The sequence below is a fragment of the Lysobacter changpingensis genome (genome assembly GCF_017308985.1).
GTDB lineage: Bacteria > Pseudomonadota > Gammaproteobacteria > Xanthomonadales > Xanthomonadaceae > Lysobacter_J > Lysobacter_J changpingensis.
In genome coordinates this window covers 57,672-113,044 of record NZ_JADWPE010000006.1, presented here as the reverse complement: position 1 = coordinate 113,044, position 55,373 = coordinate 57,672, and the positions used below count along the sequence as shown (strand labels likewise).

The window sequence follows — 55,373 nt, the reverse complement described above, 5'->3', positions numbered from 1 at the left end:
CGACGCGCTGCACGGCGAAGGCTATGCGGACGAGGACGTCGACGACGGCGTGGCCGTGCTCGCACCGCTGGTCGGGCATACGCTCACCGTCGCGTTGCCGGAAGGCACGCGCTTGTGCGAAGTGCCGTTCGATGCGCGGCTGTCCGAAATGGAGTTCCATTTCGCGCTTGAAGCCACGCCGGTTCCGCGCCTGCTCGCGTTGATGCACGAACACGGGCTGCTGCGCGAGCGCCATGCATTCGGCAACCGGCAGCGGCTCGAAGGACTGATGACGGGCAAGATCGACCTGGTCTACGTGCACGACGGGCGTTACTTCGTGCTCGATTACAAATCCAACCGGTTGCCCGCGTACGACCGCGATGCGCTCGCCGCGGCGATGGACGACAGCGAATACACGCTGCAGGCGCTGCTGTATGCGTTGGCGCTGCATCGCTGGCTGCGCTTCCGCCTGGGCGACGCGTACGACTACGACACCCACTTCGGCGGCATCCGCTATCTGTTCTGTCGCGGGCTGGATGCATCGCGCGAGGATTCGCCGGGCGTGCACGCGTGGACGCCGCCGCGCGCGCTGATCGATGGACTCGATGCGCTGTTCCGCCATGCGCCGAAGCGCGAGGAGGCGATCGCATGAGCCTGCTCGATGCACTGCTGCGGCAAGGCGCGTTGCGACCGGTCGATCACGCGCTCGCGCAGAGCCTGCGCCGGCTCGGCCGCGAGGACGGCGATGCGGACGATCGCGTGCTGGTCGCCGCGGCGCTCGCGTCGTCGGCGATCGCACAGGGTCACGCGGGACTCGATCTCTCGCGTCCGCACCTGGTGTGCGATGCGAACGTGGAATGGCCCTACGCGGGGCAGTGGCGCGACGCATTGCGTTCGTCGCGCTGGGTTGCCACGCCGTCGCGCGAGGAGGCGAGCAGGCAGGCGCCGCTGGTGCTGGAAGACGACCTGGTCTATCTGCGTCGTTATCGCGAATACGAACGCCGGCTCGCGCAGCATCTGCGGCGCATCGCGGCTGCGTCCCCGCCGATGGGCGACGTTTCGGCGGTGGTGCCGCTGTTCAAGGCGCTGTTCCCCGATGCGGAGGAGTCGGACCGGCAGGCGCGCGCCGCGGCGCTGGCGCTGTTGCGTTCCCTCCTGCTGGTCACCGGCGGCCCGGGTACCGGCAAGACCACGACGATCGCGCGCGTGCTGCTGCTTCTGATCGCCCAGGCCGCGCTTGCCGGGCGGCCCGTGCCGCGCATCGCGCTGGCCGCGCCGACCGGTCGCGCCGCCGAGCGCATGGCCGAAAGCCTGCGTGCCGCCATCGCGCGGATGCGCGGCATCGAGGGAGCGGAAGAATCGTGGTGCGATGCGCTTCCCTCGTCGGCGAGCACGCTGCACCGGTTGCTCGGCACGATCCCCGACAGTCCGCGTTTCCGCCACGACGCCGACCACCCGCTGCCGTTCGACGCGATCGTCGTGGACGAGGCGTCGATGGTCGACCTGCCGCTGATGTGCAAGCTGGTCGAGGCCGTGCCCGATGGCGCACGCCTGGTCCTGCTGGGCGATCGCGATCAGTTGCCGTCGGTGGAAGCCGGCGACGTGCTCGCGGCGATCACCGATGCGGCGGGCGAGGGCGATGCGTTGCCGGCCGATCTTGCGCGCGCGCTGGCGCCGTTGCTGGGTCCGTTTCCGCACGCGGACGACGCCGGTGCGCTGGCCGGCCATCGCGTGCAGTTGCGGCGTGGATACCGGCAGGCGCAGTCGCTGGATCTCGCACCGCTCGCCGATGCGTTGCGCGTTGGCGATGCCGATCGCGCGGTGACGCTGCTGCGCGAAGGGCTCGCGGGCGTGCACTTCCACGAAGACGCGGTCGATCCGCTCGCCGGCGCGTCGCGCGAAACGCTGCTGTCACCGTGGCGCGCGTTGATGGCGTTGCACGATCCCGCCGAAGCGCTGCGACAGGCGCAGACGCTGCGGCTGCTCACCGCGCTGCGCGAAGGCGCGCAGGGCGCGGCGGCGTTGAACCAGCGCATCGAGGACGCACTCGCCGGCGTGCAGCGCGATCCGTACTTCCACGGGCGCCTGCTGCTGGTCACGGAGAACAGCTATCGCCACGGCCTGTTCAATGGCGACATCGGCGTGGTGCAGCACGACGCGGCCGGCGTGCCGGTCGCATGGTTCGTGGGGAGCGATGGCGTGCGCGGCTTCCATCCGGCGTCGCTGCCGGCGCACGGCGGCGCGTTCGCGATGACGGTGCACAAGGCGCAGGGTTCGGAATTCGACACCGTGTGGCTGCTGCTGCCCAGGCAGGACGCGCGCACGCTGTCGCGCGAGTTGCTCTACACCGGCGTCACCCGTGCGCGTCGCGAACTGCACGTGTGCGCGGGCGAGGCGGTGCTGCGTGCGGCGCTTGCGCGGCATGCGGCGCGGGTGTCCGGGTTGGCGCGGCGATTGCGGGGGTGAGGGTTCGTGCCGACGCGAGTCGTGTGGCCGTGCTCAATCCGCGTCCGCCAGGGTTGCGCGCGCCGTGACGGCATCCGGGCCCACGCCGTCGCCATGCACGACCAGGTAGCCGCGCGTGATCTTCGTTTCCGGATTCAGCGGTGCGCGCATCGCCTTCCACATCGATCCGACTTCGACCCACGTCGGCGGGTATTTGTGCGCGGCGACGTCGAGCACCAGCACGCGGTCGCTCGCTTCGTCGAACGCGGCGATGGGCGAGATGTGGCCCATCGGCGCCTGCCCCAGTTCGCTGCGCTGGTAGTTCACCAGCAGGAAATCGCCCTCGCGTGCGAGGTTCTCGCGCACGCTGCGGCGGAACGCATCGACGTTCGACTCCGAGGCGTACACCACGTTCACGCGCGCGCCGTGCGCGCGAAGCAGCGTGGCGAAATCGTCCAGCGACATGCCGATGAAACTGACCTTCCATGGATCGGCGCGCACGCCGGGATGTTCGAACAGGCGCCACTGGTCGAGCGGCGTGGGCGTGGCGCGCGCGGCGTTGAGCGTGGTCAGCGCGCTCGCGACGCCGCAGAACGCGCGCCGGCTCTGCGGCACGAAGTTCGCCATCAAGTCGTCGAAGTCGGCGTCCTCGGCGCGCGCGAGAAGCTTCTGTCCGGCCGGCGAATCCAGCGCGATCAGGTGCGCCGGCATCGGCAGCATTTCGACGGAGGGCGCGCGCAGGTACTTGTTCCAGGCGGCGCCGGCGCCGATCGCCAGCGCGAGCGCGGCGACGGCAGCCAGGCCGGCGATGATTCGTTTCATTGGCGGTTGCTCGGAGCTGCGACGCACTCCCTCGCGTACGGGGGCGCCGTGTCCGTGGCTTCGCCAAGCAGAGCGCCGCGGCTATGAAGTCGCGGTGAAGGTGCTGAACGGGGTCGGAAACAGGTGAAGGACGGGAACCGCGCCCCGCCGCTTCACCCGCTTCCTGTCGCCACTCACTCGTTCGTGCTTTCCGGCCCGACGGTGACGGCTTCTTCAGCCTTCGCCTTGCGCTTGGCCTTCGCCTCCGGCTGCTTGGCGACCTTGGCCAGTTCCGCGCTGATCGCGTCGGCCGCGGCCTGTTCGGCGGCCTTGTAGCGCGCGCGCACGTTCGGGCAGAGCACCTGCATGTAGTCGGCGTCGAAGTTCAGGCGTTCGACCAGGAAGTCGACGAACGCGCGCACCTTCGGCGACTGCACGCGGCCGCGCGGGAACACGGCGTTGAACTCGTAGTCCGGACCGGTCCAGCCGGCGAGCACGCGCTGCACGTAGCCCTGTTCGGCGTACGCCTTCACGGTGACGTCGGCGGCCAGCATCAGCCCTTCGCCGCAGAGCAGCGCGCCACACAGCGGGCCGGGATCGTTCGCCACCAGCACCGGATCGACGCGGTAATCCACCGTGCGCGTGCCGTCGTTGAGCGCCCAGAAGTACTGGCCGTTGCGACGCGCCTTCGACGGCGCGACGGTGCGGTGGTGCACCAGGTCGTCCGGATGCAGCGGTTCGCCGTGGCGCGCGATGTAGCCCGGGCTCGCGTAGACCTGCGTGCGGAACGTCGCGAGCTTGCGCGCGATGAGGTTGGAATCGGGCAGGCTGCCCACGCGCAGCGCGACGTCGAGTTCCTTGTCGATGATGTCGACCTGTTCGTTGGTCAGCACCATTTCCACGCGCACTTCGGGATGACGCGCGTGGAATTCGCCCAGCAGCGGCGCGATCCACGTGATGCCCACCGAATACGGCGCGGTGAAGCGCAGCCAGCCGCGCGGGCCGCCCTGCAACTGGCCGACGGCGCTTTCGGCCTCGTCGAGTTCGCGCGAGATGCGCTGGCAATGTTCGAAGTAGATGTTGCCGGCTTCGGTGAGGCCGAGCTTGCGCGTCGTGCGATGCAGCAACTGCGCGCCCAGGCGCGTTTCCAGTTCCTGCACCTTGCGGCTGACCGTGGTCTTGGGCAGCTGCAGGGCGCGTGCGGCGGAGATGAAACTTCCGTGCTCGACCACCTTGACGAAGATCAGGGTGTCGTTGAGATCGCGGGCCATGTGGGGGTTCCTTGGACGCGGCGGGGAAGGGATGAGCGGGCCGGGCAAGCCGCCCGACCGCATTTGGACCGATGACGGGACAATTATTCCCTCCAAATCGGACTAATCAAGTGCCAATTGGCGGCCTAACCTTTGTGGCAACTTCTCCCGGTCCCGCCGCCATGCTGACGCCCCGCCAAGCCCGATACGCCTTCCTGCCGGCGATGCTGGTCGCCATGGCGGTGCTCGTCGGCGTCGCGCTGATCGCGCTCCAGCAGGGTCTGGCCGCTGGTCCCGACGAGTTCTGGATGCTCGCCTGGGTACTGGCCTTCGTGCTGGCCCTGCCGGCCGCGATGCTGGTGCTGCCGGTGGTGAGCGCGACGCTGCACGCGGTCACCCGCCACGAGACCGTCCCGCTGGCGGGAGGAAAAATCCCGGATTCGGGACAGTGGAGCCGGCAATGACCGCCTTCGCCGCCCGGCCTTCGGCCCGCGCCATGGCCCAGAACCGCCGCATCGCCCGTGCCGCCGTCGTGGTGCTGGGCGCCACCGGCGGCGTCGGCCGTGGTGTCGTGCAGGCCGCGCTGGCCACCGGCCGGCCGGTGATCGCGGTCGCCCGCGACAAGGCCGGCCTGCAATGCCTGCGCGGAAAATTCCCCGAGGCCGACCTGAGCATCGTCTCCGGTTCGGTCAGCAGCGACGGCGACGGCGAGCGCCTGGTGCGCGCGCTGCGCAAGCTCGGCCGGCCGATCGACGGCGTGATCGCCGCGGTCTGCGGCAGCGCGCCGCGCGGCCGGTTGCTCGACCACCCGGCGGCGTTCCTGCGTCAGACGCTCGACGACGACCTGCTTCCGCATCTTGCCGCCGCGCGCCATCTGCTGCCGTTGCTGTCCGAAGGCGGGCGCACCGGCACCTACGTGCTGATCGGCGGTCCCGGCGCGGACCGGCCGTGGGCCGGCTACGGCCATCGTTCCATCGCGACCGCGGCGCTGCGCATGCTCGCGCGCGTGCTGCACGAGGAAGCCCGCACTTTGGGCGTGCGCGTGCAACTGCTGGCGATCGACAGCCCGGTGTCCACCGAGCTCAACCGCGCCCACGCCTGCGAGCAGTGGCCGAGCGCGCTCGCCGTCGGCCAGCGCGCGCTGGCGCTGGTCGAGCCGCAGGGCGTGCAGCCCGGCGAGGCGGTGGTCCCCTACTCGAAGGTGCCGGTCGTCGAAGGGCTGTTCGACGTCGCGGACGCCCCGCTCGCCGATGTCGCCGCGGATGTCACGCCGGATGTCGATTCCCCGTCCGTTGCTTCGACGATCCAGCAGGAGCCCGGAAACGGATGTTCGCCCGGCTCCGCCCTGGGACTACTGCCATCACGGTGTCTACAGGACGCGCGCACGCTGCTCCGCAACCTGATTGCTCCCCCCAACGACATCGCTCCACATAACAACAACAACCTGGAAGACTCGCCATGACCCCACGCAAAGCACTCGCCCGGTCCGGAACCGGGATCCCCACCCTCGCACTGGCGGCAGCGCTGCTGGCGGCGGCCATCGCCACCGCCTGCAGCAGCCAGGCCGAACCGGGCGCCGGCATGCCGCCGCCGCCGGAAGTCAGCGTGGCGCAGGTGCTCAACAAGGACGTCAGCCGCTGGGATGAATTCACCGGCCGCGTCACCGCCATCGAAACCGTCGAACTGCGCCCGCGCGTCTCCGGGTACGTCCAGCAGGTCGCCTACAAGGAAGGCCAGGAAGTGAAGAAGGGCGACCTGCTCTTCGTCATCGATCCGCGCCCGTACAAGGCCCGCCTCGCGCAGGCCGAAGCCGACCTCGAACGCGCCCGCGCCGAAGCCCGCCTCGCGCAGATGCAGGACAAGCGCGCGCAGACGCTGGTCGAAGCCAAGGCGATCTCGCGCGAGGAGTTCGAAACGCGTCGCGCCGCCAGCACGCAGGGCGATGCCGCCGTGCGCGCCGCCGAGGCCGCGCTCGACAACGCCCGCCTGGACCTGCAGTTCACCACCGTGCGTTCGCCGATCGACGGCCGCGCCGGTCGCGCGATGGTCACCGAGGGCAACCTCGCCAGCGCCGATTCCACGCTGCTGACCACCGTCGTCTCGCAGGATCCGGTGTACGTGTACTTCGAATCCGACGAGCAGAGCTTCCTGCGCTACCAGGAACTGGCCCGCAAGGGCGAGCGCGCGGCGACGCAGAACCCGGTGCGCGTGGGGCTGGCCAGCGAGAGCGGCTACCCGCATGAAGGCACGGTCGACTTCGTCGACAACCAGGTCGATCCGAGCACCGGCACCATCCGCGCGCGCGCCGTGCTGCGCAACCCGGACCGCATCTTCACCCCGGGCCTGTACGCGCGCGTCCAGTTGCAGGGCAGCGGCAAGTTCAAGGCGATGCTCGTGGACGACAAGGCCGTGCTCACCGACCAGGACCGCAAGTACGTCTACGTGCTGGGCGAGAAGAACGCCGCCACGCGCAAGGACGTGAAGCTCGGTCCGGTGATCGACGGCCTGCGTGTCGTGCAGTCGGGCCTGGCGCCGACGGACAAGGTGATCGTCCACGGCGTGCAGAAGGTGTTCTTCCCCGGAATGCCGGTGCAGCCGAAGGTGATCGCGATGGGTGCGCCCGCGCCGCAGCCGCAGGTGGCGATGAAGTAGGCGTCCCGACCTGAAGCAACCCTTCCCTGCACGCAGGGAAGGGCGCCAAAGCAGAAACCGTAAGCAGGCGATGCGCGAAACCGCATCGCCCAGGACCGTTGCGGCCCTCGTGCCGCACAAGGAACCATTCCATGGACTTTTCAAAGTTCTTCATCGACCGGCCGATCTTCGCCGCGGTGCTGTCGATCGTGATCTTCGCCGCCGGCCTGATCTCGATCCCGCTGCTGCCGATCGGCGAATACCCCGAAGTCGTGCCGCCTTCGGTGGTGGTGCGCACCGTGTACCCGGGCGCGAACCCCAAGGTCATCGCCGAAACCGTCGCCACGCCGCTGGAGGAATCCATCCGCGGCGTCGAAGGCCTGATGTACGTGAAGTCGGTCGCCAGCTCCGACGGCGTGCTGCAGATCACCGTGACCTTCCGTCCCGAAGTGAACGCCGACGAGGCCACCGTGCGCGTGCAGAACCGCGTCAGCCAGGCGCTGGCGCGACTGCCCGAGGACGTGCGCCGGCAGGGCGTGACCACGCAGAAGCAGTCGCCGGTCTTCCTGATGGTCGTGCACCTCACCTCGCCGAGCGGCAAGTACGACACGCTGTACCTGCGCAACTACCTGCGACTGCACATCAAGGACCAGCTGGCGAGCATTCCCGGCGTCGGCGAAGCGCAGCCCTTCGGTGGCGGCGACTACGCCATGCGCATCTGGCTCGACCCGGACCGCGTCGCTTCGCGCGGCATGACCGCCAGCGACGTCCTGCGCGCCGTGCGCGAGCAGAACATCCAGGTCTCCGCCGGCCAGCTCGGCGCCGAGCCGATGCCCAACGGCTCGCAGTTCCTCACGCCGATCAACGCGCGCGGTCGCCTGGAAACGCCGGAAGAGTTCGGCAACATCGTGCTCAAGGGCGGTGAGGGCGGCGAAGTCGTGCGTCTGTCCGACGTGGCCCGCATCGAACTCGCCGCCGGCGACTACACGATGCGTGCGCGCCTGGACGGCCAGAACGCCGCGGCCATCGGCATCTTCCAGGCGCCGGGCGCGAACGCGCTGCAGATCCGCGACGAAGTCATCCGCCGCATGGACGAAGCGGCCAAGCGCTTCCCGCCGGGCATCGAGTACAAGTCGATCTACGACACCACGATCTTCGTGCGCGACTCGATCAAGTCGGTCGTCACCACGCTGCTGGAAGCCACGCTGCTGGTGGTGCTGGTGGTGATCCTGTTCCTGCAGACCTGGCGTGCGTCGATCATTCCGCTGATCGCGGTGCCGGTCTCGGTGGTGGGCACGTTCGCCGCGCTCTACCTGCTCGGGTTCTCGATCAACACCTTGACGCTGTTCGGCCTGGTGCTGGCGATCGGCATCGTGGTGGACGACGCGATCGTCGTCGTGGAGAACGTCGAACGCCACATCGAGGACGGCCATTCGCCGCTGGAAGCGGCGCACATGGCGATGCGCGAGGTGTCCGGCCCGATCATCGCGATCGCGCTGGTGCTGTGCGCTGTGTTCGTGCCGATGGCGTTCCTGTCGGGCGTCACGGGCCAGTTCTACAAGCAGTTCGCGGTGACCATCGCCATCTCGACGGTGATCTCGGCGATCAACTCGCTGACCCTGTCGCCGGCGCTGGCCGCACGCCTGCTCAAGCCGCACGGCGCGCCGAAGGACCTGCTGAGCCGTGGCATCGAACGCGGTTTCGGCTGGATCTTCCGTCCGTTCAACCGCTTCTTCGGCACCGCCGCGGAGCGCTACCAGAACAGCGTGGGCAAGGTGCTCGGCCGTCGCGGCGCGGTGTTCGTCGTCTACGCCGGCCTGCTGGTTGCGACCGGCCTGATGTTCCAGCTCGTGCCGCGCGGCTTCGTGCCGGTGCAGGACAAGAGCTATCTCATCGCCGGCATCAAGATGCCGGAAGGCTCCTCGATCGAGCGTACGGACGCGGCGCTGAAGAAGATCGGCGAGATCGCGATGAGCATCGAGGGCGTGCAGAACGACGTCGCGTTCCCGGGCCTGAACCCGCTGCAGTTCAGCAACACGCCGAACTACGGCGTGACCTTCATCAACCTCAAGCCCTTCGGCGAGCGCACGCGCAGCGCCGAGGAAATCAACGCCGAACTCAGCGCGAAGATCTCCGCGATCCAGGAAGGTTTCGCCTTCTCGCTGCAGCCGCCGCCGATCCAGGGCCTGGGCAACGGTTCGGGTTACTCGCTCTACATCGAGGACCGCGGCAACCTGGGATACGGCGCGTTGCAGAGCGCGGTGCAGAACTTCCAGGGCGCCGGTTCGCAGACGCCGGGGCTGGGTTTCCCGAACTCGAGCTACCAGGCCAACGTGCCGCAGCTCGACGCGGAAGTGGACCGCGTGAAGGCGAAGGCGCAGGGCGTGCCGCTCACCGAACTGTTCGACACGTTGCAGACCTACCTCGGTTCGGCATACGTGAACGACTTCAACATGTTCGGCCGCACGTGGCAGGTGGTGGCGCAGGCCGACGGCCCGTTCCGCGACAGCGTCGAGGACATCGCCAACCTGCGCACGCGCAACGATCGCGGCGAGATGGTGCCGATCGGTTCGATGGTGAAGGTCACCGAGACCTTCGGCCCCGATCCGGTGATCCGCTACAACGGCTATCCGGCGGCGGACATCCTCGGCGAGGCCGATCCGACGCAGCTGTCGTCCGCGCAGGCGATGGAGAAGCTGGAGGAGCTCGCGCAGAAGGTGCTGCCCAACGGCATGGACATCGAGTGGACGGACCTGAGCTACCAGCAGGCGACGCAGGGCAAGGCCGCGCTGATCATCTTCCCGCTGGCCGTGCTGCTCGCCTTCCTCGTGCTCGCCGCGCTGTACGAAAGCTGGACGCTGCCGCTGGCGGTGATCCTGATCGTGCCGATGTGCATGCTCTCCGCGCTGCTGGGCGTGTGGCTGACCGGCGACAACAACGTGTTCGTGCAGGTGGGCCTGGTGGTGCTGATGGGGCTGGCGTGCAAGAACGCGATCCTGATCGTCGAGTTCGCCCGCGAGCTGGAAATGCAGGGTAAAGGCATCGTCGAAGCGGCGCTGGAAGCCTGCCGCCTGCGTCTGCGCCCGATCGTCATGACGTCGATCGCGTTCATCGCCGGCACCGTGCCGCTGGTGCTTTCGCACGGCGCCGGCGCCGAAGTCCGCCAGGCCACGGGCATCACCGTGTTCTCCGGAATGATCGGCGTGACGCTGTTCGGCCTGTTCCTGACGCCGGTGTTCTACGTGGCGCTGCGCAAGCTGGCGGGGAAGCCGCTGGTGAGCCATGGCCCGTCCACCGTGGAGTCGCACGCTTCGGCCCACGCCTGAGTGCAGGAGTGAGTGGAGCGGAGTGAGGAGTGGGCGAACGCCCGCTCCGACCTCTTCCTCCACTCACCCGGATCACTCCTCTCTCCCCACTTCCCCCCGAGACCCCCCCATGTCCCAGAACACCAACAAGATCGCCCTCGTCACCGGCGGCACCCGCGGCATCGGTTTCGAAACCGTCCGCCAGCTGGCGCAGGCCGGCGTGCACACGCTGCTGGCCGGGCGCGATCGCGCCCGGGCCGTCGAGGCCGCGCTGAAGCTGCAGGGCGATGGGCTGCCGGTCGAAGCCATCGCGCTCGACGTCACCGACACCGCCAGCATCGCCGCCGCAGTACAGGAGGTCGAACGCCGTCACGGCAAGCTCGACATCCTGGTGAACAACGCCGGCATCATCGCCGAGGACCGGACGCTGCCGAAGCCGTCGCTGCAGTCGCTCGCCGCGTGGCGCGAGACGTTCGAAACCAACGTCTTCGCCGTCGTCGAAACCACGCAGGCATTCCTGCCGCTGCTGCACAAGGCGCCGGCCGCGCGCATCGTCAACGTGTCGAGCCTGCTCGGTTCGCTGACGCTGCACACGCAGCCGGGTTCGCCGATCTACGACTTCAAGGCCATCCCGGCCTACAACGCGTCCAAGAGCGCGATCAACTCGTACTCCGTGCACCTGGCGTACGAACTGCGCGACACGCCGATCAAGGTCAACGCGGTGCATCCGGGCTACGTGAAGACCGACATGAACGCCGGCGAGGGCGAGATCGACGTGCCCACCGGCGCGAAGACCAGCGTCCAGATGGCCCTCATCGATGCCGACGGCCCGTCCGGCGGCTTCGTCTACCTGGGAGAAACGCTGCCATGGTGATCAGAACGCTCACCCTCGGCGTCGCGGCGGCCCTGCTTGCCGCGTGCGCCGTCGGCCCCGACTACGTGCGGCCGAACATCGACACGCCCGCGAAATTCGCGCGCGACGAAGCCGCCGCGGATGCGCGCGCGGCCGATGTCGCGACCGGCGTCGAGCAGGAGGCCGCACCGGCCGCTTCGCCGCAGGCCGACGCGGAGTTCTGGCGCAGCTTCAACGATCCGCTGCTCACGCGGCTGGTCGAGGAATCGCTCGCCGCGAACCACGACCTGCGCATCGCGCTGGCCAACTACGACCGCGCCAACGCGCTGCTGCGCAACGCGAAGCTCGACCGCTTCCCGACCGTGACCGCCAGCGCCACCGGCAGCGATTCGCGCGCCAGCGCCGACCAGGCGCCGGGCGTGTCGCGCGCCGATCGCGATGGCGAAAGCTACAACGTGCAGGCCGACGTGAGCTGGGAGCTCGACCTGTACGGTCGCGTGCGTCGTGGCGTGGAATCCTCGCGCGCGGAAGCCTGGGCGGCGGCATCCGACCTGGATGCGTTGCAGGTCGCCATCGTCGGTGAAGTCGCGCGCAGCTACGTCGAACTGCGCGGCTTCCAGGAGCGCCTGCGCGTCGCGCGCGAGAACTCCGGGAACCAGCGCGAAACCCTGCGCCTGGTGAACGCGCGCTTCGACGCGGGCCGCGGCACCGAGTTCGACACCTCGCGTGCGCGTGCGCAGCTGGAAGCCACGCTCTCGCGCGTGCCCGCGCTGGAAGCGCAGGTCGCGGTGACGATGCACCGCCTCGCCGTGCTCACCGGGCAGACGCCCGATGCGCTGATCGCCGAACTCACCCCGGTGCAGCCGCTGCCCGCGCTGCCGGCACGACTGGACCCGGGTTCGCCCGGCGACCTGCTGCGCCATCGTCCCGACGTGATCGCCGCCGAACATCGCCTGCATGCGGCCACGGCGCGCATCGGTGTCGCGACCGCCGACCTGTTCCCGCGCTTCACGCTCGGCGGACTGATCGGCAGCCAGGCCATCGATACCAGCTCGCTGTTCGAACGCGACAGCGAAACGCGGCTGGCGTTCCTCGGCATCGACTGGTCGTTCCTCGACATCGGTCGCGTGCGTGCGCGCATCGCCGCCGCCGATGCCGAAGCCGCCGGCGAACTGGCGCGTTACCAGCAGTCGGTGCTGCTCGCGCTGGAGGACACCGAGAACGCGCTCGTGCGGTATGCGCGTGCACGCGTGGAAGACCAGCACCTGGCGCAGGCCGCGACCGACAGCGCCACCGCCGCGCGCCTGGCGCGCGTGCGTTACGAGGCGGGCGCGGCCGATCTGTTCGAAGTGCTCGACGCCGAACGCACGCGCCTCAACGCCGAGGAAGCCTTCGCCGATGCGCGCACGCGCAGCGCCAGTTCCGCGGTCGCGCTGTACAAGGCGCTCGCCGGCGGTTGGCCCACGCGCGTGCCGGTGCGCGAGGACGTCGCCGCGCGCTGAGGTTTTCCATCGTTCCCCTGGCCGACGGCCGGCGGCGCCACGCCTTCCCCTCCCTCACGCGTGGCGTCGCCGGTTGCTCGGTTTCCGCTTCATGGCTGGTTTGCAGCCCCTTTCGCGCCGCCGTGGTTCATCCCGCCCGGCGGCGCCTTTTTCTCCGCCCGCGCGGGTGGAGTAGCATTCCTGTCCCCCAGACACTCCGAGCCCGTGCCATGGCGCATGACGAAAAGCCCACCCGCGAACAGGCCGAGGCGGCCGTGCGCACGCTGCTGCGCTGGGCCGGCGACGATCCCTCGCGCGAGGGCCTGCTCGACACGCCCAAGCGCGTGGCCAAGGCGTACCGCGACTGGTTCAGCGGCTACGGCGAGGATCCGGCCGATTACCTCAAGCGCACCTTCGAGGAAGTCGAGGGCTACGACGAGATGATCGTGCTGCGCGACATCGAGTTCGAAAGCCATTGCGAACACCACATGGCGCCGATCATCGGCAAGGCGCACGTGGGCTACCTGCCCGACGGCAAGGTGGTGGGCATCAGCAAGCTCGCGCGCGTGGTGGAAACCTATGCGCGCCGCCTGCAGGTGCAGGAGAAGATGACGGCGCAGATCGCGCAGGTGATCCAGGACGTGCTGCAGCCGCGCGGCGTCGGCGTGGTGATCGAAGGCGCGCACGAATGCATGACCACGCGCGGCGTGCACAAGCGCGGCGTGAGCATGATCACCTCGAAGATGCTCGGCAGTTTCCGCGAGGACGCGCGCACGCGCGCGGAGTTCCTGCAGTTCATCGACGTGGGCCCCGGGCGGTAACGGCGCGGCCGGTGCCATGAGCGCGCTTCCGAACGCGCCATCCTGCGAGCGCAATCGAGAGCCGATCCTCGCCGTCCTGCAGCGCCATTTCGCCGACCGTCGCGACGTGCTGGAAATCGGCAGCGGCACCGGGCAGCACGCGGTGTATTTCGCCAACGCGATGCCGTGGCTGCGATGGCAGTGCAGCGATCGCGCGGAGAACCTCCCCGGCATCGGCGCCTGGCTCGAACACGCGTCGCTGGCGAACACGCCGGCGGCGGTGGAACTCGATGTCGCGACCGGTCCGTGGCCGCGGTCGAACGCGAACGACGGTCGCTTCGACGCGGCGTTCAGCGCGAACACGCTGCACATCATGGGCTGGGCGCAGGTCGAATCGTTCTTCGCGGGACTCTACGGCGTGCTGGCCGACGGTGCGGTGCTCGTGGTGTACGGCCCGTTCAACTACGGCGGCGCGTACACCAGCGACAGCAATCGCGAGTTCGACGCCTGGCTCAAGGCGCGCGATCCGCAATCGGCGATCCGCGATTTCGAAGCGGTCGATGCGCTCGCGCAGCGCATCGGCCTGCGCTTGGTCGAGGACGTCGCGATGCCCGCGAACAATCGAGGCCTCGTCTGGCGGCGCGGCGCCACGCCGCGTTGACGCGCCCGCGCTAGAGTCGCCGTGGCCGTCCGGCCGGAGGCGATGCGCATGGCACACAAGGTCATCTTCAACCTGCCGCGGCGGGAGCTGGGCCGCGAGGACATCGAGTTCGTCGTCGAACGCGACGGCCGCCGCTTCGGCACGCTGCTGGTATCGAAGGGCGCGATCGAATGGCGACCGACCAACAAGGTCTATCGCCGCAAGCTGAAATGGGACCGCTTCGACCAGTTGATGCGCGACACCGGCCGTCCGGTGTGACGCGTCAGTCGATCTCGCGTCCGCGATACCAGCGACGGTGCGCGAGCGCGAGCAGATCGCGATCCTCGTGCGTGTCGCCGTATGCGTACACGACGGGATGGCGCGACAGGTCGTAGCGCTCGCGCACGCGGCGCGCCTTCTCCGCACCGACGCATTGCGCGCCGTCGAAGCGGCCGGTCATCACGCCGTCGCGCGATTCCAGTTTCGAACACAGCAACTCGAGCCCGTGCTGCGTGCACCAGTGCGAGAGGTACAGATCGAACGAGCCGGACACGACGACGATGGTGTCGCCCTGTTCGCGATGCCATTGCAGGCGCGCCATCGCGTCCGGGCGCAGCACGCCGGGAATCGTCACGCGTGCGAAACGCTCGCCCGCGTCGTGCAACGCCTGCCGCGGGAGTCCCCGGAATGCGAAGTCCGCGATGCGTTCCCGCACCGCGTTGCCGCTCACCACGCCCGCCTTGTAGCCCACGATGACCGGCGCGAGCACGATCTGTCCGATCATGAGCCGCCGCTTCGTCGTCGCCATGCGCACGAAATCCGGCATGAGTTCGCGCGTGGTGATGGTGCCGTCGAAGTCGAACAGGGCGAGGTTCATTCGATGCATTGCGTGCGAAAGCGTCGAGTGTACGGTCGGACGTTCGGGCACTCCATGTGCGTGGCCCACCTCACCGTGAAAAAAACTACCCCCGATGCTCCAGCGCCAGGAACTCCGCCGACTGCATCTCGATCAACCGCGAAGCCGTGCGTTCGAACGCGTGCGCCAGCTTCTGCCCGGTGTACAGCGCAGGCGGCGCGGCGGCGGCGGTGCAGACCAGGTTGACGTGACGGTCGTAAAGCTCGTCGATCAGGTGCACGAACCGCCGCGCCGGATCGTCGTTGCGCCCGTCGAACAGCGGGATGCAGCCGACCAGCACCGTGTGGTACTCGGTCGCGATCTCGATGTAATCGCTCGCCGCACGCGGGCCTTCGCACAGTGCGGCGAAATCGAACCACGCGTGCCCTTCGGCGAGCGCGCGCACGGGGATTTCGCGGCCTTCGATGATGAGCGGGCCTTCCTCGCGCGGGCAGGTCGCGGTGAGCTCGCGCCAGCGTTCGGCCAGCCACGCGTCGGAGCCTTCGTCCAGCGGCGCGCGATACACCGGCGAACGCGTCAGCGCGCGCAGGCGGTAATCCTGCGCGCTGTCGAGGTAGAGCACCTTGCAGTGCTGCTCGATCTGCGCGATCGCCGGCAGGAAGCTCGCACGCTGCAGGCCGTCCTTGTAGAGGTTAGCCGGCGCGGTGTTCGACGTGGTCACCAGCGCGACGCCCTCGACGAACAGGCGTTCGAGCAGGCGGCCCAGCAGCATCGCGTCGCCAATGTCGTTGACGAAGAATTCGTCGAGCACCAGCACGCGCAGGTCGCGGCCCCATTCGCGGGCGATCGACGCCAGCGGATCGCTCTGCCCGGCATGGGCGCGCAGTCGCGCGTGCACCTCGCGCATGAAGCGGTGGAAGTGCGTGCGGCGCTTCTGCTCGAACGGAAGCGCGTCGTAGAACAGATCGATCAGGAATGTCTTGCCGCGACCCACGCCGCCCCACAGGTACAGGCCGCGCGGCGGTGCGGGCTTTTTGCCGAACCATCCGTCGAACAACCCGCGCCGGGGCGGATCGCGCAAGGCCGCGTGGATGCGGTCGAGTTCGCGCAGCGCCGGACGTTGCGCGGGATCCTCGTTCCATTCGCCGCGCGCGACACCGGCCGCGTACAGCGCCGACGGCGCGGACCGGGACGAACCGGCGTCGGCGACAGGAGCCGTCGCGCTCATGCCGACGCGGCGCCTTCCGCCTCGGGCGGCAGGTGCGGCTTGATCCCGTTCTTGATCGCGCCGCGCAGGTCCATCAGGCGGCGATGGAAGAAGTGGCTGGTCTCGGGCATCTTCACCAGCGTCGGCGGCGTTTCGAGCTTCAGTCCGTCGATCCACGCGTACACGGCCTGCGGATCGACGATCTCGTCCTCCTCGCCCTGGATCACCAGCCACGGGCACTGCGGCGGCGCGATGGTGCTGAAGTCCCAGTTGCGGCCAGCCGCGGGCGGGGCGATCGAAATCACCATGCCCGGATGCAGCTCGTTCGCGCACTTGAGCGTGATGTAGGAGCCGAAGCTGAAACCGGCCAGCCACAACCGCGCGCGCGGGCGCTGTTCGCGCACCCATGCGGCGACGGCTCGCAGGTCGTCGGCCTCGCCGCGGCCCTGGTCGAAGCTGCCCTCGGAGGCGCCGGTGCCACGGAAGTTGAAGCGCACCGTGGCGATGCCCGACTCGCGCAGCGCGCGCGCGGCCATCGTCACGACCTTGTTGTGCATGGTGCCGCCGTCGGTGGGCAGCGGATGGCAGACGATGGCGACCGCTTCGCGCGCGGGCGCCTCGGCGGCTTCGACGATGGTCTCCAGCGCGCCGACCGGCCCCTGCAGCGTCAGCGTGGCGGTGGCGTCGTTCGGAAAGGCGGGATTGCTCATGCCGCCATGATACGGCGTAGGGGATTCAGGCCTCGTCGGCGCGGCGCTCAGGGGTCGAAGCCGAGCACCAGCGGATCGTGGTCGGAACTGCGCCACGGCCCCGTGCCGCCGGCGCGATAGCCGGACGATTCGGCCTCGTCGGCGTTGACGTGCCATTCCGCCGCGCCGCGCAGGCGCCGGGCGAAGGCGGGGCTCAGCAGCGCGTGGTCGAGGCGGCCGAGCCGGCCGTCGTAGACGTAGCTGTAGGGCGCCGGGATGCCGGCGACGGCGAAGGCGTCCTGCCAGCCGGCCTCGCGCAGCGCGCGCACGGGCGCTTCCTGCGCATAGGCGTTGAGGTCGCCGACGATCAGCGTGCGCGCCCCGTGCCCGGTGGGATCGCCCGCGAGCCAGTCGTGCAGGCGACGCGCCGATTCGACGCGCGTGGCGTCGTAGCAGCCCGCGCCGTCGTGCTGGTCGCGATCGGCGCCATCGGCATCGCTGCAGCCCTTGGACTTGAAGTGGTTGGCGACGACGACGAACGCCTTCGCATCGCCCTTCAACGGCGCGAACGCCTGCGCCAGCGGCACGCGGCTGTGTTCGCCGAACGGGCCGCCCTCCAGCGTCGCCGGTTCGCCGAGCGTGCGCACGCGATCGCCGCGATAGATCAGGCCGACGCGGATCGGGTTGTCGCCGGGGCCGCGCTTCGCATCGACGAAACGCCATGCGCCGCCCTCGGCGTCGAGTGCGTCGACCAGCGTGGCGATGCTCGAATCCTCGCCGTAGCCGTCGTTTTCCAGTTCCATCAGCGCGACGACGTCGGCATCCAGCGCCTCGATGACCGCCACGTGCTTGGACAACTGCGCGGCGAGTTCGGCCGGCGTGCGCGCGCCGCGCGGCGTGGGGAAACCGCCGCCGTGCCCGTCGCCGTTGAACAGGTTCTCCAGGTTGAGCGCGGCGATGCGGAGCGAACCCGGGACGGTGGGCGGCTGCGGACGCGGAGCCGGGTCGAGTGTGGGTGCCGATTCCAGGACCAGCGCATGACCGTCCTTCGCCTGATCGATCACCCCGGTGACGCCTTCGATGCGGCTGCCGGAGCGTGCCTGCGCGAAGCCCTGCGGCCACGTCGCATCCGCCGCTTCCAGCCACAACGCGCGCTGCGTGTTGCGGGCGACTTCGGCGCGATAGCCGTCGCTGCCGGGGACGTGGCGCTCGGTCGGTTGCCAGAGGCGTTCGTCGAGGCTCGCGAGAACGCGGTCGTGCCTGCGCAGATCGCCGCTGTCGGCGAGGAACACCGGCGCATCAAGGCGTACGCGCATGCCTTCCAGGCTTTCCCAGCCGGTGGGCGCCTTCGCGAGCGGGGTCACTGGTGTTTCGCCTTCGCCGACGCGTTCGACCCGGGTCCGCACCAGCGCCGTGCGGGTGGCGCGGCCGACGTCGAGTTCGGCCACGGTGCCGTGCACGAGCACCGCATCGCCCGGACCGACGGCCGATGCGGCGTCCTGCACGAAGATCGCGTCGGAGGTGGCGTCGTCGCCGTCGCCGGCATCCTGTACGAACCAGCCGCCGTCGAGCTTCGCGCTGACGACGCCGCGAACGGTCACCGCCTGGCCGACGAGGGCGCTGCGTTCGGCGTGGCCCTGCACGGCGCCGATCGCCGTCGCCTCACGCGCATCGGACGGCGAGGCGCAGCCGACCAGCAGGCACGGCATGAGCAGCAGGGCGGGGCGGAAAGGGAAGCCGGGACGGATCATGGGCGCGCTCGCCGGGACAGGGGCGCGCATTATCGCGACGGGCCGTGACGGCTGCTCGTCCGGTGTTGGCGGTCGATGCGCTGCGCCGTTAATGGGATGAAACCCGGAGTTCGCCGCCTGGTGGCTGCCCTCCTGGCGAAACGCCTGCACGACCATCCATGGCCGCGCGGGCTGCCTTACCCCAGAAACGACAACGCCGCCCGGAGGCGGCGTCGTGCGGTGGCTCGAAGGAAGCGGCTTACTTCAGGTTCGCCAGCATCCAGTCGACCGCGGCGATGACCTGCTCGTCCGTCAGTGCCGGGTTGCCGCCCTTCGGGGGCATCACGCCGGCGGTGCCGGTGAAGCCTTCGATCGCGTGCTTGTGCAGCGTGTCCTTGCCCTTCGGCAGGCGCGCGGTCCAGTGGGCCTGGTCGAGCGTCGGCGCGCCGCCGGCACCGGAGGTGTGGCAGCCGGTGCACAGGTTGTTGAAGATCACCGAGCCGTCGGTGGTGCCGCCGTAGGCGACCTGCGAGGCGGCCTTCGCGGCGGCGGCGGCCGAGGCGGCCTGCTGCGCGGCGGCGCCGGTGCTGCCTGCGTAAACCGCGCCGACCGGGGCGATGCGCTGCTGCGTGCGCTTGGCGACGTCGGGGTTGACCTCCGCCGGCAGCTGGCCGTGCACGAAGATGGCCGCGATGATCAGGCCCAGGGTGACCAGCACGAGGAAGCCGATCACCATCGAGAATTTCTTCAGGAATTCGAGGTCGTAATTGCGCACAAACCCACCTATGGCGCGCCCGTACGGGTCACGCGAAGCCATCGACGATCGACCGCCCCAAGCGGTCGCGCGCCAGTATACGGCCCGCTAGGCCCATCCACTAGGTTCGGACTTGGGCGGTCCGGTGCGGCGCGAGGCCGCGATGGCGGTTTCGCGGAGCGTCGCGGGGCTCTGTCGGATGGGTTGCACGACCCTTGTTCATGCGTGTCGCGCGCTGGATGGTCTGCGACTGCGGCGGAGCGCAAACATACTGTTGAGGAGCCCCATGAGGCCCATCCGAAATGCGAAAACGCGAACGGCAGCCGGGAGGCTGCCGTGTTTGTCCGGGCCGTTTCACGAACGCCGACGCGATCCGGTCCGCTCACGCTCGCGCAGAAAGGCGGGATGCGTGAGATGGCGCGCCCGGAGGGATTCGAACCCCCGACCAATGGCTTCGGAAGCCACTACTCTATCCGGCTGAGCTACGGGCGCCTGTTGGATGTTCCCGCGAACGGCTTGATCGGCGATCACGTCGCGACAGCGGGGCTGGCATTCTAGCGGCAAAGCGCGGCGGCGTGCTGCCGCGACGCCAGCCGGCCCGCGGAATTCCCGCGCATCGAGCCGCCTTCGGCCCCTAATTGCCTGACCTGCATACCTCCGATCTGCCCCGAATGAGCTACGAACGCTTCCAATCCCCCGCGGCGTCCCCATGGAAAACGCGACTGTCGCTGTATTGGCAGCTGGTCCGCGGCGACCGCCCGATCGGCTGGCTGCTGCTGCTGTGGCCGACGTGGTGGGGTTTGTGGCTGGCCGCGAAGGGCGTGCCGCCGCTGTGGACGCTGTTCGTGTTCAGCGCGGGCGTGTGGCTGACGCGTTCGGCCGGTTGCGTGATCAACGACTACGCCGACCGCTGGCTCGACCCGCACGTGGAGCGCACCCGGAATCGCCCGCTCGCCACCGGCGCGGTGCGCGGTCGCGAGGCGCTGGCGCTGTTCGCCGTGCTGATGCTGGCGGCCTTCGCGCTGGTGCTCACGCTCAACCGGCTGACCGTGCTGATGAGCTTCATCGGCGTCGTGCTGGCGGCGAGCTACCCGTACCTCAAGCGCTACACGCACCTGCCGCAGGTGTACCTGGGGCTGGCGTTCGGCTGGGGCATCCCGATGGCCTTCGCCGCCGTGCAGGGCGAAGTGCCGGCCGTGGGCTGGTTGCTGTACGTGGCCAACATCGTCTGGTCCACCGCCTACGACACCTGGTACGCGATGGTCGACCGCGAGGACGACCTGCGCATGGGCAGCAAGTCCACGGCGATCCTGTTCGGCGAGATGGACCTCATCGCGCAGGGCGTGCTGTACGCGCTGTTCTTCGTGGCGCTGGCGTTCGTCGGCCAGCGCGCGGCGATGGGCGCGTATTACTGGATCGGCCTGGCCGTCGCCGTGGTGCTGGTGGCCTATGAGTTCCGCATCGCGCGTCGCCGGGAACGCGCGGCGTGCTTCCGTGCGTTCCTGCACAACCATTGGGTGGGGCTGGCGATCTTCGCCGGCATCGCCGCCGACTTCGCGTTGCGCGCGCCGGCGGCGTGAGCGTCAGGTGCCGGCCAGCTTGCGCAGCTTGAAGCCGGCCATCACCTGCAGCACCCCGTAGAACAGCGCGGCCACGCCGATCCACAGTGCGACGGTCACCAGTCCGACGGCGGGCCGCGCGACGAACAGCACCGCCAGCAGGATCGCCAGCACGCCGCTGAGCGCGATCATCCATTCGCCCGTGACTTCCTTGCGGATGCGGATCGCCAGCACGATGCGATAAATGCCCGCCACCAGCAGCCACGCGGCGAGGATCAGCAGCAGCACGCCCGCGGTGACGACCGGGTTCGACACCGCGACGAGGCCGAACGCCAACGACGCCAGCGCATACAGCGCCAGCCAGCCTTTCGAGACGGAAACGTTGCGGTCGAACAGCGCGAGCGCGCTGAGCACGCCCTCGGCGATGGCCATCACGCCGAAGGCCCAGGCCATCGCCACGGCCGTCTTCGCCGGCCACATGAACGCCGCGATGCCGAACAGCACGCCGATCACGCCATACAGCACCAGCACCCACCAACTGCGACCCACCGTACGCAACAGACCTGCGTTCATGACGCGCTCCTTGATCTGAGGTCCTTCCATCGTGGTGCGTAACCGCGCGATCGTGGAGCGGGAAGGGTCGTTGCGGTGTGAAGGTGGGGTGACGGTGAGGGCGACGTTCGGGGCCCGGGCATTCGTCGCAACGCCCATATGTGCGCGCATCTCGCCTGGCGAAGCGCGTGATGTGCTCGGAGCTGGATCCCCGCCTTCGCGGGGATGACCGCAATGGCTCGAATCCCGAATCCCGATCCGGCAATCCGCCGGACGGCATCTCCAGGCCGCGCGACGCGTGTTCGAATCGGCGCTTCCACCGCCGCCGGAGTTCGCCATGCGTCGTGCCTGCCTGTCGTTGTTCCTGTGTGTGATCGCCGCCAGTGCCGCGGCCCAGGACGCGCCGACGCGCGAGCATTTCGCACCGTCGGGCTGGGAAGGGTCGTACCACGCACTGCATTACACGCCGGCCGTGCGCGTCGGAGACCGGGTGATCGTCTCGGGCATTCCAGCGCTGGAAGGGCAGGACGAGGAGGCGAAGATCCGCTGGGCGTTCCAGCAGCTGAAGGCGCACCTGGAGAAGGCCGGCGCGACGCTCGAGGACGTCGTCGAGCTGCAGAGCTTCCACGTCGCGCGCGATCACGACGAATTCCGCCAGCGCATCGCGCCGGTGCTCAAGGTGCATCGCGAGTTCTTCAAGGATCACTATCCGGCATGGACGGCGGTGGGGACGACGGCGCTCTACGCGGGCAATGCGCCTATGGAGGTCAGGGCGGAGGCGGTGGTGGGGTCGGGTGCGCGGGCTCGGGCGGAGATCGCGAAGCCGCAAGAGAAGTAGGACGTGGTGATGCTGGGGCGGCGGGTCTCCCTGTCGGTGTAGTCATCGCGTTTGAACCGTTGCTCGTGTGTCGGGGCGCTGGAGATCGGGAACTGGACAAGCGCCCATCGGAGCGATGGCGCCGCCGTTCCCCCTCACCCTGCTTGCAGAGGGAGGTTGGAGGGGAGGCACGGTTCGTACGGAGCTCGATGCGGCGCTTTGGCGACGTGGCGCTGTGCACTTCACCCCTCCCCAACCTTCCACTGCGGAGCAGGCGAGGCAGCACAAGCAGCAAGCGTTGCTGCCGCTGACCCACATCACGGCACCCGCGCACACACCCACACGTCGACCCGCCGCACCCCCGCCCGCAGCAAAGCCATCGCCGCGGAGCGCGCAGTGGCGCCCGTGGTCATCACGTCGTCCACCAGTGCGACATGCGCAGGCAGCTCCGGTCCAGCGCGTACCTCGAACGCCCCCCGCAGGTTGCGTCGGCGCGCCCCCGCATCCAGCCGCGACTGCGCCGACGTCGCACGCACGCGGCGCAGCAGGTCGTCCCGCAGCGGTACATCGAGGCGCCGCGAGAGCGGGCGGGCCAGTTCCAGCGCCTGGTCGTAGCCGCGCCGTCGCAGACGGTCGCGGTGCAGCGGGATCGGCACCAGCGCGCATGGGCGGTCGGCATCCGCCACGCGCCCCGCCATCAGCTGCGACAGCAGGCGTAACGAAGCGAGGTCGCCATGGAACTTCGCGCGTGGCAGCAACCGATCGAGGGGCGCGCGATAGATGAAAGCGGCGCGCGTCGCCGCCTGCGGTGGCGGCCGTCGCAGGCACTCGCCGCACAGCTCGGCGTCGATGCCGAGCGGCAAGGCACAACGTCCGCACGCGGCGGCCACCCAAGGCAGGGATTCGCTGCAGAACACACACAGATCGCGACCATTCGAGCCGCGTTCGCCGCATACAAGACACCGGCACGCCAGCAGACGATCGGGAAACCGCCACGCCCGTCCGTCAACTCCATGCGCGCCAGTTTGGTTGACAGGGTTCGCCATGGTTTCCAGACTGCCCGGCCTGTCTCGCCGAAAACATCGGAATTCCCCCATGCCTGCCATCAGCCAGTTGCCCGTCGTCGAGTCGGCCGAACCGCGCCACGACTGGTCCCGTGCCGAGGTCCGCGCGCTGTTCGACCTGCCGTTCCCGGAGCTGCTGCACCGCGCGGCAACCGTGCATCGCGCCAATTTCGATCCCGCCGAAGTGCAGGTCAGCACCCTGCTGTCGATCAAGACCGGTGGCTGCCCCGAGGACTGCGGCTACTGCCCCCAGGCCGCGCGCTACCACACGGGCGTGGAGGCGACCAAGCTGATGAGCACCGAAGCCGTGCTCGAAAAGGCCCGCCAAGCCAAGGCCGCTGGCGCCAGCCGCTTCTGCATGGGCGCGGCGTGGCGCTCGCCGAAGGATCGGGATATTCCGAAGGTGGCCGCCATGATTTCCGAGGTGAAATCGCTGGGCCTTGAGACCTGCGCCACCCTTGGCATGCTCTCGGCCGACCAGGCGCGCGCGCTGAAGGACGCCGGCCTGGACTACTACAACCACAACCTCGACACCGCGCCGGAGTTCTACAACGCGATCATCCACACCCGCGAGATGCAGGACCGCCTGGACACGCTCTCGCACGTGCGCGACGCCGGCATGAAGACCTGCTGCGGCGGCATCGTGGGCATGGGCGATCGCCGCGACCAGCGCGCCGGCCTGCTGCAGACGCTGGCCAACCTGCCGGCGCACCCGGATTCGGTGCCGATCAACCGCCTGGTGCAGGTCGAAGGCACGCCGCTGGCCGGCACCGAGCTGCTGGATCCCTTCGAATTCGTCCGCACGGTCGCGGTCGCCCGCATCCTGATGCCGCGTTCCATGGTCCGTCTCTCGGCCGGCCGGGAATCCATGAGCGACGAGCTGCAGGCGCTGTGCTTCCTCGCCGGCGCCAATTCCATCTTCTACGGCGAGAAATTGCTGACGACCGGTAATCCCGACACCGAGCGCGATATGGCATTGTTCGACCGACTGGGCTTGCGTCCGATGCCCGTGGTCGAACAAGGGGAGACCGTCCATGCCGACATCGTCGAACCGGCGCGGCACTGCGCCGCGTGATGGCCTGCCGGCGGCGCCATGAGCCGCCCCGGCTGGCGTGACCGCATCGATGCCGCGCGCGCGCAGCGCGAGGCGACCTCGCGGGTGCGCGTGCGCCGCACCGTCGCCCAGCGCGACGGCGCCCGCTGCCTCGTCGAAGGCCGCTCGCTGCTGAATTTCTGCGGCAACGACTACCTTGGCCTGTCGCAGCACTTCGCCGTGGTCGGCGCGCTGCAGGACGCGGCCTCGCGCGAGGGCGCGGGCGGCGTCGGCTCGCACCTGGTCTGCGGCCACCACCAGATCCACGACGCGCTGGAGCGCGAGGTCGCCGACTGGCTCGGCGCGCCGCGCGCACTGCTGTTCGGCAGCGGCTACCTGGCGAACCTCGCGGTCGTGCAGGCGTTGCTCGGCGACGACGACGTCTGCGTGCAGGACCGCCTCAACCACGCCAGCCTGATCGACGCCGCGCGCCTGGCCGGCTGCCGGCTGCGCCGCTATCCGCATGCCGACGCCGAGGGCGCGATCCGCCAGCTGCGCGGCATGCCCGAAGGCGCGGCGATGCTCGCCACCGACGGCGTGTTCAGCATGGACGGCGACATCGCGCCGTTGCGCGAACTCGCGCTGGTCGCCCGCGTGCAGAAGGCGCTGTTGTACGTGGACGACGCGCACGGCATCGGCGTGGTCGGCCCCGACGGCCGCGGCAGCGTCGCGGCGAACAAGCTCGGCGTGGGCGACGTGCCGCTGCAGCTGGCGACGCTCGGCAAGGCGCTTGGCGGCTACGGCGCGGTCGTGGCGGGCGACGCGGACCTGATCCAGCACCTGTCCGAAACGGCCCGCACCTACGTCTACACCACCGCGCTGCCGCCGGCGCAGGCCGCCGCCTCGCTGGCGGCGGTGAAGCTCGCGCGCGCCGAACACTGGCGCCGCGGCAAGCTCGACGACCTCGTCGGCCGCTTCCGCGATCGCGCGCAGCGGGCGGGACTGGAACTCATGGATTCGCAGACGCCGATCCAGCCGGTGATCTGCGGCGACGAGGCCAACGCCCTCGCGCTGGCTTCCGGACTCGAACAATCCGGCTACTGGGTCGCCGCGATCCGTCCGCCGACGGTGCCCGAAGGCCGCGCGCGGCTGCGCGTGACCCTCTCGGCGCTGCACGGCGTGGCCGATGTCGATGGCCTGGTCGAGGCGATGGCGAAGGCCCGCGATCGCATCCGCCTGGGCCTGGTCGAGACCGCACGGCGCGAGGCCGTGCTGGCGCGATGAGCGGCGAGCGCGACCTCGCGCGACTGCTCGCCACGCTGAACGTCACGGCGCGCGCGGGCGACGTCGCCTTCGTCGCGCGGCCGGCGCCCGACCCGACGCTCGCCGCGCTGGCGCTCGCCATGGTCACCGAGGACGAGGGCGTCACCTATGTGCTGCCCTGCGAGGTCGCCGACGCGCGCGGCCTGCCGTACGATTTCCGGGCCGCCTGGCTCACCCTGGGCGTGCACTCGGCGCTGGATGCGGTCGGCCTGACCGCCGCCTTCGCCACCGCGCTGGCGCGGCGCGGCATCGCCTGCAACGTGCTCGCCGGTTTCCACCACGATCACCTGCTGGTCCCGGCCAACCGCCGCGACGACGCACTGGCGGTGCTGGCCGACCTCGCCCGGGACGGCGCCGCGTAGCACCACGTTCCATTCCATCCCCCATCGGCTGCACCCATGTACATCGAAACGCGCGGGCAGGGTCCCGCGCTGGCACTGATCCACGGCTGGGCCATGCACGGCGGGCTGTTCGCGCCGCTGGTCGAACGCCTCCAGGATCGCTACACGCTCCACCTGATCGATCTGCCCGGCCACGGCCGCGCGCGCGACGACGCCACGCCGCTCGTGCCTGAAGCACTGGCCGCGCAACTGGTCGCGCGCGTGCCCGATGCGGTGTGGCTCGGCTGGTCGCTCGGCGGCCAGTTCGCGCTGCGTGCGGCGCTGGATTTCCCGGAGGAAGTGCGCGGCCTGGTGATGATCGCCTCCTCGCCCCGCTTCGTGATCGACGACCGCTGGCCGCACGGCGTGAAGCCCTCGCTGTTCCGCGATTTCGGCGAGGCGCTCGGACGCGATTTCCGCGGCACGCTGGAGGGTTTCCTCGCGCTGGAAGCGCTGGGTTCCAGCTATGCGCAGGAGGAACTGCGCAGCCTGAAGACGCAGGCGTTCGAACGCGGCGAACCGGCCCCGCGCGCGTTGCAGGAGGGCCTCGTGTTGCTCGACCGGCTCGACCTGCGCGACGAACTGCCGCAGTTGCGCGTGCCGAGCCTGTGGATTTCCGGCCGTCGAGACCGGCTCATTCCCGCTGGCGCGATGCCCGCCGCTGCGGCGATGACGCCGGGCGCGCGCAGCGTGGTGATCGGCAATGCGGGGCATGCGCCGTTCCTCGGCGCGGCGGATGAAGTTGCCGGCGAGATCGATGCGTTCATGCGTGCGGTGACGGCGCCGGCGTGATGCGCTTGAGTCCTCTCCTTCAAGGAGGGGGTTGGGTGGGGAGGGTGTTTCTCCACCGGACCAAGCGGCGATCGTCGAGATCGAGGCAACACCATCCCCACCCCAGCCCTCCCGTTGAAGGGGAGGGAGCCAAAAGCCGAATCAGAATCCCAATCGGCCCTTCCTTCAAAGGGAGGGAGCAAAGAAGCAGATGACCGACACCTTCGACCACCGCCAGGTCCGCCGCGCCTTCTCGCGCGCCGCACACCACTACGACGACGCATCCGCGTTGCAGCGCGAAGTCGCGTCGCGGTTGATGGAGCAGCTCGATTACCTCGACGATCCCGCGCTGAACCGCGCGCCGCCGGAACTCGTCGTCGACGTGGGCTGCGGCCCGGGCCATGCGAGCGCGGCGATGCAGAAGCGGTGGCCGAAGGCGCACGTGGTCGGACTCGATCTCGCCCAGCCGATGCTCGGCGAAGCGCGCGGTCACGCGGGAGGATGGCGTCCGTCGTTCCTGCCCGGTGTCGCGCGCCGACCGGACTGGCTGTGCGCCGACGCGCGCGCGCTGCCGCTGCGCGATGCGAGCGTCGATATCCTGTTCTCGAACCTGTGCCTGCAATGGGTCGAAGACCTGCCGGCGGTCTTCGCGGGCTTCCGCCGCGTGCTCAAGCCCGACGGCCTGCTGCTCGTCTCCACGTTCGGCCCGGACACACTGCACGAACTGCGCGAGGCCTTCGCGCAGGCCGACAACGCGCCGCACGTGAGCCCGTTCGCGTCGATCGCGCAGTTCGGCGATGCGCTGATCGCGGCGGGGTTCAGGAATCCGGTGCTCGATCGCGATGAATTCGTGCTCGGCCACGACGACCTCGCCGGGCTGATGCGCGAACTGCGCACGCTCGGCGCGACCAACGCGATGCACGACCGGCGCCGCAGCCTCACCGGACGCTCGCGCTTCGCGCGCGCGGCGCAGGCGTACGAACCGTGGCGTCGCGACGGCCGTTTGCCGGCGACGTGGGAAGTGATCTACGCGCATGCGTGGGGCCCGCAGCCGGGCACGCCGATCCGCGTCGGCGGCGTCGACGAAGTGCGCGTGCCGGCGAGCGGCATCCCGGTGCGGAAGCGTTCGTGAACGCGCGCGGCACGGCGCTGACGGCGGTCGCCATCGCGCTCGCCTCCGCGTTCTTTTTCACCTGCACCTACGTGCTCAACCGTGCGGCGGCGGTGGAGGGCGGCCACTGGGCGTGGACCGCGTGCCTGCGCTACCTCATCACGCTGCCGCTGCTGCTGCCGGTGATGCCGTGGCAGGGCGGCGTCGCGCCGGTGTGGCGGGCGATCCGCGCGCATCCCGGGCCCTGGCTGCTGTGGAGCGGCATCGGCTTCGTGCTGTTCTATCTGTGCCTGAGCTACGCCGCATCGAGCGGGCCATCGTGGCTGATCGCCGGCACGTTCCAGCTCACCGTCATCGCCGGGATGCTGTGCGCGCCGTTCCTCTATCGCGACGAACGCCGGCGCGTGCCGTTGCCGGCATTGGCGACGGGATTGCTGGTCGTCGCCGGCGTGCTGCTGCTGCAGTTCGGCCACGGCGGCGGTTCGCTCGATCGCGACGGCTGGATCGCGCTGGTGCTCGTGGCGATCTCGGCGTTCGCGTATCCGCTGGGCAATCGCGGGCTGTTGCTGCACCTGGAACGCGCCGGCGTCGAGCTCAACGCGACGCAGCGCGTGTTCGGCATGACCCTGGCGAGCCAGCCGATGTGGTGGGCGGTCGCGGCGATCACGCTGGCGAACGTCGGCGCGCCGCCGCTCGGGCAGGTGTCGTTCGCCGCCGGTGTGGCGCTGGGCGCGGGCGTGATCGCGACGGTGCTGTTCTTCCAGGCGACCGGCATGGTGCGCAGCAACCCGACCGCGCTCGCCGCGGCCGAGGCGATGCAGGCGGCGGAAATCCTCTTCGCGACGCTGATCGGCGTGTTGTGGCTCGGCGAGGCCTGGCCGCAGGGCCGCGCGCTGGCCGGTGCGGTGCTGGTGGTGATCGGGATCGTGGTGTTCAGCATCGTCGCGGCGCGGGCGAGTGCGGGGGATGCGCGGGCGGTCGATGAGGCGTCGGGGGATCGCGGGGCGTAGTTCGCTTCTGTAGCCGGGGTAAACGAAGCGCACCGGGGTTGCCGCGTCGAGTCCACAAGGACGTGCGCACGTCGATGGTGCAGCGCGCTGCGGCGCGTTCATCACTACCGCAACTGAGTTGCACGGAGGCGCGGTGCGCTTCGCTTCCCCGGGCGACAACAGCATCGTTCAGCCGTCACCTCCTACGATCCCAGCATCGCACACGGCATCGCATCGACATGGCCCGAACCCCGCTCACCTTCGCTGCAGCCGCGCTGCTCGCCGCCTCGACCGCGCCCGCCATCGCGCAGGACCTGGGCGGCTGGAGCTTCGATCCCAACGCCTTCGATCCCGGGGCGCTCATCGCCGACGGTCGTGAACTGCTGATGCGCGCGCCCGACGCGAGCGTCGACGGCCTCTTCCAGGCGGTGCACGCGAGCGCGCGGGCGCCGCAGGACGCGCGCGTGCTGTGCGCGCTGTTCGATCCGCAGGCCGATCGCAGCCTGGACGGCTACAACCGCATCGCCGCGCAGCTGAGCGAACAAAGCCGCATGCGCTTCGCCGATGCGGCGGCGGATTTCTTCATCACCGCCGCGCAGAGCCCGCGCCAGGCGTACGACGCGAACGTCGCCGCGCAATCGCTGAAGGCGGCCGGCGTGCGTGCGGCGCTGCTGAACGATGGCTTCCTCGCCGGGCTCAACGGCGACGATCACGACGCGCGCTGCCGTTCGGTCGGCTGGCTGCTGGACGCGATGGCGGCGCGGCCGGTCGGCGAGCGCGCGTCGGTGATGCGGCTCCTGCTGAGCCAGGGGCTCGATTACCTGTCGCTTGGCACGCAGCGCTGACGCGCCGGTTCAACGGCGCGGTTCGACGCGGAAGATCACGCGCCGCTCGAACGGCGTTCCCAGCGCAACCGCGCGAAAGCCGTAGCCGTCCACCCGCTCGCGCACGGTCGGCCAGTCGGCCTGCTTGCACACCCACACCACGTGCTGTTCGTGTTCGGCCAGTTCGACCGCGAGCGGTTCGTCGTACTCGGGGTTGAAGCGCCGGTCCTGCAGCGCGTCCAGCGAGATCTTCTCGATCTGCGTGCCACGGCCGAGTTCCAGGTGCAGGCCGTACCGCGCCATGTCCTCGACGAAGACGATCTCGCGCACCGGCCCTGGCGCCCGCGCGAGGATCGCCTGCGCCCACGCCTGCGCATTCTTGTGCGTGGGCCAGTACGCGGTGGCAGCCTTCGCCAGCAACAGCAGCAGGACCCACAGCAGCAGTTTCCGCCACGACGGCAGGCCGCGGCCTTCGCGCGCCCATTGCATTGCGACGATCACCGCCATCGGCACGAACAGCGGCAGCAGGTACAGCGGCATGCGCGAACGCGCGACGCAGAACACCAGCAACGGCAGCAGCAGCCATAGCGCGAGCAGCAGCCATTGCGCGTCGCGCTGGCGACGCTCCGGATCGCGCCACCACGGCCGGACCATGGCAGGCAGGCCGCGCGTCCAGCGCCACAGCGTCGGCGTCCACGGGAGGGTGCCAACGATGAGCGTGGGGACGTAGATTTCGATCCAGCCGTACCACTCGGCGTGGCGGCCGAACTCGCCGGTGGTCATGCGATTGACCAGTTCGTCGCCGACGAAGTACTCGAACAGGCCCGGATTTCCGTGGAAGACCGCGAGGTACCACGGCAGCGCGAGCAGCGCGAACAGCACCACGCCCGACCATTGCAGCACGCGATGTCCACGCCGGCCCGGCAGCAGGAAGTCGAACAGCAGCACCACCGGCAGCGGGAACAATCCGGCCGGTCCCTTGGTGACGAAGGCCAGCGCCAGGGCGATCCACATCAGCGCGATCCACCAGCGCGGATGCGGCGCCGGCGCGAAGCGCGCCTCGACGAACGCCCACATCGCCAGCGTCGTCCACGCGCTGAGCAGGTAATCGGTGGTGATCAGCTGCGAGGCGCCGAAGGGAAACAGCATCGTCGCGTACGCCACCGCGGCGGCGTGCTGCGAACCGGGCGCGAGCCGCGCGGCGATGCGCCACGCCAGCCATACGCTCAGCAGGTACGACAGCGCGGCGGGCAGGCGCGCGGCCCAGGTGTTGGCGCCGAAGACCGCGACGCTGGAGGCGATCGCCCAGTACGTGAGCGGCGGCTTGGTCCAGTGGCCGACTTCGTCGTTGCGGCGCGGGTTGAGCCAGTCGCCGCTGTCGAGCATGTTCAGCGCGACGTTGGTGTAGCGGCCTTCGTCCGGATCCCAGATCCCGCGCGAGCCCAGGAAGGCCAGCGCCAGCACGGTCGCCAGCGCGGCGGTCCAGAGCGCTGGCGATCGAAGGAGTTGGCGCATGTGCCCGCTGCTGACGGAACCGGCGCCATGCTAGCGGCGACGATGTCGGCGGCGCGTCGGAATCGCCAGCGGGCCACCGGCTTTTGTAGCCCGGGTAAGCGAAGCGCACCCGGGTAGGACGCTCCGGCCACGGTGCCGGGGCTGCGGCCTGCGGCCTTGCCCGGGCGGCTACAAAAGGACCGGCTTCAACGCACCTGCGCGGTCCAGTCCTCGAGGTTGTAGTAGTTCGTCACGCGATGGATGCGGCCGTCGCGGATCTCGAAGAAGGCGCCGCCGGGCAGCACGTACTTCTGCCCGCGCGCAGGCGGCAGGCCGGTGTCGTCGGCGAGGTATTCGCCATGGACGATGTACTCGGCGGCGGCGCGCGCGCCATCGGGCGAGACCATCACCACGATGTCGTGCAGCTGCTCCCGATAGCTGCGCTGCATGCGCTGCAGGAACGCCGAGAACGCCTCGCGCCCGGTTTCGCGCGGGCCCTGGTTCAGATCGTGCACCACCTCGTCGCCGAGCAGGGCGAGCATGCCGTCCCAGTCGCCGCGATTGAATGCGGCGTAGTAGGCCAGGATCAGTTCGGTGGCGCGGTCGTTGGTGCGGGTGCCGTCGATCTTCATCGCGTGTCCTTGCGGAACCACAGGCGCCGTGGGGGCGGGATCGTCATGATAGCCGGCGCCTCCTCGGGCCCGACCGTGATGCGCGCCGCGGAAAGCGAGCAACGGGTGCGGAGGAGTGAGAAACGAGTGAACACCGGTGCATGGCGCTTACGCGTTTCCCACTCCTGGTTTCTCGTTCCTCGCGCTCAGGCGTGGAACTCGAACGCGCACACCTCGGCACCGTCGTTGCGGCATCGCGTTTCGACCACGTGCGGCGCACCGCCGAGCAGGCCTTCGAGCATCCCGCGCAGGAAATGGCAGCACGCGCCGGCCTCGTCGCGCCGGGAAAACGGGCTGTCGTCGACGTGCAGCGCGTCGCCGTGCAACTGCGCCTGCACGATCTGCCGCATCGCGGGCACGGCGATGCGCCGCACCGCCTCGCCATGCGCGAGCGGCGCCGGGTCGGGGAAATCGCGCGCCCGCACCCACGCGCCGATGCGCTGCCCGAGGTAGCGCAGCGACGGCTCGCGCGCCGCTTCGGGAAGCGCGCGTTCCAGTTCGAGCAGCGGCACGAAGAGGTTCGGGTATTCGCGCATCAGCTGCGGCAGCAGCGCATCGAGGCGGCGCGGCTCGACCGCGCCCGGCGAGCCCGCGCAGCGCGTCGCCGTCGCTTCGCGCGCGGGCACCTGGCGCGGCGTGCTGCAGTCCGGGCAGGTCGCTTCGAAGTTCGACACCAGCCGGTGCGTGGCGATGCATTCCTCCAGCCGCGCCAGGTTCGGCTGCGGGCCGCGCACCAGCATGGTCAGCACGACGCCGTCCTCGCCGCCGGCCGTGCGCTGGCGCAGCAGCGTGAAGCCGTGCGCGATCACCGCCTGCCCGAGCGCCAGCAGCAGGCCTTCGCGCCGGTCGGAGACCACGCGGAATTCCACGTCCACCACCATCCGCCACCCCCATGGCGATCGTCGTCTCGCGGCGCGGCGGCGCTGGCGTTGCCGGATCCCCATCCGGCAACCCGCGTCGGCGACACGGCCGCGGCCGGCTTACGCCAGAATCGGCACAGCGATTCTGGTCAAACCGTCACGAAAAGCAAGGAACGAGTTCGGGGGAGTGAGGAACGAGCGGGGCTTCTCATCCGAACAGGGTGGGCAGGGTGTCCGGGTCGACGTTGCCGCCCGACAGCACCACGCCCACGCGCTGGCCGGCGAACAGGGCGGGGTTCGCGAGTACCGCCGCCAGCACGGTCGCCGAGGACGGCTCGACGATCTGCTTGGTGCGCTGCCAGAACAGGCGCATCGCCGCGATGGTCGCGGCGTCGTCGACCGTCAGCACCTGCGCGTGGTGGTCCCGGAGCATGCGGAAATTGATCGCGCCGAGCGTGCCGCGCAGGCCGTCGCAGACCGTGTCGGGCGTGAAGTCGGTGACGCGTTCGCCGCGCTGGAGCGAGGCGAAGGTCTCCGCCGCGCCCGACGGTTCGGCGAGGAACAGGCGCGTGCCGGGCGAACGCGCGGCGACGCTCAGCGCGGTGCCGGCCGCCAGCCCGCCGCCACCGACCGGCACGATCACCGCGTCGAAACGCTCCGGCGAGCACAGCAGCTCCAGCGCGGCGGTGCCCTGGCCGGCGATCACGCGCGGATCGGTGTAGGGGTGCACGAGCTCGGCGCCCAGCTCCGCCTGGAGTTCCGCACAGCGGGCCTCGCGCGCGGCGATGGTCGGCGCGCAGCGGTGCAGGGTGGCGCCGTGGGCCTCGATCGCCGCGAGCTTCGCCGCCACCGCGCCTTCGGGCACGACCACGTGGCAGGCGACGCCGCGCGTGCGCGCCGCCAGCGCCAGCGCCGCGCCGTGGTTGCCGGAGGAATGCGTGACCACGCCGCGCGCGGCCGTCGCCTCGTCCAGCGACCAGATCGCGTTGCACGCGCCGCGGAACTTGAAGGCGCCCGCGCGCTGCAGGTGTTCGGTCTTGAAATGCAGTTCGCAGCCGGCCATCGCGTCGAGCGTCCGCGAACGCAGCACGGGCGTGACGTGCGCGTGCGGCGCGATCCGCGCGGCGGCGGCGAGGACGTCGTCGAAGACGGGCAGGACGGAAGCGGCGGTGTCGTTCATGGGGCGATGGTAGGTCCTGTGGCGTCGTCAGGGCGCGCGGGCCTTGAGCAGGCTCACCGCGGCGGAACCGGCGACGACCAGCGCGGCGCCGATCCAGCCCAGCGGGGTGATGCGTTCGGGCGCGAGCCACTGCGGCCACAGCGCGTGCACGGCCGTCGCCGCGGCGATGCACAGCAGCGGCGTGGTCGCGAGCACCGCGGATACGCGCGAGGCTTCCCAGTGCGCCAGCGCTTCGGCGAAGGCGCCGTAGGCCCCGATCGTGTTGAACGCGCAATAGGCGAGCAGCGCCCAGTGCGGACCGTCGAGCCGCAACAGCTGCGCCGGCTGCGCGAACGGCAGCAGCGCCAGCGTCGCCACGACGTAGATGAAGAGCAGGATCTGCATCGACCCCAGGCGCATGAGCAGCTGCTTCTGCAGCAGCGCGTAGATCGCCCAGACGATCGCGCCGACGATCACCAGCGCCGATCCCAGCACGTAGCCCGGCGCCTTGGCGCTCGCGGCGAGCTGGTCGGCGAAGAACAGCGCCATGCCGGCGACCAGCAACGCCAGGCCGAACCATTGGGCGAAGCGGAAGCGTTCGCCGAACACCCAGATCCCGCCCAGCGCCATCAGCAGGGGCGCGAGCTGGATCAGCAACTGCGCATTGGCCGGCGTGGTGTGCTGAACGCCGAGCAGGTAGAACACGTAGTTGCCCACCAGCATCAGCGCGGCGACCAGCAGCATCGCCCAGCTGCGACGGCCCAGCGTCCGGTACCCGCCCAGCCGCCCGCGAAGGCCCAGCCACGCACCGGTGAACACCGCCGCGACCAGGAAGCGGAACCAGGTCAGCGTGATCGGGTCCAGCACCTGCAGCACCAGCTTCAGTGCGATCGGCAGCGTCGCCCAGCAGGCGGCGGTGATCAGGGTGAGCGTGAGCCCCAGCCGCCAATGGCCGGAGGCGCGATGCAGGGTCATTGGCGGGTCCGTCGCGGAGGGCGTGCCATGCTGTCATCGCGCGAAACGACCGGCAATGCGAAACCGGCGTGCGAACCGCGCGCTACGCTGAACCCCGCCATCGCGGCGGCGTCCGCGCGGGAAGAATTAAGGCCGAGTTCAATCCTTCGGCTTGAAGCTGGCGGCACACCCTGGGGGGTCCGAAACCATGATCCGCAAACTGATCCTGCCTGCGCTGGCCGCCACGCTGCTGGCCGGCTGCGTTACCGGCTACACCTATCGCGGCGCGTCCGGCAGCGGCGATTACTACTACGGCCGTCCTTCGGTCGAGTACCGCTATTACGGCGGGTACGGCGGCTACTACGGTTATCCGTACGGCTACGGTGGCTATGGCTACTGGGGCTCGCCGTATCGCTACGGTTACGGCTATCCGTACTACTCGTACCCGCGCTATCCGGCCTACCGGTATCCGTACCGCTACGACCGTCATCCGGGCCACCACTGGAACGGCAACCGTCCGCCGAACCACGGCCACGGCTGGTCGGGCAACGGCCCGCGTCCGCAGATGCCGGGTACGACGGCCCCGCGTCCGACCACCCCCGGCAGCGCACCGCGTCCGGCGCAGCCGCCGCGCGCGACCGCCCCGCGTCCGCAGCGCGCCAGCCCGCCGCCGCGTCCGAACAATGCTGTCCGGGGCATCCGGCAACAGGAGCGTTGACTGTGGTCGCAAGCTCTCGGGCGCAGTCACATTTTTCCTCTTGCGCTCGGGGACGACTGACGGCAATCTGCGGTCATTGACCGATTGCGTCGCTTTTGGACGTAATTCGGAAAACCGGCCCCAGAGCCGAACGCTCCATGTCGGCGCCCGATGAGGAACCACGGATCCCCCCTGTTCCGTCCCCATCGGGCGTCGGCGCCCATCCCGGCGGGTTTTACGGCCCGCCGCAGACGCGAAAGGCGCCCTCACGGGCGCCTTTCGTGTTTCCGGGTCTCCCCGGCAAGCAAATAAAAAGGGGGCCGAACGTCCCCCGACATTCGGCCCCCGTGCTTCCCCTGCGAGCGCTTGGCCAGCCCCTGTTCCAATTCCGGCCGGCGCTTAGCGCCTGCCCCGCTGGGTGCAAGAGGTATGTCGCAGGAACCGTGCCAACTTTCACCGGGCGTTCATTCTCGACGGCGGGCGAGGCCGGCCTGACCTAGAATTCCGCCCCCGGACACGCGTCCGGACCGCATCCGACGAACCCCGATGAGCCAGAACTTCTACCAGTACGACGTGATCGTGGTTGGCGGCGGCCACGCCGGCACCGAGGCCGCGCTCGCCTCGGCGCGCGCCGGCGCGCGCACGCTGCTGCTGACGCATTCGGTGGAAACCGTAGGCGCGATGAGCTGCAACCCGGCCATCGGCGGCATCGGCAAGGGCCATCTGGTCAAGGAAATCGACGCCCTCGGCGGCGTCATGGCGAAGGCCGCGGACGCCGCGGGCATCCAGTGGCGTCGCCTCAACGCGAGCAAGGGCCCGGCCGTGCGCGCCACGCGCTGCCAGGCCGATCGCGCGCTGTACCGCGCCTTCATCCGACGCGCCGTGGAAAGCCAGCCGAACCTGACGCTGTTCCAGGCAGCGGTGGACGACATCGCGTTCGACCGCGGCAAGGTCACCGGCGTGGTCACGCAGACCGGTTTGCGCTTCGACGCGCCCGCCGTCGTGCTGACCGCCGGAACGTTCCTCGCCGGCAAGGTGCACGTCGGACAGACGACCTACGCCGCCGGCCGCGCCGGCGATCCGCCCGCCGTCGCGCTCGCGCACAAGCTGCGCGAAGGCCCGTTCGTGGTCGATCGCCTCAAGACCGGCACGCCGCCGCGCATCGACGGCCGCACGCTGGACTACTCGGTGATGGACGAACAGCCCGGCGACGATCCGCGCCCGGTGATGTCCTTCATGGGCTCCACCGCCGATCATCCGCGCCAGGTGTCGTGCTGGATCACCCACACCAGCGAGCGCACGCACGAGATCATCCGCGGCGCGCTCGACCGTTCGCCGCTGTACACCGGCCAGATCGAAGGCATCGGTCCGCGCTACTGCCCGTCGATCGAGGACAAGGTCGTGCGCTTCGCCGAGAAGGCGAGCCACCAGATCTTCGTCGAGCCCGAGGGCCTGGAGGTCGTCGAGATCTACCCGAACGGCATCTCGACCTCGCTGCCGTTCGACGTGCAGCTGGAGCTGGTGCGTTCGATCCGCGGCTTCGAGCAGGCGCACATCACGCGCCCGGGTTACGCGATCGAATACGACTTCTTCGATCCGCGCGGCCTGAAGACCACGCTGGAAACCAAGTCGGTCGGCGGCCTGTTCTTCGCAGGCCAGATCAACGGCACCACCGGTTACGAGGAAGCCGCCGCGCAGGGCCTGCTGGCCGGCGTGAACGCGGCGCGCTTCGTGCGCGGGCTGGACGGCTGGAGCCCGCGTCGCGACGAGGCGTACCTCGGCGTGCTGGTCGACGACCTGACCACGCACGGCACCAGCGAGCCGTACCGCATGTTCACCTCGCGCGCCGAGTACCGCCTGCAGCTGCGCGAGGACAACGCCGACCTGCGCCTGACGCCGGTCGGCCGCGAGCTGGGCCTGGTCGACGACGCGCGCTGGTCGCGCTTCGACGCCAAGCGCGAGGCGATCGCCCGCGAGAACGCGCGTCTGGCCGGCATCTGGACCGCGCCGACCAACGCGCTCGGCCGCGAAACGATGGACGTGCTGGGCATCGAGATCAGCCGCGAAACCAGCGCGCTGGACCTGCTCAAGCGCCCGGAACTCGACTACGCGACGCTGATGGCGGTGCCGTCGCTGGGCCCGTCGGTCGACGACGCGGACGTGGCCGAACAGGTCGAGATCGGCGTGAAGTACGCCGGATACCTGGATCGCCAGCGCGAGGAGATCGCGCGCCAGCAGCGACACGAATCGACGCCGATTCCGGAGGGTTTCGACTACGCCGCGGTGCGCGGGCTGTCGGCCGAAGTGCAGCAGAAGCTCGAACGCGTCCGCCCGCAGACCGTCGGCCAGGCGCAGCGCATCCCCGGCATGACGCCGGCGGCGATCTCGCTGCTGCTGGTGCACCTGACTCGGGCGCGGCGCACGCGGGTGGCGTAGTCGCTGGCACGGCGATCAGCCGTGTCCGCCCGATCGCCGCGACCACGGCAAGGGCAGAGACAGCGCGAACAGCGCGAAGTAGGCGAGACGGCTCGACCACGACTCCCGGCAGGCCGGTATGCCTTCACCCTCGTCCTGTGGACCCGCGAATGCGCCTTCGTCCAGATCGCGCACGAGTTCGCGCGCTTCATCGAACCGCTCCGACGCGACCCTGACTTTCACGCCGCCGAGCGCCAGACGCCAATCCCAGAACATGAGCACGCTGTGCTCGTCCGCGAGCCACGCCGGGATGCCCTCGGCCTGGAGCCGTCCGCGCACGATATGAGCGAGCAGTGGATCGGAGTAGGCGGCGACGGTCCGGTACATTTGCGTCTGTCTTCCCCGTGATGGCCCGAGCGATGACCCGAATCACCGGCACAGTATGGCTGCTCACCGTGGTCCTCAGTGCATGCACGCCGACCGCGACGCCTCCGGCCACGAGCCCGGCCACCGAGCAGGTGCGCGCGCCACGGGCGACGTCGAAACCCTGGCCGCTGCCCGCCACCACCGCTCCCGCCGCGCAGCCCGACCTCGTGCGCGCACCGGACGGCAGCCTGCTGCTCTCCTGGGTGGAACATGCCGGTGACGAGCAGGGCGACGAAGCGCACACGCTGAAGTTCGCGCGCTTCGCGAACGGCACCTGGAGCGAACCGCGCGAGATCGCCCGCGGCGGCGACTGGTTCGTGAACTGGGCCGACACGCCGCACATCGCGGTCACGCCCGACGGCGCATTGTGGGCGCACTGGCTGCGCAAGCGCGAGGGCGCGGGCTACGCGTACGACGTGGTGCTGGCGCGTTCGGGCGACGATGGCGCGAGCTGGTCCGCGCCCGTCGTCGTCAACACCGACGGCACGCCGACCGAGCATGGCTTCGTTTCGCTGTGGCCGGTCGGTGCGGATCGCCTGGGCGTTGCATGGCTGGATGGCCGCAACACCGGCGGTGGCGGGCATTCGGCGCATGGCGGCCACGCAGGCGCGGGCGCGAAGCACCCGCCCGGTGCGATGACGCTGCGCACGGCGGTGTTCGACACCTCGCTGCAACGCAGCGACGAGCGCGAACTCGACGCGATGACCTGCGACTGCTGCCAGACCGACGCCGCGCTGACCGCGCGCGGCCCGTTGCTGGTGTATCGCGGACGCACGCCGGCGGAAGTGCGCGACATCCTCGCCGTGCGCGGCGACGGCACGCAATGGCAGGCCGCCGCGCGCGTGCACGCCGACGACTGGACGATGCCGGCGTGTCCAGTCAACGGACCGGCGGTGGCGACGCGCGGTACGGACGCGATCGTCGCCTGGTACACCGGCGCGGGCGATGCGCCGTCGGTGAAGCTCGCGCACAGCCGCGGTGGCGGAGCGGACTTCGCCGCGCCGCTCGTGCTCGATCGCGGCATGGCGGTGCAGGGCCGCGTCGACACCGCACTCGACGAACGCGCCGCATGGGCGTTGTGGATGAACGAGGACGCCGGCGGCCAGGCGCTGCGCTTCGCCCGCTTCACGCCGGATCTCGCCCGCGAACTGCAGCGCGGCGACGTCGCCGAACTGCAGGGAAGAGGGCGCGGCACGGGGATGCCGAAGATCGCGCTCGTCGACGGAAGCGCGTTCATCGTGTGGACCGACGTGGTGGGCGGCAAGCCGGGCCTGCGCGGCGCGCGCTATGCGACGACGCCATGAACGTGCGGACGTACGACGGTGGTTGCCACTGCGGACGCATCGCGTTCGGGATGACGCTGTCGCAGCCCGAATCGGATTACACCCCGCGCGCCTGCGATTGCAGCTTCTGCCGCAAGCACGGCGCGGCGTGGTTGTCGGACGCGAACGGCACCCTGCGCGTGCGCCTGCGTGGCGAACCGCTGGTGTATCGGCAGGGATCGGCGCAGGCGGAGTTCATCGCGTGCGCGCACTGCGCGGTGCTGGTGCTGGTGCGTCATGAACACGATGGGCGCACGCACGCGGCGGTGAACGTGCGCGCGCTGGACGACGCGGAAGCGTTCGCGGCGGCGCAGGGCGCGTCGCCGCAACGCCTTGGTGCGGATGAAAGACGCGAGCGATGGACGAAGCTGTGGTTCGCGGACGTGCGGGTCGTCGACGCGGACGATTAGCGGAGTCTCTACGTCATCATCCCGGCAGACGCTCCGCCCCTGCGAATGCGGGGGAGGGTTGGGGAGGGTGAATTGGCGCGCGGTGGCGCCGATTCGGGCTTGACGGCTCCCCGGGTGCGCTTCGCTTACCCGGGCTACAAGAGCTTCGTCGCAAGAGCGTAGTGGAGTTCCCTACGCCCCCGCCTCCAACGCAAACAACTGCAGATCCGCTTCCCCCATCCGCACCGTGTCGCGGAAGGTGAGGCCGATGCGTTCGAGCACCTTCACCGAAGGCGTGTTCCCCGGCGACACGATCGCCAGCAGGCGCGGCAGGCCGAGCGTACGCATCGCGTGATCGCGCACGGCGGTGCAGGCTTCCACCGCGTAGCCCTTCGACCAGTGGCGCGGCAGGAAGGCGTAGCCGATGTCGGCGTCGGGCAGCGTGTCGCGGCGGACGAGGCCGGCCATCCCGAGTGCCTCGCCGCTCTCCTTCGACTCCACCAGCCACAGGCCGTAGCCGTTGCGCGCGTAGCTCGCGCGCGGGGTGGCTTCGATGTAGTTCAATGCCGACGGCAGGTCGCGCACGCCGCGATCGCCGATGTTCGCCAGGAACGAAGGATCGGTCAGCAGTTCCAGGATGAACGGCGCATCGGCCGGTTCGATCTCGCGCAGTACCAGGCGTTGCGTTTGAAGCACCTGCATTGGTGGCGTCCCTTGCGGCGGTTCGTGTCGTTGCCGACGACGATCCCGCATCCCGGGCCGCAAGTCGAGTGCGGCCGTGCGGGTCACTTCTCCCTGCGCCAGTTGAGGGAGGCGCGGTTCTCCACCGTGCTCGATTCGATCTGCACGTCGAAGCCCTTGCGCAGCAGGTACTTCAGCATCAGCACCTGGCCGGTGCCCAGCAGCGACACGCCGTAGCCGACGTACAGGCGCGGCGAGATGTGCTTGCCGAAGCCGAGCACGCTGCCGCCCAGGGCGCGGCTGTCGCTGACGCCCGCATCGTCCAGGCCGAGCTTCGCGCCGAGCTGCGAGGCGATCAGGCTGCCGCCAGCCGACAGCGCGGCGCTGGCGGCGTTCACCTGGCGGCTTTCGTCGCTGCTCGCGCTGGCGAGCGGGCGGCCGAGGGTCAGGTACGCGAGCGCCTCGGACTGCGAGCTGGCCGGATCGGACCACACGTTCGCGGTGGGCGCGCTGGCCCGGCCGCGGATGTCGACGCCGGCGGTGACGTCGCCGATCACGCGTTCGGCGCGGATGTTGAGGATCGGGTCCGACACCGGCCCACCCGACCATGACAGCTCGCCGCGCGTGATGTCGAGCTTCTGCCCGTACGCCTTGTAGCGCCCGGCGACCTGCAGCTGGCCGCTCGCGGTCATCTCGCGGCCGGGGTGCGAACGCACGCGCATGCGCCCGCCGAGGCTGCCTTCCAGGCCGAAGCCGTTGAGTCGCACGTCGTCGCCGAGCACCAGCGACAGGTCCAGGTCGAGCGGCGACGCGGCGCTGGCTTCCGGGTCTTCCGGATCGAGCACCACCACGTCCGGCGACGCCGACACGCCCTGGTCGAGACGCTCCAGGTCGATGCGCGCCGACGGCACGGTGACGGTGCCGGTCACGGTGATCGGCTGGCCGGCGGCGTAACGCACCTGCACGTCGGGGCTGGCGACCGCATGCAGGTCGCGCGTGTCGGAGACCAGCACGTTCTCGCCGGTCGCGGTGAGCAGCAGCGGCGCGCTGGTGTCCTGCCAGTTGAGCGAGCCGTCCACGCGCAAGGTGCCTTCGCCCGAACGGATCTGCCCGGCGATGCGCGCCGTGCCATCGGGCAGCGCGTCCAGGCGCACGTCGCCGCCTTCGAGCACGATCGCCAGCGACGGGAGTTCGGTGCTGAACTGCGTCAGCCGCGCCTGCCCGCCCAGCTGTGGCCGCGCGCGCGTGCCGCCGAGGGTGATGCGCGCATCGAGCGTGCCCTTGGGTTCCATGATGTCGGGCGAGAACAGTTCCAGCCACACCAGCTCGGACGTGTTGACCGACACCTGCCCGGCGAGCGGCGCGTAATCGTCCCAACCCGTGGTGATGCGCGCATCGATGCGACCGCCGCTGTTGAAGGCGGTGGCGAGTTCGGCGTTGATACGGCGCGGGTCGAACGTCGCCGCCAGGGTGAGGTTCTCGTAGCTCAGCACTTCACGCCGCGAGCGCTCGCTGTTCTTCAGGCCGCCGCCGCTCGATCGCACGTCGAGCCGGCCGCTCCACGCGTTGCCGACGGGGCGCATCTGGCCATCGAGCGAAATCTCCCCGCGGATCAGCCACGGCCGGCCGCCCTCGCGTTCGGGCAGGTACGGCACGACGAGGCTGAGCGGCAGCGCGTCGCCCTTCACCGCGACGCCTCGACGCGGCCAGTCGGCGCTGGCGCACAGCGCGCCGCCGCCGCTGCCGACGAAGCAGCTGTTGCTGAGCGAACCGTTGCGGCCATCCCAGCTGAAACGCGCCGCTTCGCGCAGGCGCCACGACGCGCCGCGCGTGGGCGTCAGTTCGAACGCGGACAGCGCGCCCTGCCACGTGTTGCCGCGCCTTGCGACGTTGCCCGCCAGCGACAGCGCGCCGATGTCGCCGCGCGCCTCGCCCTGCACCTGCAGGGCCTCGACCGAGCCGCGCGCATCCAGCGACACCGACGACAGCGGCAGGCCGACCTGCAATCCCGTCGCGCGCACCGCGAGGTCGCCGTTGCCGCGCTGCCACGGCAGGCGACCCTTCGCGGTGAGCGACTGCGCCTGGTAATCGCCGAACTTCAGGCCGCTGCCGGTGAGATCGACGGTGACGTCGGGCGCGTTGCGCGGGCCGCGCACCTGCGCCGTGCCGCGCAGCGTGCCGGCGCCGCCGGGCAGCAGGTCGGAGAGCACCAGCGGCGTCAGCTTCGCGTCGATGTCGAGCGTGTTCCCGACGGTGCCCTTCGCATCGATGCGGCTGCCGCCGAGCGTCAGCGCGACGTCGCCCCGGTACGTCGTCTCGCCGCCGGCCGTGCCCGCGCCGCGCATGGCGAAGTTCGCGTTGCCGCCGAGCGGCCGGTTGCGCAGTCGTCCGCCGAGACCGCTCGCGTTCGCGGTCACGTCGAGCCCGCCATCGGCGCGCGTGCTGCCCTGCGTGGCGATGCGGCCGTTGATCGAACCCTTGAAATCCGGCGCGAAATAGCCCGGATCGAAACCGGCGAGCGTCGCGTCGATGTCCCAGCCCAGCGACGGCGCCCAGGCGATGGTGCCGGTCCCGTCGAGCGTGCCGCTCGGCATGCGCGCCTGCAGGGTCTTGAGCGTCATGCGCTGGTCGTCGCCGCGGCCGTCGAACGCGACCGTGGCCTGCGTGCCGTCGCGGCGCAGCGTCGCGTTGCCGATCGCCGCCCACGATTGCATCGTGCCGGCGAAGCCGAGGTCCGCGTCGACGTCGATCGAGACCGTTTCGGTTCGCGCGGCCGGCGGCGGTGCGGTGACCGTCTGCAGCTTGCGTGCGCTCACGCTCGCCGGCGGGTTGGTCGCGGCGCTCGCGGACGCGGCCGGCACCGTCGTTTCGCCGCCGAAGCGCAGGTTGCGCGCGTTCGCGGCGAAGCGGAACTTCGCGTTGCCGGTGTCGGTGAAGTCCGCCGTGCCGCGCAGGGTCGCGGTGCCGTCGAAGATGCGCAGCGCGAGCGGCTGCACGTCGAGCACCTGGTTCTCCACGCGCACCTTCGACGGCAGCACCGTGGCGACCAGATCGCCCTGCCGGAATTCGCCGCGCAGATCGGCCGCGCCGCCCACGCCGTCGGCACTGAAGCTGAAGACCAGCGGACGATCCTCGTCGTTCGCCTCCGCGCCGGTGAGCAGGCCGATGTCGAGTCCTTCCGCGTCCGCGTCGAGGCGCCACTTCGGCTGGTCGCGTCCGTGCAGGACGAGGCTCGCGCGCAGCGGTTGCGGCGTGTGGCCGGCGATCGCCACGTTCATCCGCGACAGATCGCCGCGCGCGACCAGCCCCACGCGTGCCGGCGTGCGGCCTTGCGCGGCGGGCAGCACGGCGCTCGCGGTGAGGTCGGTGCGGTAGTCCTCGCGCGGCACGTAATCGCCGTGCAGCTTGAAACGGCCGAGGTCGCTGTCGACGAACAGGCGTTCGACGTGCAGTTCGCCCTGGCGCGCATCGAGGCCGCCGCGCAGCGTGCGCACGTCGATGAGCTTCTCACCCGCCTGCGTGAGCAGGAACCCATCGACGCGCACGTCGTCGGCCTGCAATTCCAGCGGCGGCGCGATTTCCGGCAACACCTCGGGCCAGCGCGGCAGTTCGAACGGCTCGTCGGATCTGGGGATTTCGAGCTTCGCATTGGCGATCTGCAACGCGTCCAGCCGCAGGCGCCTGCGGATGAGCGGACGGATCGCCGGATCCAGGTGCACGCGGTCGGCGGTGAAGACGATGCGCTCGTAGGTGAAGCGCACGCCGTTCATCGTCAGCGGGCCGGAGAGCGGGCCCTCGACGCTGCGCCACGACAGCGTCGCGGTTGCCGGCAGGCGCGAGACGATCTGCGCCAGCAGCAGGTCGCGACCGCCGATGCTGGTGAGCAGCCAGTACAGGAACACGCCCGCGAGCAGCGCGATGGCGACCGACACGATGCCGGCACGGATCGCCAGCCAGCGCATGCGCGCGAAGCGGCGCGCACGCAGCTCGGCGATGCGCGCTTCGCGCGGGTCCTGCGGGGTTTCGTTGGCGGGAGTGGGCTGGCTCATGCGCGCCTCACCAGGTCGCACCGATGTTCAGGTAGATCTCGTAATCCGAGTCCGGATCCTTCAGGCCGCGCGCGATGTCCACGCGTACCGGGCCCACCGGCGAACGCCAGCGCGCGCCGACGCCGACGCCGGTGTGGATGTCGGGCGTGTCGTCGAACGCGTCGCCCGCATCGACGAACACCGCCATGCCCCACGGGCCGTTGTCGAAATAATGCTCGAATTCCGCCGAACCGGTGAGCACGTTCTTCGCGCCGAGCGCGTATTTCTTGCCGTCGCTGCCGATGGTGGACGGCCCGACTTCGCGGAAGCCGTAACCGCGGATGCTGTTGTCGCCGCCGGCAAAGAAGCGCAGCGATGGCGGCATGTTCACCAGCGCGTTGGTGAAGGTGCCGCCGGCTTCGGCGCGCAGGATCAGGCGGTTGCTCTCGCCCATGCCCTGGTACCAGCGCGCCACGCCCCAGGCCTGGCCGAAGGTCGCGTCCGAACCCACGCCCTCCACGCCGCCGCGCACTTCCAGCGTCACGCCGATGCCGCGCCGGGGGAAGATGCGGTCGTCGGCGTCGACGTATTCGGCGCGCAGCGAGGGATACAGGAACGTCGCCGACTGGTACTGCACCGGCGTGTTCTCGTCGCCGTCGTCGTCGGCGACGTAGGCCCAGCGTTCGCGCAGCGCGTGCAGCGCGGCGATCGCGGTGAGGCGGCGGCTGATCTGGCCGCTGCGGCTGGCGACGACCTCGACCTTGCGCGTGTCCATGTAGTCGGTCTGTTCGTCGTAGTACTGCGCGCTGAAGGTGTACCAGCCGTCCAGCCACGCGAACGCGGGGATGCGGTACTGCGCGGTCGCGGTCTTGCGCTTGGACGCCCAGTCGATCTGGCCCAGCGCCTTGTGCCCGCGATCGTTGACGTAGCGCCGCTCCATGCCCAGGCGCACGCCGGGGCCGCTGTCGGTGCCGTAGCTCAGGCCCGCGGTGTAGATCGTGCGCTTGGCCGGGGTGAGGGTGACGGTCACCGGCACCTGGTTGTCCACCGCGTCCTCGGGACGCGGCTGGATCTCGATGCTGGAGAAGTAATCCAGCCGCGCGAGCGATTCGCGGAACCGGTCGAGCTTGCCCTGGTGGTAGTAGCTGCCCTGTTCCCAGTAGATCAGCTTGTCGAGGAGGCTGTCGCGGATGATCTCGTGCGGCGTCTGCTCGATCTCGATCGGCCCCATGTCGTAGCGGCCGCCGCTGCTCCACACCAGGTCGATGTCGGCGGCGCGCTCGGCGCGGGTGATCTCCACGCGGCGCGAGCTGAAATCCGCATCGAAGTAGCCGCGCTCGGCGAGGCGGCGGGTGATCCGCGTCTTGCTCGCTTCGTAGAGCTGGTGGTCGAACACGTCGCCGGTCTGCGGGCGGAACGCGCCAAGGTCTTCCTTCAGGTAACGGTCGTCGCTGCCGTCGCCGATGATCGCGATGTCGGCGCGACGCACGCGCACGGGTTCGTCGAGCGTCACGGTGATGGTGACGGTCACGCCGGTGCTGCCGCTGCCTTCGCGCGCGACCTCGATCTTCGGCGAGTAGAAGCCGAACGGCTCCAGCGCTTCGCGTGTCTCGTCCTCGGCCTCGCGCACCAGGTATGCCAGACGACGGCCGGGCACGTCCTGGCCGATCACGTCCACCAGCGAAAGCGCGCCGCGCACGTTCGCGGTCTTGGTTTCGTCCAGGCCGTGGATGTCCACGCGCTTCACCGTCGCCGCGTGCGCCACGCCGGCGGTCGCAAGCAACAACGCGGCGATGGCCAGGACGCGGGGGAGGGTCGGCATGCGGGCAGGATAACCGGGGCGAACGACGGGGCTGGTTAACGGCGGGTTTAGGCCCGCGCGGATGCGGGCCCTGCGCCGCCGTGCGTCAGATCGACAGGTGTTCGATCGCCGCGACGCTGCCCAGCCGGTCGGACAGGCGCTTGAGCAGCGCAAGCCGGTTGTTGCGCACCGCCGCATCGTCGACGTTCACCATCACGCCGTCGAAGAACGCATCGACCTGCGGACGCAGGCGCGCGAGGCGGCCGAGTGCGGTCACGTAATCGCGCGACTGGAGCAGCGGATCGGTGTCGGCGATGGCGCCGTCCACGGCCTGCGCGAGTTCGCGTTCGGCGTTCTCGGCGAACAGCGCGGCGTCGATGCCCGACGGCACTTCGCCTTCGACCTTCTTCAGGATGTTGCGGATGCGCTTGTTCGCCGCGGCGAGCGCCTGCGCCTCGGGGAGCTTGGCGAATTCGGCGATGGCGTTGAGGCGGTGGTCGAAGTCGGGCAGCGAATCGTGCGCGACGTTCTCCACCGCATCGAACTGCACCGACGCCACGCCGCGATCGGCGTAATAGCCGCGCAGGCGGTCGTAGACGAACTGGGTGATGTCGTAGCTGCCGATCTCGGCATGCTTCGCCGGCTGCAGCGTGAGCGCGCGTTCGATGAGGTCGTGCAGCAGCAGGTCGTGTCCGCCTTCCAGCAGCGTGCGCGCCAGGCCCAGCGCATTGCGCCGCAGCGCGAACGGATCCTTGTTGCCGGTGGGCTTCAGGCCCGTGGCGAAACCGCCGGCGAGCGTGTCCAGGCGTTCGGCGATGGCGAGCACCTGGCCGAGCTTCGACGGCGCGATGTCGTCGCCAGCGAAACGCGGCATGTAGGCCTCGTCTATCGCGTGGGCGATTTCCAGCGGTTCCTTTTCCACCGCCGCGTAGTAGCGGCCGGCGATGCCCTGCAGCTCGGGGAACTCGCCGACCAGGCGCGATTGCAGGTCGGCCTTCGACAGTTCGGCCGCGCGACGCGCCTGCGCCGGGTCCACGCCCACCTGCGCGGCGACGGCTTCGGCCAGCGCGGCCACACGCGCGACCTTGTCGGCGATGGAGCCGAGCTTGTCCTGGTACTTCACGTTCGCCAGGCCGTCGTTCATCGACGCCAGGCCCTGCTTCATGTCTTCCACGAAGAAGAACTTCGCGTCGGAGAAGCGCGGGCGGATCACGCGCTCGTAGCCCTTGCGGACTTCGGCTTCGTCCTTGGATTCGATGTTGGCGATGCCGATGAAGCGCTCGCTCAGCCTTCCGTCGGCATCGAGCACCGGGAAGAACTTCTGGTTCGCTTCCATCGTGGCGATGAGCGCTTCCTGCGGCACGGCGAGGAATTCGCGCTCGAAGCTGCAGCTCACGGCCTTCGGCCATTCGGTGAGGCCGTTCACCTCTTCGAGGATGCCGTCGTCGATGCGCGCCACGCCGCCGGCCGCACGCGCCGCGTCGGTCACTTCCAGCACGATGCGCTCGCGGCGCTCGTCCGGATCGACCAGCACCTTCGCGCCGCGCAGCGATTCGACGTAATCGGCGGGCGTGGAGAACCACACCGGCTTGTCGTGCATGAAGCGATGGCCGCGACTCATGCGGTCGGCGCGGGTGCCGAACAGTTCGGCGTCCACCACGTCCTTGCCGAGCAGCATCACCAGCCAGTGCACCGGGCGCGCGAAGCCGTAATCGTGATCGCTCCAGCGCATCGGCTTGGGGATCGGCATCGCGGCGACGGCCTCGCGCAGGATCTCCGGCAGCAGCGCGGCGGTGGTCGCACCGGGCTTTACGGAGCGATGCACGAAACGCTCGCCCTTGTTGTCGCTGGTCTTCTCCAGCGTCGTCCACTCGATGCCGGCCTTCGCGGCGAAACCCTGCAGCGCCTTGGTCGGCTGGCCGTCGGCGTCGAGCGCGATGTTGAGGTAGGGGCCGAGCACTTCGGACTTCTGCTCCGGCTGCTCCAGCGCGACGCCCGGCAGGCGCACGGCAAGGCGGCGCGGCGTGTACAGCGGCTTGGCTTCATCGCGCTCGAAGGCGATGCCGCGCTTGGCCAGGCCGTCGAGGATGCCGTCGAAGAACGCCTGCGCCAGCGCGGGCAGCGCCTTGACGGGGAGCTCTTCTGTGCCGAGTTCGATCAGGAGGGGGAGTTGCTGCGACATCCGTAGCCTCAGGTTCTTGAGCCCTCCCCCTCAAGGGGAGGGTGGGTGGGGATGGGTGCATGGGTGCGTCGCCGCGACACCATCCCCATCCCAGCCCTCCCTTTTAAGGGGAGGGAGTTAAGAGCGGAACCGCGTTGCTCAGGCCGCTTCCGCGGCCTTCTTCAACGCCGGGAAACCCAGCTTCTCGCGCTGCGCGTAGTACGCCTCGGCCACGCCCTGCGCGATGCGGCGCACGCGCAGGATGTAGCGCTGGCGTTCGGTCACGCTGATCGCGCGGCGTGCATCGAGCAGGTTGAAGCTGTGGCTGGCCTTGCAGACCTGGTCGTACGCCGGCAGCGGCAGGCCGAGTTCGATCAGCTTCAGCGCTTCGGCTTCGCACGCGTCGAAACGGTGGAAGAGTTCGGCCACGTCGGCGTGCTCGAAGTTGTACGCGCTCTGCTCGACTTCGTTCTGGTGGTAGACGTCGCCGTAGGTCACCGGCGTGCCATCCGGGCCGTACGTCCAGATCAGGTCGTACACGTTGTCGACGTTCTGCAGGTACATGCACAGGCGTTCGAGACCGTAGGTGATCTCGCCCAGCACCGGGCGGCATTCCAGGCCGCCGGCCTGCTGGAAGTAGGTGAACTGCGTGACTTCCATGCCGTTGAGCCAGACTTCCCAGCCCAGCCCCCAGGCGCCGAGCGTCGGCGATTCCCAGTTGTCCTCGACCAGGCGCAGGTCATGCACCAGCGGGTCGACGCCGAGCGCCTTGAGCGAATCGAAGTACAGCTCGACGATGTTGTCCGGGCTGGGCTTCATCGCCACCTGGTACTGGTAGTAGCGCTGCAGGCGGTTGGGGTTCTCGCCGTAGCGGCCGTCGGTGGGACGGCGGCAGGGCTGGACGTAGGCGGCATTCCACGGCTCCGGACCGAGCGCCCGCAGGAAGGTGGCCGGATGGAAGGTGCCGGCACCGACCTCCAGGTCGAGCGGCTGGATCAGCGTGCAGCCCTGGTCGGCCCAGTAGGCGTTCAGGCGCTGGATCAGTTCCTGGAAAGTCGGTCCCTGGAAGGTAGGTGCGGCCATGGTCTCGGTGGGGGTCCCGCAAAGCGGGTTAGTATAGCCGCGGGCCTTGATGCCGCTGGTTTTTTCGCACTTCCGCGGGGCGGCGGCGCGGCCCGCAACGCATCCCGCAATGCCTCCGCAGTGGAGGCCCGCCAACGTCCGTATTCCGCCGTGAACCACCGACATACCCGGCCCTTCCTGATCCTCGAAACCGGCCAGCCCGTCGCTTCGATGCGCCGCCATCGCGGCTTCCCGCACTGGATCCGCGTCGCCGCCGGCCTGACCGCCGACGAAGCGGTCGTGGTCAACGTCGAAGCCGGCGACGCGCTGCCCGCGCGCGAGGGTTTCGCCGGCACGATCATCACCGGCTCCGGCGCGATGGTCACCGAGCGCCGCGACTGGAGCGAACGCAGCGCGCACTGGCTGCGCGACGCGGCGCAGGAAGGCATGCCGCTGTTCGGCATCTGCTACGGCCACCAGCTGCTGGCGCACGCGCTCGGCGGCGAGGTCGGGGTGAACCCGACCGGTCGCGAGATGGGCACCATCGACCTGCAGCTGCATCCGCACGCCGACGAGGACCCGCTGTTCAAGGGCCTGCCCGCGCAGTTCGCGGCGCAGGCCACGCACCTGCAGACGGTGCTGCGCGCGCCGCAGGGCGCGACGGTGCTGGCGCGTTCGAACCAGGACGACTGCCACGCGTTCCGCTGGGGCGAGCGCGCCTGGGGCGTGCAGTTCCACCCCGAATTCAGCGCCACGCACATGCGCGGTTACGTCCACGCGCGACGCGAGGCGCTGCACGGCGAAGGCCGTTGCGCGAAATCGCTGGCGCGCGCGGTGAGCGCCACGCCGCATGCGCGCCGCGTGCTGCGCCGCTTCGTGCGCCACGCGCGCGGCCTGCACGGGCACTGAGTTTCCCCGTTCCGTCTTCCGCGTGCGATACGCTCGCACGCGCTCCCCCACGCGACATCACCGAACCTCTTCCATGACCACTCACGCAACCGGCCCGCTCGCCGGCCTGACCTGGCTCAAGCGCGGCATCAACCTGGGCCGCCACAATGCACGCGCGGTGTTCGGCGCGGCGGCGATCCTGATGCTGGTGGGCATCCTGCCCGGCCTGCTGCAACTGCTGGTGCTGTCGATCCTCAAGCCCGATCCCAACGGCGCGATGATCGTCGCGGCCGGCGCGAACCTGGTCTCGATCGTGATCCTGTCGCCTTTCATGGGCGGCTTCCTGCGCCTGATCGACGCCACCGAACACGCCCGCCCGGCCTCGGCGGGCGACGTCTTCAAGCCGTTCCGCCACGGCGGCGACGCCGGCCGCCTGATCGGCTTCGGCCTGCTCATGACGCTGTACTACGTAATCATCGGCGTCGCGCTGATCACCGTGTTCGGCGATGGCTTGCTGGAATGGCTGACCAAGGTGATGACGCTGCAGCAGGCGGCGGGCAACGGCCGCATCGATCCGGCGCAGGTGCCCGACGCGCCCGCCGGTCTGGGCGGCCTGCTCGGCCTGGGCTCGATCCTGTTCCTGTTCCTCGCCGGCGTGTACGCGATCGGCTTCGGCCAGGTCGCGCTGGGCGGACGCCCGGTGCGCCGCGCGATGGCCGACGGCGTCGTCGGCACGGCGAAGAACCTGCTGCCGATCCTGCTGCTGGCGATCATCGTTGTGCTGGCGTCGATCCCGGTCGGCCTGGTGCTGATGGCGGTGTTCGGCATCGTCGCGCTGATCGGCGGGGTGATCCATCCCTCGCTGGGCGCCGCGCTGATCGTGCCGTTGTACCTGGCGCTGGTGATCGCGTTGTACGTGGTGATGTTCGGCGTCATGTACTACCTGTGGCGCGACGTGTGCGGCCCGGCCGGGCCGCAGGCCGATGGCCCGCCGCCGCCGCCGTCGAACAATCATCAGATCGAACTCTGAGCCGGCTTTTGCGCGGGCATCGTGCTCAGCCGAGCGCGCGTTCCACCGCCGCCTGCGCCAATGACGCAAGGTGCCCGGCCACGAGGAAGGTGAAAGCCGCGGCGATCCCCGCCTGCAGCACGATCCAGCCGCGCGCCCACGCCGGCAGCGGCGCATCGTCGCGCACCACGCGCGTGCCGCTCAGGCGGTCGTGGAGGGTGAGATGGTGCGGCGCGATCGCCGCCATGGCGTGGCCGATGTTGAGCGTCAGCCACGACAGCAATCCGGCGAACTGACGCGCGACGGAGCGCGCGATCCCGGGCGCCGCACCGGCGCGATCCACCACGCGCAGGCCCAGCGCATGCTTGCCCGGACTCCCCTGCCAGCGCGAACACTCGCCGGCCACGTGCCAGCCCAGCATCGCGATGGCGAACACCAAAGTGGGTACGCCGATGGCACGCAGCAGCGAGGTTTCCAGCGCGGCGATGGCGCGTTCGATCGACGTATCCGACAACAGAGCGAACACGTTCGGCGCGCCGCCGGCATCGAGTTGCGCGGCGAGCGCACCGTAGAAGCGGTCGAGCAGATCGATGAAACCCTGCTCCAGCGCGCGCAGTTCACGCGCCGTGCGGGTCCACAGGAACGGTGCGATCAGCGCGGCGACCATCGCCGCATCCAGCGACCAGGCCGCGTAGCGCGGCCAGAAACGCGCGGGCGCGCTCACGCGGTGGGCGTCTGCCCGGGCGTGCCGTCGTTCTCGGGCCGCGGCTTGAGCCAGCGCGAGGCGATGATGCCCAGCTCGTACAGGATGCACATCGGGATCGCCAGCATCAGCTGCGACACCACGTCGGGCGGCGTGATCACCGCGGCGATCACGAACACGCCCACGACCGCGTAGCCGCGCGAATCCCGCAGCTGCTGCGGCGTCACCCAGCCCAGCAGCACCAGGATCACCAGCGCCACCGGCAGCTCGAAGCTCGCGCCGAAGGCGAGGAAGATCACCAGCACGAAATCCAGGTACTTGCCGATGTCGGGCGTCATCGCCACCACGTCGGGCGTGAAGCGCGCCAGGAAGCCGAACACCGACGGCAGCACCAGGAAGAAGGCGAACGCGCAACCGATGTAGAACAGCGCCACCGCCGAGACCAGCAGCGGCATCGCCAGCCGTTTCTCGCGGTGGTACAGGCCGGGCGCGACGAACGCCCAGGCCTGGTACAGCAACCACGGCATCGTCAGCAGCAGCGACGTGAAGAAGGCCAGTTTCACCGGCACGAAGAAGCCGCCGGCCGGATCGACCGCCACCAGCCGCCCGCTTTCCGGCAGCGAACCCAGCAGCGGCCGTGCGAGGACCGCATAGATGTCGGCCGCGAACGGCAGCAGGATCACGAACACGACCAGCAACCCTGCGACCGCGCGCAGCAGGCGCGCGCGCAGTTCGATCAGATGGTCGATCAGCCTCGGTTCGGCACCGTCCGCGCCGGCTTCGGCTTCGGCAGAGTGGGCATGGGACTCATGGTCGCGACTCATCGGCGCTGCGCCCCGTCATCGTGGGCGGTCCGGTGCGCGGGCACCGGCTCGGGCTGCGCTTCCGAATCGGTTTCCACCGGCAGGCCGCGCGCATACACGTCGTCGGGACTCGCCGCCGCCCCGGCCGATTCGAGCCCGGGTTTCAGGTCCGGATCGGACGCCGACGCCAGCGGGAGTTCGTCCAGCTCCGGCTTCCGGGCCGGCGATGCGTCCGGCTGCGATCCGGGGGGGGGCGCCGCCGTGTCGCGCACGTCGCGGTCGAGGTCGTCGAGCTCGCGCTGCAGCGATTCCTGCTCGCGCTTGATCCGGTTGCGGGCCTCGTCGAAGCCCTCGCGCAGTTCGTCCTGCGCCTCGCGCAGCGAATCCTGCGTCTGCCGCAGGCTGCGCTTGAGCTCCTCGGCGGCCAGCTCGTTCTCCAGCTCGGACTTCACCGAATGCCACTGAGCACGCGCGCGCCGCACCCACAGGCCGGCGAAGCGCGCTGCCTTGGGCAGGCGCTCGGGGCCCAGCACGAGCAGGGCCACGATCGCGATGACGAAGATCTCGGAGAACCCGATGTCGAACATGGCCGCCGACCGCCAGGATGCGCGTCAGCGCGGGGTGCGATCGTCCTGCCGGCCGCTGTCGGCCGACGTGTTCTCGCCGGACCGGGTCTCGTCGCGGCGCTCGTCGCGCAGCTGCGCCGAGGGCTTGTCCTCATCGCCGTCGCGCACGCCCTTCTTGAAGCCCTTCACGGCTTCGCCGAGGTCCTTGCCGACGTTGCCCAGGCGCTTGGTGCCGAACACCAGCACCACGATCACCAGCACGATCAGCCAGTGCCAAAGACTCAAACCGCCCATGTGGATAGTCCGCCAGAAATATGGAGGTTCAGGATACCGCAGCGACGTGACGGTCGCTGTCGTCTCCGCGCGTGCGGAGGGTTAAGAACGTGACCGGCGCACGCCGGTCAGGGCAGCGGTTCGGCCTGAACCGGGCTTTCCACCGTCTCGAAGGCCGACGGCTGCTGCGTCTGCTGCGCGGGAGCGTTCATCGGAGCGGTGGTGGCCGTGGGCGCGACGGGTGCCGGCGCCGACGTCGAGGTCGCCACCGGACGCGGCGCCGAAGCGCGGGCGCGCTCGTCGGCATCGGCGTTGGAGCGCGCGGTGCGGGCGATGTGGCTGGCTTCCTCCAGGCGGTCGCGGAAGTCGACCACGGCCGTGGACGGCTGCCCGTTCGCGCGGCCTTCGAAGATCATGCGCGGCGTGGTGTCGCGGCCGTAGACGGATTCGTTGGCTTCGTCGTCGATCGACAGCACCGCGCCGTCCAGCGCGATGCCCGCGAACAGGCCGCGTGCGCGCGACCACGACCAGATCTCCGCCTTGAGCTGCCCGTCCGTCGCCGTGCCCGCGTTGCGCCCGACCGGGCCGGCCGCGACGCCGGCATCGGCGCCCAGGGTGATCTTGCCGTTGACGATGTTGTCCAGGCCGCGATCGCTGCGGAACACCAGCACGATGTCGGCCGACTGCACGCCGGCCTGGAAGCCGATGCTGCCGCCGGTAAGCTTCACGAAGCTCGGGTTCGACCAGGTGCCGTCGGGGTTCTTCACCGACAGCAGGCCGTGGCCGCGGCGCCCGCCGAGCACCAGGCCGATCTTCAGCGCGTCGGGCACCACCACAATGCCGCGCGCCTCGTCGAGCAGCTTGTCGGGAATGCCGGATTCGGGAATCTGCTGGATGTCGGTCAGCACGCGCACGGCCTGGCGGGCGCGGTCGTCCTCCTGTGGGCCGGCGACCGCCGAGGTGGCGATGCCCATGGCGATGGACAGGACGGCGATACGCAGCAGGGCAGGGCGCGGCAGACGGGACATGGCGGACTCCAGTGAGACTGCGCGAGTGTGGGCTCGGCGCGGAACGGGGAATTCGAGTATTCGACCGCCGGCGCGGCAGTCGGTTCAGGCTAGTGATCCAGCAATGAATCCTTACCGAATCGGCGCGTGCGTCAAGCGC

General features: G+C 70.0%; 51 protein-coding genes and 1 tRNA gene (1 of these 52 only partly in view). 26 read left to right on the top strand and 26 right to left on the bottom strand.

Annotated features, from left to right (window positions below; all coding sequences use genetic code 11):
- A protein-coding gene (recB, locus tag I4U41_RS14515) for an exodeoxyribonuclease V subunit beta (RefSeq protein WP_320415199.1) crosses the window boundary here: on the top strand, positions 1-631 show its 3' portion. Its footprint begins 2,993 nt before the window's first position; the window shows 631 of its 3,624 coding nt (coding positions 2,994-3,624); its start codon lies off the left edge, out of view; its stop codon occupies positions 629-631.
- Complete coding sequence (recD, locus tag I4U41_RS14510; RefSeq protein WP_206861888.1) at positions 628-2,445, top strand: exodeoxyribonuclease V subunit alpha; 1,818 nt, start codon at positions 628-630, stop codon at positions 2,443-2,445. The genes recB and recD overlap by 4 nt, the downstream gene beginning before the upstream one ends.
- Before the next feature lie 33 nt (positions 2,446-2,478).
- Here the strand turns inward: recD and I4U41_RS14505 are convergent, their stop codons facing one another.
- Entirely contained in the window at positions 2,479-3,246 is a 768-nt protein-coding gene (locus I4U41_RS14505; protein WP_206861887.1) for a phytochelatin synthase family protein, read from the bottom strand.
- A gap of 173 nt (positions 3,247-3,419) precedes the next feature.
- On the bottom strand, positions 3,420-4,496 hold the full coding sequence (locus I4U41_RS14500; RefSeq protein ID WP_206861886.1) for a LysR family transcriptional regulator: 1,077 nt from the start codon (positions 4,494-4,496) through the stop codon (positions 3,420-3,422).
- A gap of 161 nt (positions 4,497-4,657) precedes the next feature.
- Between I4U41_RS14500 and I4U41_RS14495 the strand changes: the two genes are divergently transcribed.
- The 9 genes from I4U41_RS14495 (at position 4,658) to I4U41_RS14455 (ending at position 14,464) form a co-directional block, all read left to right on the top strand.
- On the top strand, positions 4,658-4,939 hold the full coding sequence (locus tag I4U41_RS14495; protein ID WP_206861885.1) for a DUF2798 domain-containing protein: 282 nt from the start codon (positions 4,658-4,660) through the stop codon (positions 4,937-4,939).
- Positions 4,936-5,937 carry an SDR family NAD(P)-dependent oxidoreductase gene (locus I4U41_RS14490; RefSeq protein WP_206861884.1) on the top strand — a complete coding sequence of 334 codons (1,002 nt, stop codon included), beginning with the start codon at positions 4,936-4,938 and terminating at the stop codon, positions 5,935-5,937. Before I4U41_RS14495 ends, I4U41_RS14490 begins: the two co-directional genes overlap by 4 nt.
- Positions 5,934-7,127 (top strand): efflux RND transporter periplasmic adaptor subunit, encoded by a 1,194-nt coding sequence (locus I4U41_RS14485; RefSeq protein WP_206861883.1) that lies wholly within the window; start codon positions 5,934-5,936, stop codon positions 7,125-7,127. Before I4U41_RS14490 ends, I4U41_RS14485 begins: the two co-directional genes overlap by 4 nt.
- Before the next feature lie 131 nt (positions 7,128-7,258).
- Positions 7,259-10,432, top strand: a complete 3,174-nt coding sequence (locus I4U41_RS14480; RefSeq protein WP_206861882.1) for an efflux RND transporter permease subunit — start codon at positions 7,259-7,261, stop codon at positions 10,430-10,432.
- Positions 10,433-10,541: 109 nt separating this feature from the next.
- Entirely contained in the window at positions 10,542-11,285 is a 744-nt protein-coding gene (locus I4U41_RS14475) for an SDR family oxidoreductase (protein ID WP_206861881.1), read from the top strand.
- A complete protein-coding gene (locus I4U41_RS14470; RefSeq protein WP_206861880.1) occupies positions 11,279-12,766 on the top strand; it encodes an efflux transporter outer membrane subunit in 1,488 nt (495 codons plus the stop codon). Before I4U41_RS14475 ends, I4U41_RS14470 begins: the two co-directional genes overlap by 7 nt.
- A gap of 209 nt (positions 12,767-12,975) precedes the next feature.
- Positions 12,976-13,566, top strand: a complete 591-nt coding sequence (gene folE, locus I4U41_RS14465) for a GTP cyclohydrolase I FolE (RefSeq protein ID WP_206861879.1) — start codon at positions 12,976-12,978, stop codon at positions 13,564-13,566.
- 16 nt (positions 13,567-13,582) lie between these two features.
- On the top strand, positions 13,583-14,206 hold the full coding sequence (locus I4U41_RS14460) for a DUF938 domain-containing protein (RefSeq protein ID WP_206861878.1): 624 nt from the start codon (positions 13,583-13,585) through the stop codon (positions 14,204-14,206).
- A gap of 48 nt (positions 14,207-14,254) precedes the next feature.
- Positions 14,255-14,464 (top strand): hypothetical protein, encoded by a 210-nt coding sequence (locus tag I4U41_RS14455; protein ID WP_206861877.1) that lies wholly within the window; start codon positions 14,255-14,257, stop codon positions 14,462-14,464.
- Positions 14,465-14,468: 4 nt separating this feature from the next.
- Here I4U41_RS14455 and I4U41_RS14450 read toward each other — a convergent pair whose 3' ends face one another.
- The 6 genes from I4U41_RS14450 to I4U41_RS14425 form a co-directional block, all read right to left on the bottom strand.
- Complete coding sequence (locus I4U41_RS14450; RefSeq protein ID WP_206861876.1) at positions 14,469-15,062, bottom strand: HAD family hydrolase; 594 nt, start codon at positions 15,060-15,062, stop codon at positions 14,469-14,471.
- Positions 15,063-15,147: 85 nt separating this feature from the next.
- Entirely contained in the window at positions 15,148-16,269 is a 1,122-nt protein-coding gene (zapE, locus tag I4U41_RS14445; RefSeq protein ID WP_206861875.1) for a cell division protein ZapE, read from the bottom strand.
- Positions 16,266-16,958, bottom strand: a complete 693-nt coding sequence (locus I4U41_RS14440) for an alpha/beta hydrolase (RefSeq protein ID WP_206861874.1) — start codon at positions 16,956-16,958, stop codon at positions 16,266-16,268. The genes zapE and I4U41_RS14440 overlap by 4 nt, the downstream gene beginning before the upstream one ends.
- A 47-nt stretch (positions 16,959-17,005) precedes the next feature.
- Positions 17,006-18,688 (bottom strand): ExeM/NucH family extracellular endonuclease, encoded by a 1,683-nt coding sequence (locus tag I4U41_RS14435; protein ID WP_242525264.1) that lies wholly within the window; start codon positions 18,686-18,688, stop codon positions 17,006-17,008.
- 238 nt (positions 18,689-18,926) lie between these two features.
- A complete protein-coding gene (locus I4U41_RS14430) occupies positions 18,927-19,442 on the bottom strand; it encodes a c-type cytochrome (protein ID WP_206861873.1) in 516 nt (171 codons plus the stop codon).
- 394 nt (positions 19,443-19,836) lie between these two features.
- Positions 19,837-19,913 (bottom strand) — tRNA-Arg (locus I4U41_RS14425).
- Between the two features lie 179 nt (positions 19,914-20,092).
- Between I4U41_RS14425 and ubiA the strand changes: the two genes are divergently transcribed.
- The gene (gene ubiA / locus I4U41_RS14420; protein WP_206861872.1) at positions 20,093-21,001 is read left to right on the top strand and encodes a 4-hydroxybenzoate octaprenyltransferase; all 909 of its coding nucleotides are present in this window, start codon (positions 20,093-20,095) and stop codon (positions 20,999-21,001) included.
- 3 nt (positions 21,002-21,004) lie between these two features.
- Here ubiA and I4U41_RS14415 read toward each other — a convergent pair whose 3' ends face one another.
- A complete protein-coding gene (locus I4U41_RS14415) occupies positions 21,005-21,553 on the bottom strand; it encodes an HdeD family acid-resistance protein (RefSeq protein ID WP_206861871.1) in 549 nt (182 codons plus the stop codon).
- 316 nt (positions 21,554-21,869) lie between these two features.
- Here I4U41_RS14415 and I4U41_RS14410 point away from each other — a divergent pair, with 316 nt between their 5' ends.
- Positions 21,870-22,370, top strand: a complete 501-nt coding sequence (locus I4U41_RS14410) for a Rid family hydrolase (RefSeq protein ID WP_206861870.1) — start codon at positions 21,870-21,872, stop codon at positions 22,368-22,370.
- A 296-nt stretch (positions 22,371-22,666) separates the two neighbouring features.
- Here the strand turns inward: I4U41_RS14410 and I4U41_RS14405 are convergent, their stop codons facing one another.
- Positions 22,667-23,395: a ComFC family protein gene (locus I4U41_RS14405; protein WP_206861869.1), complete on the bottom strand. Its 729-nt coding sequence runs from the start codon at positions 23,393-23,395 to the stop codon at positions 22,667-22,669.
- Between the two features lie 49 nt (positions 23,396-23,444).
- On the opposite strand from I4U41_RS14405, the gene bioB reads away from it, so the two are divergent.
- From bioB to I4U41_RS14370, 7 genes are all read left to right on the top strand, one after another.
- The gene (gene bioB / locus I4U41_RS14400; protein ID WP_206861868.1) at positions 23,445-24,488 is read left to right on the top strand and encodes a biotin synthase BioB; all 1,044 of its coding nucleotides are present in this window, start codon (positions 23,445-23,447) and stop codon (positions 24,486-24,488) included.
- Between the two features lie 18 nt (positions 24,489-24,506).
- On the top strand, positions 24,507-25,730 hold the full coding sequence (gene bioF, locus I4U41_RS14395) for an 8-amino-7-oxononanoate synthase (protein ID WP_206861867.1): 1,224 nt from the start codon (positions 24,507-24,509) through the stop codon (positions 25,728-25,730).
- Positions 25,727-26,131 (top strand): ACT domain-containing protein, encoded by a 405-nt coding sequence (locus I4U41_RS14390; RefSeq protein ID WP_206861866.1) that lies wholly within the window; start codon positions 25,727-25,729, stop codon positions 26,129-26,131. Before bioF ends, I4U41_RS14390 begins: the two co-directional genes overlap by 4 nt.
- Positions 26,132-26,167: 36 nt before the next feature.
- Positions 26,168-26,941: a pimeloyl-ACP methyl ester esterase BioH gene (gene bioH / locus I4U41_RS14385; RefSeq protein ID WP_206861865.1), complete on the top strand. Its 774-nt coding sequence runs from the start codon at positions 26,168-26,170 to the stop codon at positions 26,939-26,941.
- 190 nt (positions 26,942-27,131) lie between these two features.
- The gene (gene bioC / locus I4U41_RS14380; RefSeq protein WP_206861864.1) at positions 27,132-28,052 is read left to right on the top strand and encodes a malonyl-ACP O-methyltransferase BioC; all 921 of its coding nucleotides are present in this window, start codon (positions 27,132-27,134) and stop codon (positions 28,050-28,052) included.
- Positions 28,049-29,041, top strand: coding sequence for a multidrug resistance efflux transporter family protein (locus tag I4U41_RS14375; protein WP_206861863.1), 993 nt, complete (start codon positions 28,049-28,051; stop codon positions 29,039-29,041). Before bioC ends, I4U41_RS14375 begins: the two co-directional genes overlap by 4 nt.
- Positions 29,042-29,259: 218 nt before the next feature.
- Positions 29,260-29,865, top strand: a complete 606-nt coding sequence (locus I4U41_RS14370) for a hypothetical protein (protein WP_206861862.1) — start codon at positions 29,260-29,262, stop codon at positions 29,863-29,865.
- A 9-nt stretch (positions 29,866-29,874) separates the two neighbouring features.
- On the opposite strand, the gene I4U41_RS14365 is transcribed toward I4U41_RS14370, so the two are convergent.
- From I4U41_RS14365 to I4U41_RS14345, 5 genes are all read right to left on the bottom strand, one after another.
- Positions 29,875-31,359, bottom strand: a complete 1,485-nt coding sequence (locus I4U41_RS14365) for an ArnT family glycosyltransferase (protein WP_206861861.1) — start codon at positions 31,357-31,359, stop codon at positions 29,875-29,877.
- A 185-nt stretch (positions 31,360-31,544) separates the two neighbouring features.
- Positions 31,545-31,970, bottom strand: a complete 426-nt coding sequence (locus tag I4U41_RS14360; protein WP_206861860.1) for a ketosteroid isomerase-related protein — start codon at positions 31,968-31,970, stop codon at positions 31,545-31,547.
- A 185-nt stretch (positions 31,971-32,155) separates the two neighbouring features.
- Positions 32,156-32,890, bottom strand: a complete 735-nt coding sequence (locus I4U41_RS14355) for a hypothetical protein (RefSeq protein ID WP_206861859.1) — start codon at positions 32,888-32,890, stop codon at positions 32,156-32,158.
- A 187-nt stretch (positions 32,891-33,077) separates the two neighbouring features.
- The gene (locus tag I4U41_RS14350) at positions 33,078-34,049 is read right to left on the bottom strand and encodes a pyridoxal-phosphate dependent enzyme (protein WP_206861858.1); all 972 of its coding nucleotides are present in this window, start codon (positions 34,047-34,049) and stop codon (positions 33,078-33,080) included.
- A gap of 27 nt (positions 34,050-34,076) precedes the next feature.
- Positions 34,077-35,003, bottom strand: coding sequence for a DMT family transporter (locus I4U41_RS14345; protein WP_206861857.1), 927 nt, complete (start codon positions 35,001-35,003; stop codon positions 34,077-34,079).
- A 187-nt stretch (positions 35,004-35,190) separates the two neighbouring features.
- Between I4U41_RS14345 and I4U41_RS14340 the strand changes: the two genes are divergently transcribed.
- Positions 35,191-35,700: a hypothetical protein gene (locus I4U41_RS14340; protein WP_206861856.1), complete on the top strand. Its 510-nt coding sequence runs from the start codon at positions 35,191-35,193 to the stop codon at positions 35,698-35,700.
- A gap of 525 nt (positions 35,701-36,225) precedes the next feature.
- Positions 36,226-38,115 carry a tRNA uridine-5-carboxymethylaminomethyl(34) synthesis enzyme MnmG gene (gene mnmG, locus I4U41_RS14335; protein ID WP_206861855.1) on the top strand — a complete coding sequence of 630 codons (1,890 nt, stop codon included), beginning with the start codon at positions 36,226-36,228 and terminating at the stop codon, positions 38,113-38,115.
- 15 nt (positions 38,116-38,130) lie between these two features.
- On the opposite strand, the gene I4U41_RS14330 is transcribed toward mnmG, so the two are convergent.
- Positions 38,131-38,481 (bottom strand): putative signal transducing protein, encoded by a 351-nt coding sequence (locus I4U41_RS14330; protein ID WP_206861854.1) that lies wholly within the window; start codon positions 38,479-38,481, stop codon positions 38,131-38,133.
- Between the two features lie 32 nt (positions 38,482-38,513).
- Here I4U41_RS14330 and I4U41_RS14325 point away from each other — a divergent pair, with 32 nt between their 5' ends.
- Both I4U41_RS14325 and I4U41_RS14320 read left to right on the top strand, forming a co-directional pair.
- Complete coding sequence (locus I4U41_RS14325) at positions 38,514-39,824, top strand: sialidase family protein (protein WP_206861853.1); 1,311 nt, start codon at positions 38,514-38,516, stop codon at positions 39,822-39,824.
- Complete coding sequence (locus tag I4U41_RS14320; RefSeq protein WP_206861852.1) at positions 39,821-40,252, top strand: GFA family protein; 432 nt, start codon at positions 39,821-39,823, stop codon at positions 40,250-40,252. Before I4U41_RS14325 ends, I4U41_RS14320 begins: the two co-directional genes overlap by 4 nt.
- Before the next feature lie 171 nt (positions 40,253-40,423).
- On the opposite strand, the gene I4U41_RS14315 is transcribed toward I4U41_RS14320, so the two are convergent.
- The 5 genes from I4U41_RS14315 to glyQ form a co-directional block, all read right to left on the bottom strand.
- Positions 40,424-40,933: a GNAT family N-acetyltransferase gene (locus I4U41_RS14315; RefSeq protein ID WP_206861851.1), complete on the bottom strand. Its 510-nt coding sequence runs from the start codon at positions 40,931-40,933 to the stop codon at positions 40,424-40,426.
- An 83-nt stretch (positions 40,934-41,016) separates the two neighbouring features.
- Complete coding sequence (locus I4U41_RS14310) at positions 41,017-44,961, bottom strand: translocation/assembly module TamB domain-containing protein (protein WP_206861850.1); 3,945 nt, start codon at positions 44,959-44,961, stop codon at positions 41,017-41,019.
- Between the two features lie 7 nt (positions 44,962-44,968).
- On the bottom strand, positions 44,969-46,762 hold the full coding sequence (locus tag I4U41_RS14305) for an autotransporter assembly complex protein TamA (RefSeq protein ID WP_206861849.1): 1,794 nt from the start codon (positions 46,760-46,762) through the stop codon (positions 44,969-44,971).
- 85 nt (positions 46,763-46,847) lie between these two features.
- Positions 46,848-48,923 (bottom strand): glycine--tRNA ligase subunit beta, encoded by a 2,076-nt coding sequence (glyS, locus tag I4U41_RS14300; protein ID WP_206861848.1) that lies wholly within the window; start codon positions 48,921-48,923, stop codon positions 46,848-46,850.
- 138 nt (positions 48,924-49,061) lie between these two features.
- Positions 49,062-49,985, bottom strand: coding sequence for a glycine--tRNA ligase subunit alpha (gene glyQ / locus I4U41_RS14295; RefSeq protein WP_206861847.1), 924 nt, complete (start codon positions 49,983-49,985; stop codon positions 49,062-49,064).
- A gap of 150 nt (positions 49,986-50,135) precedes the next feature.
- Here glyQ and I4U41_RS14290 point away from each other — a divergent pair, with 150 nt between their 5' ends.
- Together I4U41_RS14290 and I4U41_RS14285 are read left to right on the top strand one after the other, a co-directional pair.
- Positions 50,136-50,873 (top strand): glutamine amidotransferase, encoded by a 738-nt coding sequence (locus I4U41_RS14290; protein ID WP_206862139.1) that lies wholly within the window; start codon positions 50,136-50,138, stop codon positions 50,871-50,873.
- A gap of 73 nt (positions 50,874-50,946) precedes the next feature.
- Positions 50,947-51,882 carry a hypothetical protein gene (locus tag I4U41_RS14285; protein WP_206861846.1) on the top strand — a complete coding sequence of 312 codons (936 nt, stop codon included), beginning with the start codon at positions 50,947-50,949 and terminating at the stop codon, positions 51,880-51,882.
- Positions 51,883-51,907: 25 nt separating this feature from the next.
- Here the strand turns inward: I4U41_RS14285 and I4U41_RS14280 are convergent, their stop codons facing one another.
- The 5 genes from I4U41_RS14280 to I4U41_RS14260 all read right to left on the bottom strand — a co-directional run bounded on the left by I4U41_RS14280 (position 51,908) and on the right by I4U41_RS14260 (position 55,234).
- Positions 51,908-52,585, bottom strand: coding sequence for an RDD family protein (locus I4U41_RS14280; RefSeq protein WP_206861845.1), 678 nt, complete (start codon positions 52,583-52,585; stop codon positions 51,908-51,910).
- Positions 52,582-53,388 carry a twin-arginine translocase subunit TatC gene (gene tatC, locus I4U41_RS14275; protein WP_206861844.1) on the bottom strand — a complete coding sequence of 269 codons (807 nt, stop codon included), beginning with the start codon at positions 53,386-53,388 and terminating at the stop codon, positions 52,582-52,584. The genes I4U41_RS14280 and tatC overlap by 4 nt, the downstream gene beginning before the upstream one ends.
- Positions 53,385-53,954, bottom strand: a complete 570-nt coding sequence (gene tatB / locus I4U41_RS18585; RefSeq protein ID WP_206861843.1) for a Sec-independent protein translocase protein TatB — start codon at positions 53,952-53,954, stop codon at positions 53,385-53,387. The genes tatC and tatB overlap by 4 nt, the downstream gene beginning before the upstream one ends.
- Before the next feature lie 24 nt (positions 53,955-53,978).
- Positions 53,979-54,227, bottom strand: coding sequence for a Sec-independent protein translocase subunit TatA (gene tatA / locus I4U41_RS14265; protein ID WP_206861842.1), 249 nt, complete (start codon positions 54,225-54,227; stop codon positions 53,979-53,981).
- A 107-nt stretch (positions 54,228-54,334) separates the two neighbouring features.
- Positions 54,335-55,234 (bottom strand): lipid-binding SYLF domain-containing protein, encoded by a 900-nt coding sequence (locus tag I4U41_RS14260; RefSeq protein ID WP_206861841.1) that lies wholly within the window; start codon positions 55,232-55,234, stop codon positions 54,335-54,337.
- Positions 55,235-55,373: the final 139 nt, after the last annotated feature.

What these genes read in the sequence shown, in the direction of transcription:
- recD (WP_206861888.1), top strand. Translation starts at nt 628, where the DNA reads ATGAGCCTGCTCGATGCACTGCTGCGGCAAGGCGCGTTGCGACCGGTC.
- I4U41_RS14505 (WP_206861887.1), bottom strand. Translation starts at nt 3,246, where the DNA reads ATGAAACGAATCATCGCCGGCCTGGCTGCCGTCGCCGCGCTCGCGCTG.
- I4U41_RS14500 (WP_206861886.1), bottom strand. Translation starts at nt 4,496, where the DNA reads ATGGCCCGCGATCTCAACGACACCCTGATCTTCGTCAAGGTGGTCGAG.
- I4U41_RS14495 (WP_206861885.1), top strand. Translation starts at nt 4,658, where the DNA reads ATGCTGACGCCCCGCCAAGCCCGATACGCCTTCCTGCCGGCGATGCTG.
- I4U41_RS14490 (WP_206861884.1), top strand. Translation starts at nt 4,936, where the DNA reads ATGACCGCCTTCGCCGCCCGGCCTTCGGCCCGCGCCATGGCCCAGAAC.
- I4U41_RS14485 (WP_206861883.1), top strand. Translation starts at nt 5,934, where the DNA reads ATGACCCCACGCAAAGCACTCGCCCGGTCCGGAACCGGGATCCCCACC.
- I4U41_RS14480 (WP_206861882.1), top strand. Translation starts at nt 7,259, where the DNA reads ATGGACTTTTCAAAGTTCTTCATCGACCGGCCGATCTTCGCCGCGGTG.
- I4U41_RS14475 (WP_206861881.1), top strand. Translation starts at nt 10,542, where the DNA reads ATGTCCCAGAACACCAACAAGATCGCCCTCGTCACCGGCGGCACCCGC.
- I4U41_RS14470 (WP_206861880.1), top strand. Translation starts at nt 11,279, where the DNA reads ATGGTGATCAGAACGCTCACCCTCGGCGTCGCGGCGGCCCTGCTTGCC.
- folE (WP_206861879.1), top strand. Translation starts at nt 12,976, where the DNA reads ATGGCGCATGACGAAAAGCCCACCCGCGAACAGGCCGAGGCGGCCGTG.
- I4U41_RS14460 (WP_206861878.1), top strand. Translation starts at nt 13,583, where the DNA reads ATGAGCGCGCTTCCGAACGCGCCATCCTGCGAGCGCAATCGAGAGCCG.
- I4U41_RS14455 (WP_206861877.1), top strand. Translation starts at nt 14,255, where the DNA reads ATGGCACACAAGGTCATCTTCAACCTGCCGCGGCGGGAGCTGGGCCGC.
- I4U41_RS14450 (WP_206861876.1), bottom strand. Translation starts at nt 15,062, where the DNA reads ATGAACCTCGCCCTGTTCGACTTCGACGGCACCATCACCACGCGCGAA.
- zapE (WP_206861875.1), bottom strand. Translation starts at nt 16,269, where the DNA reads ATGAGCGCGACGGCTCCTGTCGCCGACGCCGGTTCGTCCCGGTCCGCG.
- I4U41_RS14440 (WP_206861874.1), bottom strand. Translation starts at nt 16,958, where the DNA reads ATGAGCAATCCCGCCTTTCCGAACGACGCCACCGCCACGCTGACGCTG.
- I4U41_RS14435 (WP_242525264.1), bottom strand. Translation starts at nt 18,688, where the DNA reads ATGATCCGTCCCGGCTTCCCTTTCCGCCCCGCCCTGCTGCTCATGCCG.
- ubiA (WP_206861872.1), top strand. Translation starts at nt 20,093, where the DNA reads ATGAGCTACGAACGCTTCCAATCCCCCGCGGCGTCCCCATGGAAAACG.
- I4U41_RS14415 (WP_206861871.1), bottom strand. Translation starts at nt 21,553, where the DNA reads ATGAACGCAGGTCTGTTGCGTACGGTGGGTCGCAGTTGGTGGGTGCTG.
- I4U41_RS14410 (WP_206861870.1), top strand. Translation starts at nt 21,870, where the DNA reads ATGCGTCGTGCCTGCCTGTCGTTGTTCCTGTGTGTGATCGCCGCCAGT.
- I4U41_RS14405 (WP_206861869.1), bottom strand. Translation starts at nt 23,395, where the DNA reads ATGGCGAACCCTGTCAACCAAACTGGCGCGCATGGAGTTGACGGACGG.
- bioB (WP_206861868.1), top strand. Translation starts at nt 23,445, where the DNA reads ATGCCTGCCATCAGCCAGTTGCCCGTCGTCGAGTCGGCCGAACCGCGC.
- bioF (WP_206861867.1), top strand. Translation starts at nt 24,507, where the DNA reads ATGAGCCGCCCCGGCTGGCGTGACCGCATCGATGCCGCGCGCGCGCAG.
- I4U41_RS14390 (WP_206861866.1), top strand. Translation starts at nt 25,727, where the DNA reads ATGAGCGGCGAGCGCGACCTCGCGCGACTGCTCGCCACGCTGAACGTC.
- bioH (WP_206861865.1), top strand. Translation starts at nt 26,168, where the DNA reads ATGTACATCGAAACGCGCGGGCAGGGTCCCGCGCTGGCACTGATCCAC.
- bioC (WP_206861864.1), top strand. Translation starts at nt 27,132, where the DNA reads ATGACCGACACCTTCGACCACCGCCAGGTCCGCCGCGCCTTCTCGCGC.
- I4U41_RS14370 (WP_206861862.1), top strand. Translation starts at nt 29,260, where the DNA reads ATGGCCCGAACCCCGCTCACCTTCGCTGCAGCCGCGCTGCTCGCCGCC.
- I4U41_RS14365 (WP_206861861.1), bottom strand. Translation starts at nt 31,359, where the DNA reads ATGCGCCAACTCCTTCGATCGCCAGCGCTCTGGACCGCCGCGCTGGCG.
- I4U41_RS14360 (WP_206861860.1), bottom strand. Translation starts at nt 31,970, where the DNA reads ATGAAGATCGACGGCACCCGCACCAACGACCGCGCCACCGAACTGATC.
- I4U41_RS14355 (WP_206861859.1), bottom strand. Translation starts at nt 32,890, where the DNA reads ATGGTGGTGGACGTGGAATTCCGCGTGGTCTCCGACCGGCGCGAAGGC.
- I4U41_RS14350 (WP_206861858.1), bottom strand. Translation starts at nt 34,049, where the DNA reads ATGAACGACACCGCCGCTTCCGTCCTGCCCGTCTTCGACGACGTCCTC.
- I4U41_RS14345 (WP_206861857.1), bottom strand. Translation starts at nt 35,003, where the DNA reads ATGACCCTGCATCGCGCCTCCGGCCATTGGCGGCTGGGGCTCACGCTC.
- I4U41_RS14340 (WP_206861856.1), top strand. Translation starts at nt 35,191, where the DNA reads ATGATCCGCAAACTGATCCTGCCTGCGCTGGCCGCCACGCTGCTGGCC.
- mnmG (WP_206861855.1), top strand. Translation starts at nt 36,226, where the DNA reads ATGAGCCAGAACTTCTACCAGTACGACGTGATCGTGGTTGGCGGCGGC.
- I4U41_RS14330 (WP_206861854.1), bottom strand. Translation starts at nt 38,481, where the DNA reads ATGTACCGGACCGTCGCCGCCTACTCCGATCCACTGCTCGCTCATATC.
- I4U41_RS14325 (WP_206861853.1), top strand. Translation starts at nt 38,514, where the DNA reads ATGACCCGAATCACCGGCACAGTATGGCTGCTCACCGTGGTCCTCAGT.
- I4U41_RS14320 (WP_206861852.1), top strand. Translation starts at nt 39,821, where the DNA reads ATGAACGTGCGGACGTACGACGGTGGTTGCCACTGCGGACGCATCGCG.
- I4U41_RS14315 (WP_206861851.1), bottom strand. Translation starts at nt 40,933, where the DNA reads ATGCAGGTGCTTCAAACGCAACGCCTGGTACTGCGCGAGATCGAACCG.
- I4U41_RS14310 (WP_206861850.1), bottom strand. Translation starts at nt 44,961, where the DNA reads ATGAGCCAGCCCACTCCCGCCAACGAAACCCCGCAGGACCCGCGCGAA.
- I4U41_RS14305 (WP_206861849.1), bottom strand. Translation starts at nt 46,762, where the DNA reads ATGCCGACCCTCCCCCGCGTCCTGGCCATCGCCGCGTTGTTGCTTGCG.
- glyS (WP_206861848.1), bottom strand. Translation starts at nt 48,923, where the DNA reads ATGTCGCAGCAACTCCCCCTCCTGATCGAACTCGGCACAGAAGAGCTC.
- glyQ (WP_206861847.1), bottom strand. Translation starts at nt 49,985, where the DNA reads ATGGCCGCACCTACCTTCCAGGGACCGACTTTCCAGGAACTGATCCAG.
- I4U41_RS14285 (WP_206861846.1), top strand. Translation starts at nt 50,947, where the DNA reads ATGACCACTCACGCAACCGGCCCGCTCGCCGGCCTGACCTGGCTCAAG.
- tatC (WP_206861844.1), bottom strand. Translation starts at nt 53,388, where the DNA reads ATGAGTCGCGACCATGAGTCCCATGCCCACTCTGCCGAAGCCGAAGCC.
- tatB (WP_206861843.1), bottom strand. Translation starts at nt 53,954, where the DNA reads ATGTTCGACATCGGGTTCTCCGAGATCTTCGTCATCGCGATCGTGGCC.
- tatA (WP_206861842.1), bottom strand. Translation starts at nt 54,227, where the DNA reads ATGGGCGGTTTGAGTCTTTGGCACTGGCTGATCGTGCTGGTGATCGTG.
- I4U41_RS14260 (WP_206861841.1), bottom strand. Translation starts at nt 55,234, where the DNA reads ATGTCCCGTCTGCCGCGCCCTGCCCTGCTGCGTATCGCCGTCCTGTCC.